The organism is Calidithermus chliarophilus DSM 9957, from assembly GCF_000430045.1.
GTDB lineage: Bacteria > Deinococcota > Deinococci > Deinococcales > Thermaceae > Calidithermus > Calidithermus chliarophilus.
Genome location: NZ_KE387027.1, coordinates 279,766 through 329,994, shown reverse-complemented (window position 1 = coordinate 329,994; position 50,229 = coordinate 279,766). Strand labels below are relative to the sequence as shown.

At 69.1% G+C, this 50,229-nt stretch carries 57 protein-coding genes and 1 other annotated feature (1 of these 58 only partly in view); of the genes, 25 read left to right on the top strand and 32 right to left on the bottom strand.

The features are described 5' to 3' along the window. Positions 1–213, top strand: a sequence feature (16S ribosomal RNA rRNA prediction is too short); it begins 419 nt to the left of the window's first position. 205 nt (positions 214–418) lie between these two features. Beyond that, a complete protein-coding gene (locus tag MEICH_RS0118665) occupies positions 419–934 on the top strand; it encodes an NUDIX hydrolase (protein WP_036219724.1) in 516 nt (171 codons plus the stop codon). A gap of 136 nt (positions 935–1,070) precedes the next feature. On the opposite strand, the gene MEICH_RS0118660 is transcribed toward MEICH_RS0118665, so the two are convergent. Next, positions 1,071–2,288: a nucleotidyl cyclase domain-containing protein gene (locus tag MEICH_RS0118660; RefSeq protein ID WP_027893843.1), complete on the bottom strand. Its 1,218-nt coding sequence runs from the start codon at positions 2,286–2,288 to the stop codon at positions 1,071–1,073. Between the two features lie 89 nt (positions 2,289–2,377). On the opposite strand from MEICH_RS0118660, the gene MEICH_RS26065 reads away from it, so the two are divergent. Continuing rightward, positions 2,378–2,611, top strand: a complete 234-nt coding sequence (locus MEICH_RS26065) for a hypothetical protein (RefSeq protein ID WP_036219722.1) — start codon at positions 2,378–2,380, stop codon at positions 2,609–2,611. Between the two features lie 5 nt (positions 2,612–2,616). Here the strand turns inward: MEICH_RS26065 and MEICH_RS0118650 are convergent, their stop codons facing one another. From MEICH_RS0118650 to MEICH_RS0118615, 8 genes are all read right to left on the bottom strand, one after another. Beyond that, positions 2,617–3,054 (bottom strand): hypothetical protein, encoded by a 438-nt coding sequence (locus MEICH_RS0118650; RefSeq protein WP_027893842.1) that lies wholly within the window; start codon positions 3,052–3,054, stop codon positions 2,617–2,619. Positions 3,055–3,108: 54 nt separating this feature from the next. Beyond that, on the bottom strand, positions 3,109–3,411 hold the full coding sequence (locus MEICH_RS0118645; protein ID WP_027893841.1) for a P-II family nitrogen regulator: 303 nt from the start codon (positions 3,409–3,411) through the stop codon (positions 3,109–3,111). A gap of 2 nt (positions 3,412–3,413) precedes the next feature. Then, positions 3,414–4,382: a sodium-dependent bicarbonate transport family permease gene (locus MEICH_RS0118640; protein ID WP_027893840.1), complete on the bottom strand. Its 969-nt coding sequence runs from the start codon at positions 4,380–4,382 to the stop codon at positions 3,414–3,416. Positions 4,383–4,388: 6 nt separating this feature from the next. Beyond that, positions 4,389–4,802: an acyl-CoA thioesterase gene (locus MEICH_RS0118635; protein WP_036219719.1), complete on the bottom strand. Its 414-nt coding sequence runs from the start codon at positions 4,800–4,802 to the stop codon at positions 4,389–4,391. 338 nt (positions 4,803–5,140) lie between these two features. Beyond that, positions 5,141–5,488 carry a 50S ribosomal protein L20 gene (gene rplT, locus MEICH_RS0118630; protein WP_018465508.1) on the bottom strand — a complete coding sequence of 116 codons (348 nt, stop codon included), beginning with the start codon at positions 5,486–5,488 and terminating at the stop codon, positions 5,141–5,143. Then, positions 5,488–5,688, bottom strand: coding sequence for a 50S ribosomal protein L35 (gene rpmI, locus MEICH_RS0118625; protein ID WP_027893838.1), 201 nt, complete (start codon positions 5,686–5,688; stop codon positions 5,488–5,490). The genes rplT and rpmI overlap by 1 nt, the downstream gene beginning before the upstream one ends. A gap of 199 nt (positions 5,689–5,887) precedes the next feature. Then, positions 5,888–6,442, bottom strand: a complete 555-nt coding sequence (gene infC / locus MEICH_RS26060) for a translation initiation factor IF-3 (RefSeq protein WP_084542423.1) — start codon at positions 6,440–6,442, stop codon at positions 5,888–5,890. Positions 6,443–6,778: 336 nt separating this feature from the next. After that, positions 6,779–8,488, bottom strand: a complete 1,710-nt coding sequence (locus tag MEICH_RS0118615) for a M14 family metallopeptidase (RefSeq protein WP_027893837.1) — start codon at positions 8,486–8,488, stop codon at positions 6,779–6,781. A 65-nt stretch (positions 8,489–8,553) separates the two neighbouring features. Here MEICH_RS0118615 and MEICH_RS0118610 point away from each other — a divergent pair, with 65 nt between their 5' ends. Continuing rightward, a complete protein-coding gene (locus tag MEICH_RS0118610; protein WP_027893836.1) occupies positions 8,554–9,321 on the top strand; it encodes an enoyl-CoA hydratase/isomerase family protein in 768 nt (255 codons plus the stop codon). Positions 9,322–9,496: 175 nt separating this feature from the next. On the opposite strand, the gene MEICH_RS0118605 is transcribed toward MEICH_RS0118610, so the two are convergent. Then, positions 9,497–10,405: an AEC family transporter gene (locus MEICH_RS0118605; RefSeq protein WP_027893835.1), complete on the bottom strand. Its 909-nt coding sequence runs from the start codon at positions 10,403–10,405 to the stop codon at positions 9,497–9,499. 33 nt (positions 10,406–10,438) lie between these two features. Continuing rightward, positions 10,439–11,125, bottom strand: a complete 687-nt coding sequence (locus tag MEICH_RS26055) for a hypothetical protein (RefSeq protein ID WP_036219715.1) — start codon at positions 11,123–11,125, stop codon at positions 10,439–10,441. Between the two features lie 125 nt (positions 11,126–11,250). Here MEICH_RS26055 and MEICH_RS0118595 point away from each other — a divergent pair, with 125 nt between their 5' ends. Beyond that, positions 11,251–12,786 carry a S10 family peptidase gene (locus tag MEICH_RS0118595; protein WP_027893834.1) on the top strand — a complete coding sequence of 512 codons (1,536 nt, stop codon included), beginning with the start codon at positions 11,251–11,253 and terminating at the stop codon, positions 12,784–12,786. On the opposite strand, the gene MEICH_RS26050 is transcribed toward MEICH_RS0118595, so the two are convergent. The 3 genes from MEICH_RS26050 to MEICH_RS0118575 all read right to left on the bottom strand — a co-directional run bounded on the left by MEICH_RS26050 (position 12,783) and on the right by MEICH_RS0118575 (position 14,966). Continuing rightward, the gene (locus tag MEICH_RS26050) at positions 12,783–13,073 is read right to left on the bottom strand and encodes a PIN domain-containing protein (protein ID WP_084542422.1); all 291 of its coding nucleotides are present in this window, start codon (positions 13,071–13,073) and stop codon (positions 12,783–12,785) included. The genes MEICH_RS0118595 and MEICH_RS26050 overlap by 4 nt on opposite strands. Before the next feature lie 225 nt (positions 13,074–13,298). After that, the gene (locus tag MEICH_RS26045) at positions 13,299–13,574 is read right to left on the bottom strand and encodes a type II toxin-antitoxin system Phd/YefM family antitoxin (protein WP_036219713.1); all 276 of its coding nucleotides are present in this window, start codon (positions 13,572–13,574) and stop codon (positions 13,299–13,301) included. A 21-nt stretch (positions 13,575–13,595) separates the two neighbouring features. Continuing rightward, positions 13,596–14,966: a flavin monoamine oxidase family protein gene (locus MEICH_RS0118575; protein ID WP_245587712.1), complete on the bottom strand. Its 1,371-nt coding sequence runs from the start codon at positions 14,964–14,966 to the stop codon at positions 13,596–13,598. A 60-nt stretch (positions 14,967–15,026) separates the two neighbouring features. On the opposite strand from MEICH_RS0118575, the gene MEICH_RS0118570 reads away from it, so the two are divergent. Both MEICH_RS0118570 and MEICH_RS26040 read left to right on the top strand, forming a co-directional pair. Then, the gene (locus MEICH_RS0118570) at positions 15,027–15,386 is read left to right on the top strand and encodes a VOC family protein (RefSeq protein ID WP_027893832.1); all 360 of its coding nucleotides are present in this window, start codon (positions 15,027–15,029) and stop codon (positions 15,384–15,386) included. A 179-nt stretch (positions 15,387–15,565) separates the two neighbouring features. Continuing rightward, positions 15,566–16,030, top strand: a complete 465-nt coding sequence (locus tag MEICH_RS26040) for a cupin domain-containing protein (RefSeq protein WP_051304348.1) — start codon at positions 15,566–15,568, stop codon at positions 16,028–16,030. A gap of 3 nt (positions 16,031–16,033) precedes the next feature. Here MEICH_RS26040 and MEICH_RS0118560 read toward each other — a convergent pair whose 3' ends face one another. Continuing rightward, positions 16,034–16,648, bottom strand: a complete 615-nt coding sequence (locus tag MEICH_RS0118560) for a histidine phosphatase family protein (RefSeq protein WP_036219711.1) — start codon at positions 16,646–16,648, stop codon at positions 16,034–16,036. A gap of 120 nt (positions 16,649–16,768) precedes the next feature. On the opposite strand from MEICH_RS0118560, the gene MEICH_RS0118555 reads away from it, so the two are divergent. The 5 genes from MEICH_RS0118555 to aat all read left to right on the top strand — a co-directional run bounded on the left by MEICH_RS0118555 (position 16,769) and on the right by aat (position 20,824). Beyond that, complete coding sequence (locus MEICH_RS0118555; RefSeq protein WP_036219709.1) at positions 16,769–18,124, top strand: NAD(P)/FAD-dependent oxidoreductase; 1,356 nt, start codon at positions 16,769–16,771, stop codon at positions 18,122–18,124. A gap of 24 nt (positions 18,125–18,148) precedes the next feature. Beyond that, positions 18,149–18,607, top strand: coding sequence for an SRPBCC family protein (locus MEICH_RS0118550; protein ID WP_027893829.1), 459 nt, complete (start codon positions 18,149–18,151; stop codon positions 18,605–18,607). Between the two features lie 25 nt (positions 18,608–18,632). After that, on the top strand, positions 18,633–19,133 hold the full coding sequence (locus tag MEICH_RS0118545; RefSeq protein ID WP_051304346.1) for a GNAT family N-acetyltransferase: 501 nt from the start codon (positions 18,633–18,635) through the stop codon (positions 19,131–19,133). A 93-nt stretch (positions 19,134–19,226) separates the two neighbouring features. Beyond that, complete coding sequence (locus tag MEICH_RS27410; RefSeq protein WP_027893827.1) at positions 19,227–20,105, top strand: serine hydrolase domain-containing protein; 879 nt, start codon at positions 19,227–19,229, stop codon at positions 20,103–20,105. Between the two features lie 152 nt (positions 20,106–20,257). Continuing rightward, positions 20,258–20,824 (top strand): leucyl/phenylalanyl-tRNA--protein transferase, encoded by a 567-nt coding sequence (gene aat, locus MEICH_RS0118535; RefSeq protein ID WP_245587711.1) that lies wholly within the window; start codon positions 20,258–20,260, stop codon positions 20,822–20,824. On the opposite strand, the gene pdxR is transcribed toward aat, so the two are convergent. Then, positions 20,821–22,281 (bottom strand): MocR-like pyridoxine biosynthesis transcription factor PdxR, encoded by a 1,461-nt coding sequence (gene pdxR, locus MEICH_RS0118530; RefSeq protein WP_027893825.1) that lies wholly within the window; start codon positions 22,279–22,281, stop codon positions 20,821–20,823. The genes aat and pdxR overlap by 4 nt on opposite strands. 82 nt (positions 22,282–22,363) lie before the next feature. Here pdxR and MEICH_RS26030 point away from each other — a divergent pair, with 82 nt between their 5' ends. Genes MEICH_RS26030 through MEICH_RS0118515 form a run of 3 tightly spaced genes read left to right on the top strand, consistent with a single transcriptional unit; the run spans position 22,364 to position 23,803 of the window. Next, positions 22,364–22,870 (top strand): hypothetical protein, encoded by a 507-nt coding sequence (locus tag MEICH_RS26030; protein ID WP_051304345.1) that lies wholly within the window; start codon positions 22,364–22,366, stop codon positions 22,868–22,870. Between the two features lie 5 nt (positions 22,871–22,875). Continuing rightward, positions 22,876–23,343 (top strand): hypothetical protein, encoded by a 468-nt coding sequence (locus MEICH_RS26025; protein ID WP_157202904.1) that lies wholly within the window; start codon positions 22,876–22,878, stop codon positions 23,341–23,343. A gap of 16 nt (positions 23,344–23,359) precedes the next feature. Next, positions 23,360–23,803, top strand: coding sequence for a QcrA and Rieske domain-containing protein (locus MEICH_RS0118515; RefSeq protein WP_027893824.1), 444 nt, complete (start codon positions 23,360–23,362; stop codon positions 23,801–23,803). A gap of 15 nt (positions 23,804–23,818) precedes the next feature. On the opposite strand, the gene MEICH_RS26020 is transcribed toward MEICH_RS0118515, so the two are convergent. From MEICH_RS26020 to MEICH_RS0118500, 4 genes are all read right to left on the bottom strand, one after another. Next, the gene (locus MEICH_RS26020; protein ID WP_051304344.1) at positions 23,819–24,040 is read right to left on the bottom strand and encodes a hypothetical protein; all 222 of its coding nucleotides are present in this window, start codon (positions 24,038–24,040) and stop codon (positions 23,819–23,821) included. Further along, positions 23,971–24,168 carry a hypothetical protein gene (locus tag MEICH_RS28940; RefSeq protein ID WP_157202903.1) on the bottom strand — a complete coding sequence of 66 codons (198 nt, stop codon included), beginning with the start codon at positions 24,166–24,168 and terminating at the stop codon, positions 23,971–23,973. The genes MEICH_RS26020 and MEICH_RS28940 overlap by 70 nt, the downstream gene beginning before the upstream one ends. Before the next feature lie 91 nt (positions 24,169–24,259). Continuing rightward, a complete protein-coding gene (locus tag MEICH_RS0118505) occupies positions 24,260–26,656 on the bottom strand; it encodes a hypothetical protein (RefSeq protein WP_084542421.1) in 2,397 nt (798 codons plus the stop codon). A 123-nt stretch (positions 26,657–26,779) separates the two neighbouring features. Next, positions 26,780–27,934: a M24 family metallopeptidase gene (locus tag MEICH_RS0118500; RefSeq protein WP_036219701.1), complete on the bottom strand. Its 1,155-nt coding sequence runs from the start codon at positions 27,932–27,934 to the stop codon at positions 26,780–26,782. Positions 27,935–28,051: 117 nt separating this feature from the next. Between MEICH_RS0118500 and MEICH_RS27405 the strand changes: the two genes are divergently transcribed. From MEICH_RS27405 to MEICH_RS0118490, 3 genes are all read left to right on the top strand, one after another. Then, a complete protein-coding gene (locus tag MEICH_RS27405; protein WP_027893821.1) occupies positions 28,052–28,783 on the top strand; it encodes a phytoene desaturase family protein in 732 nt (243 codons plus the stop codon). 12 nt (positions 28,784–28,795) lie between these two features. After that, on the top strand, positions 28,796–29,011 hold the full coding sequence (locus MEICH_RS28935) for a hypothetical protein (RefSeq protein WP_157202902.1): 216 nt from the start codon (positions 28,796–28,798) through the stop codon (positions 29,009–29,011). Positions 29,012–29,259: 248 nt separating this feature from the next. Continuing rightward, on the top strand, positions 29,260–29,988 hold the full coding sequence (locus MEICH_RS0118490) for a 2-phosphosulfolactate phosphatase (RefSeq protein WP_027893820.1): 729 nt from the start codon (positions 29,260–29,262) through the stop codon (positions 29,986–29,988). A 24-nt stretch (positions 29,989–30,012) separates the two neighbouring features. On the opposite strand, the gene MEICH_RS0118485 is transcribed toward MEICH_RS0118490, so the two are convergent. The 3 genes from MEICH_RS0118485 to rocF all read right to left on the bottom strand — a co-directional run bounded on the left by MEICH_RS0118485 (position 30,013) and on the right by rocF (position 33,528). Continuing rightward, positions 30,013–32,226, bottom strand: coding sequence for an AAA family ATPase (locus tag MEICH_RS0118485; protein WP_027893819.1), 2,214 nt, complete (start codon positions 32,224–32,226; stop codon positions 30,013–30,015). Positions 32,227–32,307: 81 nt separating this feature from the next. Continuing rightward, a complete protein-coding gene (clpS, locus tag MEICH_RS26010) occupies positions 32,308–32,607 on the bottom strand; it encodes an ATP-dependent Clp protease adapter ClpS (protein ID WP_036219700.1) in 300 nt (99 codons plus the stop codon). Positions 32,608–32,634: 27 nt separating this feature from the next. Beyond that, positions 32,635–33,528, bottom strand: coding sequence for an arginase (rocF, locus tag MEICH_RS0118475; RefSeq protein WP_027893818.1), 894 nt, complete (start codon positions 33,526–33,528; stop codon positions 32,635–32,637). Positions 33,529–33,670: 142 nt separating this feature from the next. Between rocF and MEICH_RS0118470 the strand changes: the two genes are divergently transcribed. From MEICH_RS0118470 to acpP, 7 genes are all read left to right on the top strand, one after another. After that, on the top strand, positions 33,671–34,231 hold the full coding sequence (locus MEICH_RS0118470) for a YceD family protein (RefSeq protein ID WP_027893817.1): 561 nt from the start codon (positions 33,671–33,673) through the stop codon (positions 34,229–34,231). Between the two features lie 230 nt (positions 34,232–34,461). Further along, a complete protein-coding gene (gene rpmF, locus MEICH_RS0118465) occupies positions 34,462–34,644 on the top strand; it encodes a 50S ribosomal protein L32 (RefSeq protein WP_027893816.1) in 183 nt (60 codons plus the stop codon). 414 nt (positions 34,645–35,058) lie between these two features. Then, positions 35,059–36,042, top strand: coding sequence for a beta-ketoacyl-ACP synthase III (locus tag MEICH_RS0118460; RefSeq protein WP_027893815.1), 984 nt, complete (start codon positions 35,059–35,061; stop codon positions 36,040–36,042). 97 nt (positions 36,043–36,139) lie between these two features. Continuing rightward, a complete protein-coding gene (gene fabD, locus MEICH_RS0118455; RefSeq protein WP_027893814.1) occupies positions 36,140–37,042 on the top strand; it encodes an ACP S-malonyltransferase in 903 nt (300 codons plus the stop codon). Positions 37,043–37,110: 68 nt separating this feature from the next. Next, positions 37,111–37,848, top strand: a complete 738-nt coding sequence (gene fabG / locus MEICH_RS0118450; protein ID WP_027893813.1) for a 3-oxoacyl-[acyl-carrier-protein] reductase — start codon at positions 37,111–37,113, stop codon at positions 37,846–37,848. Between the two features lie 2 nt (positions 37,849–37,850). Next, entirely contained in the window at positions 37,851–38,588 is a 738-nt protein-coding gene (locus tag MEICH_RS28930) for a GNAT family N-acetyltransferase (RefSeq protein ID WP_169730707.1), read from the top strand. A 41-nt stretch (positions 38,589–38,629) separates the two neighbouring features. Next, positions 38,630–38,860: an acyl carrier protein gene (gene acpP / locus MEICH_RS0118440; RefSeq protein WP_027893811.1), complete on the top strand. Its 231-nt coding sequence runs from the start codon at positions 38,630–38,632 to the stop codon at positions 38,858–38,860. Between the two features lie 56 nt (positions 38,861–38,916). Here the strand turns inward: acpP and MEICH_RS0118435 are convergent, their stop codons facing one another. From MEICH_RS0118435 to aroQ, 7 genes are all read right to left on the bottom strand, one after another. Next, positions 38,917–40,731, bottom strand: a complete 1,815-nt coding sequence (locus MEICH_RS0118435) for a pilus assembly PilX N-terminal domain-containing protein (protein WP_027893810.1) — start codon at positions 40,729–40,731, stop codon at positions 38,917–38,919. 15 nt (positions 40,732–40,746) lie between these two features. Continuing rightward, entirely contained in the window at positions 40,747–41,439 is a 693-nt protein-coding gene (locus MEICH_RS0118430; protein WP_027893809.1) for a PilW family protein, read from the bottom strand. A 6-nt stretch (positions 41,440–41,445) separates the two neighbouring features. Continuing rightward, positions 41,446–42,099, bottom strand: coding sequence for a type II secretion system protein (locus tag MEICH_RS26005; RefSeq protein ID WP_084542420.1), 654 nt, complete (start codon positions 42,097–42,099; stop codon positions 41,446–41,448). Beyond that, positions 42,096–42,572, bottom strand: a complete 477-nt coding sequence (locus MEICH_RS0118420) for a GspH/FimT family pseudopilin (RefSeq protein WP_036219697.1) — start codon at positions 42,570–42,572, stop codon at positions 42,096–42,098. Before MEICH_RS0118420 ends, MEICH_RS26005 begins: the two co-directional genes overlap by 4 nt. Before the next feature lie 322 nt (positions 42,573–42,894). Continuing rightward, on the bottom strand, positions 42,895–44,067 hold the full coding sequence (locus MEICH_RS0118415) for a DUF1501 domain-containing protein (protein WP_027893807.1): 1,173 nt from the start codon (positions 44,065–44,067) through the stop codon (positions 42,895–42,897). Between the two features lie 14 nt (positions 44,068–44,081). After that, positions 44,082–45,290: a DUF1800 domain-containing protein gene (locus MEICH_RS0118410; RefSeq protein WP_027893806.1), complete on the bottom strand. Its 1,209-nt coding sequence runs from the start codon at positions 45,288–45,290 to the stop codon at positions 44,082–44,084. Positions 45,291–45,342: 52 nt separating this feature from the next. Further along, entirely contained in the window at positions 45,343–45,777 is a 435-nt protein-coding gene (gene aroQ / locus MEICH_RS0118405; RefSeq protein ID WP_027893805.1) for a type II 3-dehydroquinate dehydratase, read from the bottom strand. A gap of 335 nt (positions 45,778–46,112) precedes the next feature. Between aroQ and MEICH_RS0118400 the strand changes: the two genes are divergently transcribed. Further along, positions 46,113–47,099 (top strand): LysM peptidoglycan-binding domain-containing M23 family metallopeptidase, encoded by a 987-nt coding sequence (locus MEICH_RS0118400; RefSeq protein WP_051304339.1) that lies wholly within the window; start codon positions 46,113–46,115, stop codon positions 47,097–47,099. Between the two features lie 263 nt (positions 47,100–47,362). On the opposite strand, the gene MEICH_RS0118395 is transcribed toward MEICH_RS0118400, so the two are convergent. Together MEICH_RS0118395 and MEICH_RS0118385 are read right to left on the bottom strand one after the other, a co-directional pair. After that, on the bottom strand, positions 47,363–48,040 hold the full coding sequence (locus MEICH_RS0118395) for a uracil-DNA glycosylase (protein ID WP_027893803.1): 678 nt from the start codon (positions 48,038–48,040) through the stop codon (positions 47,363–47,365). 374 nt (positions 48,041–48,414) lie between these two features. Next, on the bottom strand, positions 48,415–49,980 hold the full coding sequence (locus tag MEICH_RS0118385; protein ID WP_027893802.1) for an acyl-CoA carboxylase subunit beta: 1,566 nt from the start codon (positions 49,978–49,980) through the stop codon (positions 48,415–48,417). Between the last annotated feature and the right edge of the window lie 249 nt (positions 49,981–50,229).

Genomic DNA, 50,229 nt, shown 5'->3' with positions numbered 1-50,229 from the left:
CTCCATGAAGCCGGAATCGCTAGTAATCGCGGATCAGCCACGCCGCGGTGAATACGTTCCCGGGCCTTGTACACACCGCCCGTCAAGCCATGGAAGTGGGTTCTGCCTGAAGTCGCCGGTAGCCTTGGGCAGGCGCCGAGGGCCGGGCTCATGACTGGGGCTAAGTCGTAACAAGGTAGCTGTACCGGAAGGTGCGGCTGGATCACCTCCTTTCTAAGGAGTTTCTCGTCCTCGAAAGAGGAGCATCTCGAAACTCGAATCTCTGGCTGCTGACTCTCTCTTCTCAAAGTTTCGACCATGAAAGGACGCCTGAGGGCGTCCTTTTTTTACTGCCTCACTCCGTAAGCCTTAGTGTGTGGGGATATACACCCCAAGAACACCCTGCGGGGCTTACACTGGAGGGAAGAAGGTTTTGCCCATGCATTTCACCACTTCCTCGAGACGTCGCCGCAAAACCAAAAAGCCTTCCGCTCATCCGACCGTGAAACGGCGGGTAGTGTCGGCGGGGGGCGTGGTGTTGCGCTCCAACGAGGGCGCCCTCGAGGCCTTGCTGATCGCCATTAAGGAAGGGCGCATGTGGAGCCTGCCCAAGGGGCAGGTCGAGCAGGGCGAACGTTACCCCCAGACGGCGGTGCGCGAGGTGCGCGAGGAGACCGGCATCGAAGCGCGGGTCCTGGCCCCCCTGGGGAGCATTCGTTACCACTTCACCGTCAAGGACGACGCCACCCCGGTCACCGTGACCAAGGAGGTCCATCACTTCTTGATGAAGTACGTGTCCGGCCAACCCCGGCCGCAGAAAGAAGAGGTGGACGACGCGGCCTGGTTCCCGGTGTCCGAAGCCCTCACCCGCCTGTCCCACCAGAACGAGCGGGACGTCCTGCTCAAGGCTTTGGCCCGCTGGGAGATCGGGGCCAAGGTCTCCCCTGCTTCCTGAACTTTAGTCCGCCGAGTCCCGCCCGCGCTGGGCGGGACTCGGCTTTAAGTCGCGCCGCGGCGGGTTCGGTGCTGCCGGCCCCGAATGCGAGGGGGAAGCCCTCGAGGACCACTTGCTCATGAGCTCGGCCGCCCGCCTACTCGACCCGGGCCAGGTCGCCCTGACCGCTCTGGAGCGCCTTCACGGCAGCCTGCTCGGCCTGCTGCCAGAGCTCCTCGGGAGTGCTCGCCTGCTCGGGCAGGACCGCGACCCCCAGTGCCGGGAGCCTGCCCATGACGATTTGCAACCGCGCCACGATCCGCTCGGCGGCGCGGGCCGCCCCGCTCGGGGCACGCAGGGTCGAGAGGAGCAGCAGGAAGTCCTCGGGGCTGGCCTCGATGGCGGCGTCGGAGTAGCGCAGCGAGCGCTGCAGCACGTCGAGCACGCGGGCTCGTTGCACCTCGCTGAGGCCCGGGCTCTTGAACCAGACCAGCCCGACCCAGTGACCGTACCGGCGGGCCCGGGCCACGGCCTGCTCGAGGTAGCGCCGGAAGGCCTCCGGCGAGCTGGGCTGGTACCCCTGGGTCAGGGCCGCCGCCACGTGGGGCCGCAGGGCCTCGGCGAGTTGGAGGGCGATGAACTGGTCGAGCTCGCTCCAGGGCTGGCTCTCGCGCCGCTCGAGCCAGAGCACGGCGCTCACCTCGCGCTCGAGCCGGATGGGCACCTGCAGCAACGCGGAGAAGCACCAGGCCTCGCCGACGGCGCGCAACTCGGCCGCGCGGCCGTCGGCCTGGAGGTTGTGCAGCGGGAGCAACAGGGACTGCTCGAGGAGGTCGGGGTAGCCGCGCGGGCTCAGCACGCAGGGCTCGAGCAGCTTGGGCACCCGCACCGCCAGGGTGTAGCTGCTGGCCGCCGGGTCGTGCACCCACAGGCTCAGGCCCTGCAGGTCGAGCCGCTCGAAGGCAAGGGCCGCGAGATGGGCCAGGGCGGACGGGAGGCCCTCGGGCGGGCTATGCAGCAGTTCGACGAGCCGTTGCTGCCAGGGGTTGGCCTCCGGCCGCGGGGCCGGGTGCGTGGTCAGGCCGGGGACGCGGGCCAGGGTCTCCACCAACGCCCGTTTGCCGGCGTCCTTGAGGGTGAAGGTGCGCGAACCCACCTTCAGAAAAGGCGGCGACCAGTGTACGCCGTTGCCGCCCCAGCCGCGCCCGCTGGTGAGGTGCTGGATCAGCAGTTCGAACTCCGACAGCGGCAACACCACCCCGGCGAAGCCCCCCAGCCGGATGGCGATACGGCCCTCGTGCTCGCAGTACTCCACGATCAGGTTGCTGCCCTCGATGGAGATCGGGGCCAGGAGCTGCCAGTCCATCTCGTGCATCGGCTCTCATTGTGACCGAGGGCGCCGGGAAACCGAGCGGAATATGCACTTTATTTCAGAAAATTGCTCGGGCTGGCTATACTCGAGCCATGGTGCAACTGTTCGACGCCGCCAACGGGGCCAGCCTGGGGAGCATCAGCGAGGAGCAGCTTCGGTTCATGCTCGATCAGCTCGAGGAAGAAGCCGCCGACGACCAGGACTACTACATCAACCGCGCCACCCTCGACTACTTCGCCGAGCAGGGGGCCGACCCCACGCTGCTCGAGCTGCTGCGCAAAGCGCTGGGCGAGCGTGAGGAGATGGACTTGCGCTGGTCGCGCTAGCGCCCTCAGGTCTCGAAGGGGTCCTTAGCGCTGGCCTTCTCCTCGGGGATGAAGCCGCCGAAGGCGTAGACCTCTTCCCCGCCGTCGGTGAGGTGCAGCTCGGCCAGGCCCTGGCGCACCAGGGTTTTCATGACCTCTTTGGCCTGAGGGACGGGCATCTTGCAGTGCAGCACCACCTCGGCCAGGGTCAGCCGGCCCTGCATGCGCTGCGCGAGCTCGAGCACCCGCTGCTCGGGCAAAAGGGCAGCCGCCCCCGCAGGCCTGCTCACCGCGAGCCGGTAGCCCAGGTAGCCCACGACGGCGAAGAACACCGCCAGCCCGGCGACGACCCCCGGCTCCACGTCCTCCCCGGCCGAGCCGCCGAGCAGGTCACCGATGGCCGCCAACACGAAGAAGCCGCTGAACGCGACTATTAACCAGCCGACCAAAGCGAGGGGGCGCATCGCTCAGGATTATAGTGCGCCCGGCCCAAGCGGGAGGCTCAGATGCCCGCCGCTTCAGGCGTACTTCTCGCCCCGCACCACCTCGACGGTCTGGGTGAAGGCGATCACCGCGTAGCTGGGGAAGTAGACCTCGGCCAGGCGCTCGAGGATGCGCTCGGCCACCTGCGGGCTCGCCACCACCTCCAGCCGCACGTTGCCCCCTTCCCACTCGCTCGCGCGCACCCCCCGGCTGCCCTCGCCACGGGCCGGGCTCAGGGTGTACCCGCTGGCCCCCAGCTTCTTGACCTCGCGGACGAGCTTTTCCTCGAGAAAGGCCTCGGCGATGATGGTGACGAGTTTGAGCGGCACGGTCTGCATGGCTAGCCTCCGTGGAACAGGCGCGAGAGCGCGAAGTAGAGCGGGATGCCCAGGGTGAGGTTGAAGGGGAAGGTGATGCCCAGCGCGGCGGTGAGGTAATAGCTGGGGTTGGCCTGCGGCAGGGCGATGCGCACCGCCGCCGGGGCGGCGATGTAGGAGGCGCTGGCCGCCATGGTGCCCAGCACCGTGGCCCCGCCCAGCGACAGCCCGGCCCAACTGCCCAGCCAGACCCCCAAAGCCCCCTGCAACACCGGCATCAGCAGGCCGAAGGCCACTAAGAATCCCCCCGCCTTGCGCAGGTCGCGCAGCCGCTTGGCCGCCACCATCCCCATCTCGAGCAAGAACAGCACCAGCGCCCCCTTGAAGGGCTCGACGAAGAGCGGGGCCACCTGCTCGAGCCCCTGCTTGCCCGAGAAAAAGCCGATCACTAGCCCCCCCACCAGCAACAGGATGCTCTTGCCCGAGAAGACCTCGCGGATGGCCTCGCCCAGGGTCTCGGCCCCGCCCAGGCGTTGCCGGGCGATGAGCAGGGCGATGACGATGGCGGGGACCTCGAGGATCGCCACCAGGGTGGGCATGAAGCCCTCGTAGGGGATTCCCGCGGCCTGGAGGAAGGTGAGGGAGGCGATGAAGGTCACGGCGGAGACCGAGCCGTAGTGCGCGGCGATGGCCGCGGCGTCGGCCACGTCGAAGCGCCCCAGCCGCCGCAGGACGGCGTAGGCCAGAAGCGGGGTCACGACGCCCAGCCCCAGCGTCACCAGCGCCGGCTTCCAGAAGGCCGCCAGCGGGGTGATGGAGAGCTCGGCCCCGCCCTTGAGCCCGATCGCCAGCAGCAGGTAGATGGAGAGGGCGGTGTAGAGGGCCTCGGGGATCTTGAGGTCGCTGTGCACCAGCGTAGCCACGATGCCCAGCGCGAAGGCCAGCACCATCGGCGAGAGCAGGTTGAGTCGTACGAGTTCGAGGGTTTCCATAGGCGTTCAGAGCAAGCCGAAGGCCTCGAGCACCGCCTGCGGCACGTTCTTTGGCCGGCCACGTTCCGCGTCCAGCCACACCCAGTCGGTCTCGGCCTCCACCAGCAAGGCCTGGTCGCCCGCCCGGCGCACCTCGTTGTGGCGGGTGGCGCGGAAGCCGCTGAAGGCGGTAATGCGGGTGGAGACCTCGAGCTCCTCCGCCAGCAGCGCCGGGCGGTGGTAGGTGATGACGTGGCGGCGCACCACCGGGATCACTCCCAACCCCTTGAGCACCGCGAAGCCCATCCCCACCCGCTCGGCGTGGGCCTTGACCGCCTGTTCGATGTAGCGCAGGTAGACGGTGTTGTTGACGTGCTCGAGCTCGTCGATGTCCTCGGGGACGACCCGGATGCGCAGGGTGTGCCGGTCGCGGAAGTCCATGCCTGAGTTTATTGCTCCAGGTCCCGCGAACGGAGCGCCCCTCACCGGGCTCGAGCCGGGCAGGGACGCCGGGGACGGCGCCAGGGGCGGAACGGTTGAGCCCGAGACGGGGCGGAGGAGCCTGAGCGGCGCCCAGGCCCGTGATGTAGAAGTCGGGAAGGTCTCCGTCATCCGGAGCAGGCTAGGCGAAACCCGGCGGCGATAGGGTAGCTTGCGTTCCGGTCCCTTCCGGCTATACTGCCCTACAATCCGGGGCGCATCAGCTCGAGCAAGCGGCGATGCCGGAAAAAAGGATCAGGGGCGCAGCGTGCTGCGCCCCTGCGGTTTTCAGCCGGCGGTTAGGCTTTGGCCTTCTCGACGAGCGCGGCGAAGGCCTCGGGGTTGCGCACGGCGAGGTCGGCGAGGATCTTGCGGTCGAGTTCGATGCCGGCCTTCTTGAGGCCGCCCATGAACACCGAGTAGCTCAGGCCGTGCTGGCGGGCAGCGGCGTTGATACGCACGATCCACAGGCGGCGCATGTCGCCCTTGCGCTCGCGGCGGTCGTTGAAGGAGCGCATGGCGCCGCTGAACAGGGTCTCGCGGGCCTTGCGGACGCTCTTGGAGCGCAGGCCCCAGAAGCCCTTGGCCAGCTTGAGGATCTTCTTGTGCTTGCGGCGGCGTACGACACCGGTCTTGGCGCGCGGCATTAGCCCTCACCCCTCAGCAGTTCGATCATGCGGCGGGCATCGCCCTCGGCCATGGTGAAGCTGCGGCCCTTGCTGCGGATCGAGGAACCGGACTTGTGGTAGTTGAGGTGACGCTTGCCGGGCTTCTTGGCGATCACCTTGCCACCGGCCGTGACCTTGACACGGCCCTTGGCGCCCTTGTGGGTCTTCATCTTCGGCATCGTGATTCTCCTTGTCTTCCGGCGGAGTTCGCCGGGCCGCGTCGGCGGCTTTAGCGGCTGCCTCGAGCGCCCGCGAGGGGTCTTGATGGCTCGGCAGCCTTGCGAGTATAGCATCCGCAGGCCCCCTCAGCCAAGCCCTCGAGGCGTCGCGGCAGGACGAAACAGGCTGGGCGTCGGCCCAGCCTGGAGTTGCACGCGGTTAGTTGGACTGCGGAGCAGAGGCCTGCGCCTGGGGCTGCGCCGAAGGCTTGGAGCCCGGGGCCATGACCATGTTCATGTCGCGGCCCAGCATCTCGGGGCGCATCTCCACGAAGCCCAGACCCTCCATGTCCTTGGCAACGCGCTCGAGGAGCTTGTAGCCCAGCTCGGGGTGGGCCATCTCGCGCCCGCGGAACATGATGGTGATCTTGACCTTGTGGCCTTCCTCGAGGAAGCGCCGCACGTGCCCGACCTTCACGTTGTAATCGTGGGTGTCAATCTTGGGGCGCAGCTTGATGCTCTTGACCTCGGTGCGCTTGGCCTTCTTGCGGGCCTCCTTCTCGGCCTGCTGCTGCTCGTAGCGCCACTTGCCGTAGTCCAGGAGCCGGGCCACCGGCGGCACCGCCGTCGGCGAAACCAGCACCAGGTCGTACTCGCGCTCCTTGGCCATCTGCAAGGCCTCGCGGGTATCCACGATGCCCACCTGCGTACCGTTCTCGTCGATCAGGCGAACCTGCCGCACCCGAATCCGCTCGTTGATTGGAACGTCCCTTATACGTCACCTCCGGGCATACGCCTATGTTGCAGACTTGTACGCCCTGTCCTCGAGTCTACCACGCTCGGGAAGGGGGAGCGGGGGCGGGAGGTGGAATGCTGATGGCCGAACGCTGATAGCTGATAGCCGAACGCCAAACGCCGGGCGCGGGTCGTACGTCGTACGTCGTACGCAAAACGCAAAACGCAAGACGCCCTTTCCTTACCCCCCTTAGCAAGGGGGGCTGGGGGGATAAACCCTCCCCGCGGGCGGGGAGGGCTGGGGTGGGGCTTCTTTCCACCACGAGCCACGAGCCTTCTGCTGACGGCTGAACGCTGACGGCTTATCGCTTACCGCTCATTGCTCTTGCCCCGCCGCCAACCGGATCTCCTGCCGCACCGTACCTGCCCGCTGGGCGATGGCCTCGAGCGTGACCGTGCTGCCGCTGGGGGCTGCGACTACCCACTCGAGCTTCTTCTCCTGGTCGCCGAAGGGCAGGGCGCCGAAGAGTTCGATCTTGTTGGAGCGGCCCTCGAGGTGCCCGATCTCCTGCACCGCCTCGCCCGAGACCAGCCGCGCCCCCTCGCCCAGGTGAAGCTTGACGCGGATGGGCTCGACCGCCTTCTTCTCCAGGGCCTTGGCGCTGGTGTAGGTGGGCAGGAAGCCGGTGTTTTCCAGCACCGCGATCAGGCGCCAGACGCCCTCGCTCACCGGCTCGACCTTGGCGAGCTTGAGCTCGAGGCGGGGGTTCACCTCGGCGTGGAGCAGGGTGAAGAGGGTGTTCTTGTGGGCGATGTCGGGCAGGAACTTGGCCGGGGCGTTGCCCCAGAAGCGCTTGTAGTCCCAGCCCCCGATCTCGACGGGCCCGAGTTGGGGGTGCTCGAAGGGAGTCCAGGGTCTGAAGCCCTCGAGGCCGTGCTCGTCGTTGAACTGCAAGAGCTTGAGGTCGTCCTCCTCGGGGTGGGAGCGGAACCAGCCGATGAAGTCGCGCTTGAGGACTCCGTTGGGCTGCTTCTCCCCGATGCCCGCCAGGCTGATCACGTCCCACAGCTCGGTGGAGAAGCCGAAGATGCCTAAGTCCTCGTAGAGCCAGTCGAAGAAGCCGCCGCGCAGGGTGGTCTTGGGGTCGTAGCGGAAGCCGTGGAAGACCGAGGTGTGGGGGTAGCCGGTGAGCTCGGTGCCCTTGTCGCCCAGGCGCTTGAAGACGGTGAGGTCGTGGGTGGGCAGGGCGTCATCGGGCTTGCCGGAGTAGGGGCGCAGGATCACGCCGGAGTAGGTGTGATAGGCCTGCATCCCGTTGATGTTCTTGTGCCGGGCGAAGAATTGGGCCAGGGCGTGGGTCTCGGGCTCGGAGAGCGGGAAGGGCCCGGCGCCGCGCTGCTGGCTCTCGGGGCCCCAGTCGGCGGGGAAGCTGCGGTTGAGGTCGAGGCCGTGGCGGGGCGGGGCGGGTTTGACGGTGTAGCCGTCCCAGCCGCGGATCAGGCCCTCGGGGTAGAGGTGGTAGTAGGTGCCCCCCTCCTCCCCCACCTCGCGGGGGCGCATGAGGCGGGGGTCCTTGTCGGAGACCTTCCAGGCCCCCTTGGGGTCTTGAACGCGCATCTGGAGGATGCGCCCGTCGCCGTCCACGTCCTCGGGGTAGAGGCCTTCGCGCTCGTCCTCGAAGGGGTAGGGGCGCAGCGAGGAGCGCACCTGGTGGGGCGTGGTGAGGTACTGCTCGACGCCGTCGGGCGAGACGCGGGGGCAGACGTAGAAGGCCGAGCGCTCGAGCAGCCGGGTGACCTGGGGGTCGGAGCCGTAGCGGGTGGTGAGGTAGTGGATGGTGTACTGCGCGGTGGCCCCGCCGGTGACCTCGCCCGCGTGGATGTTGGCGTCGATCCAGTAGGCGGGCTTCTCGGGGTCGCCCCCGGTGGCGAAGTTGGTGAGGGTCATCACCCAGATGTCGCGGCCCTGGTAGCTCTTGCCGATGGACTCCAGCCGCGCCAGGTGGGGGTACTCGGCGGCCACGGCCTGCAAGTAGGCGGTGAGTTCGTCGTAGAGGTAAAAACGGGATAGGTCGAGTTCGGGCATGGCGGCTCCTTTTTCGCTGTCTCGGTCAGTATACGGGGCCTGCCCCCGCCCGATAGGATTGAGGCATGGTTACTAGCAGCGACCAGGGTTCCATCCGAGTTCTCACCCTCTCCGACCCCGAACGGCGCAACCCCCTCTCCCCCGCCATGGTTTCCGGCCTGCTCGAGGCGCTGGACCAGGCCGAGAAGGACGGCGGCGTGCGGGCCGTGGTGCTCACCGGCGCGGGGCAGGCCTTCAGTGCGGGGGCCGACCTCGAGTTCCTCAAGAACGTCACCCAGATGGGCGCCGAGGCCAACCTGGCCCACTCCCGCGAGCTGATGCGCCTCTTCCACCGCCTCTACACCTTCCCCAAGCCCACCGTGGCCGCCGTCAACGGCCCCGCCGTGGCCGGGGGCGCGGGGCTGGCGACCGCCTGCGACGTGGTGGTGATGAGCGAGGGGGCCCGCATCGGCTACACCGAGGTCAAGATCGGCTTCGTGGCCGCGCTGGTGGGCGTGATCCTCATCCGCTCGGTGGGCGAGAAGCACGCCCGCGAGCTGCTGCTCACCGGCAAGCTGGTCAGTGCGCAGGAGGCTTTCCGCATGGGGCTGGTCAACAAGCTGGTGCCTGCCGAGCAGGTGCTCGAGGAGGCTCTGGCCTTCGCCCGCGAGATCACCGCCAACGCCCCTGCCTCGGTCTCGCTGACCAAGGAACTGCTCAACGCCCTGCCGGGGATGGGCCTGGAGGACGGCCTGCGCCTGGCCTCCATCGCCAACGCCTGGGTGCGCGAGACTGGCGACCTGGCCGAGGGCATCGCGGCGTTCTTCGAGAAGCGGGCGCCGCGGTTCGGGTGAGGGTAGCGCCGATAGCCGAACGCCCAACGCCGATAGCCCATAGCCGATAGCTAAACGCCAAACGCAAAACGCAAGACGCCTTGTCACCCCCCTTAGCAAGGGGGGCTGGGGGGATAAACCCTCCCCTCCGGAGGGGAGGGTTGGGGAGGGGGGACCACAAGCCACACGCCACCCCCTACCCCAGCCACCAGTACAAAAGCGGCATGGTCGCGAAGGCCGCCACGGTCTGCACGGTGAGGATGGCGGCCATGAGCTTTTCGTCGCCGCCCATCTGGCGGGCGAGGACGAAGGAGGCGGAGGCGGTGGGGAGGGATTGGAAGAAGGTCACCGCCGCCAGCACGGGGGCGGGGACGCCCAGCAGCAGGCCGAGCCCGGCGCTGAGGGCGGGCAGGGCGCCGAACTTGAAGAGCATCGAGGCCAGGATGGGGCCGATCCCCTCGCGCAGGTGCTCGAAGCGGAGGGTGGCACCCACCGACATCAGGCCGCAGGCCAGCGAGGCCTGGCCCAGGGCCCTGAGGGTGGGCTCGAGGCTCCCCAGCCCCAGCCCGGTCAGGTTGAACAGAGCCCCCAGCACACAGGCCACGATCAGGGGGTTGGTCAGGACCGAGCGCAGCACCTCCCTCCAGCACAGCGCCTGGTGGGAGGCGAACACCGACAGCACCAGCACGCACAGCACGTTGACCAGCGGCACGGTGACGGCCACCAGGACGGCGGCCAGCGCCCCGCCGCCCGTGAACAGCACCGGCAGGGTGCCCAGCGCCACGTAGCTGTTGAAGCGGATGCCGCCCTGGAACACCGAGGTGAAGGCCTGGGGGGTGGCGGCCAGCCAGGGCCGCAGGAGCAGCATCAGCAGCGAGCAGCCCAGCAAGCCGCCCCACACCGACAGCACCAGCGGCCAGCCGGGCACCTCGGAGAGCCGGGCGGTGGCGAGGTTGATGAACAGCAGCGAGGGGAAGAGGATCCAGTAGTTGACGCGGTCGAGCTGGGGCCAGAAGCCCTCCGCCACGAAGTTGCGCCGGCGCAGCCCGAAGCCGAGCGCGATCAGCAGGGAGAGGGGGATGAGGGCGCTGGCGATGGCCTCCATGCGGCCCTCACCATACACCGCCCTCCCCGGGGCTCAGTGCGGCAGCCCCGTTTCGGAGGGGGCGACGCGCCCGGCCTCGAGCGCACCCGCCAACAGCTCCAGGAACTTCCAGCACACCAGGCTGATCGCCGCCATCTCGCCCCCGTCCTCGAGCAGCCCGAGCCAGAGGTTGAAGCGCCCCTCGACGAAATTCTCGTGCACGGCGTCCACCACGACCCCGAAGACGGGGAGCAGCAGCACCAGCGGCACGACCTGGCGGAACTGTGCCCGGGTTTCGGGCCCGGCCAGCCCGTAGGCCAGCGCCACCGCCCCGGCCAGCACCAGGCCGACGCCCAGCAGGACCAGCAATTCGGCGGCCTCGGCGGGCTCGAGGCCCCCCAGCGGCCCCAGCCCCGCCCGCTCGGCCACGACCGGGGCCAGGGCCTCGTGCAGGCCGTAGAAGTCGTCGAGCAGCAAGTAGGTGAACAGCAACGCCCACGCCAGGTAGGCCGGGGCGCGGCGCAGCCAGGCCAGGCCGAGGGCGGCCAGCACCACCCAGAACTCCTGGACGTAGCCGAACACCTCCGCATAGCCCCGGTCCGTGTCCAGCGCCATGCGCGGGTCGCTGAACAGCCCGGCCAGCGCCCAGCCGGGATGGCTCACCGCCACCGCGTGAGCGAGGTAGAGCGCGACCAGCAGCCCGTTGGTACTGCCCAAGAGCACGAACCACAGACTTTTCATAGGATCGCTAAGGCCACGGTAGCACTCATCCCTGGGAGACGGATTAATACGGCTTCAGCCGGGCGACCCCACCGCTACTCGAGCCCCCCCGTGTCGAGCGGAATTGAGGCTTGATAGATTGGGGCATGCCCGAGGAGACCAAGCCCGCCGACGCCAAGCCCGCGCCCCAGGACAACCTCGTCATCAGCCGCCACACCGTCCGCATCGGCGGGCAGGAGGTGAGCTACACCGTCACCTGCGGGACCATCGTGCTGAAGGAGGAGAGCGAGAAGGAGGGCTCGAGCGAGGGCGAGAAGCCCAAGGCCAGCGTGTTCTTCATCGCCTACACCCGCGACGACGTGCCCGACAGGAGCCGCCGCCCCATCACCTTCTCCTTCAACGGGGGGCCGGGCTCCTCCTCGGTGTGGCTGCATCTGGGCGTGCTGGGCCCCCGGCGGGTGCTGATGGACGACGCCGGCAACCCCACCCCGCCGCCCTACCGCCTCGTGGACAACGAACACTCGCTGCTCGACGTGAGCGACCTGGTGTTCATCGACCCGGTGGGCACCGGCTATAGCCGCATGGTGCCCGGCGAGAAGACCAAGGAGTACCACGGCTACAAGCGCGACGTCGAGAGCGTGGGCGAGTTCATCCGGCTCTACACCAGCCGCTACGGGCGCTGGACGAGCCCCAAGTTCCTCATCGGGGAGTCCTACGGCACCACCCGCGCCGCCGGGCTCAGCGGCCACCTGCAGGAGCGCCACGGCATGTACTTCAACGGGGTCATGCTCGTTAGCAGCATCCTCGACTTCGCCACCGCCCGCTTCGCCCCCGGCCACGACCTGCCCCACGTGCTCTTCCTGCCCACCTACGCCGCCACCGCGTGGTACCACAAGAAGCTGCCGCCCGACCTGCAGAAGAAGCCCTTGCGGGCCTTCCTCGACGAGGTGGAGGCCTTCGCCGGCGGCGAGTACCTGAGGGCGCTGTTCAAGGGCAGCGCCCTCCCCGAGGCCGAGCGCGAGGGGGTGCTCGAGAAGCTCTCGCGCTACACCGGGCTCTCGCGGGAGTACCTCGAGCAGACCAACCTGCGCGTCGGCATCTACCGCTTCTGCAAGGAGTTGCTGCGCCCCGAGCGCAAGACGGTAGGCCGCCTCGACTCCCGCTTCACCGGATACGACCGCGACGCGGCGGGCGAGAACAGCGAGTACGACCCCAGCTACGCCACCATCCAGGGCCCCTACACCGCCACCTTCAACCAGTACGTGCGCGAGGAACTGGGCTTCGAGAGCGACCTGCCCTACGAGGTGCTCACCGGGCTCTACCAGAACTGGAGCTACAAGGAGTACGAGAACCAGTACCTCAACGTGGCCGAGACCCTGCGCAAGGCCATGAACCTCAACCCCTACCTCAAGGTCTTCGTGGGCTCGGGCTACTACGACCTCGCCACCCCCTACTTCGCCACCGACTACACCTTCGCCCACCTGGGCTTAGAGCCCCACCTCCAGGCCAACCTCCAGACCCGCTACTACGAGGCCGGCCACATGATGTACGTGCACCGGCCGAGCCTGCAGCAGATGAAGCAGGACCTCGCGGCCTTCGTGGCGGGGGCCATGCCCGGCGCGACAACCTCGGGGCCTGGGGCCCGGGGCAAAGGCAAACCCCGGCCCAAAGCCAAGCCCTAAGTCCAGGGGTTGTGCAACCTGACGCCCGCGGCCTCGAAGCCGGCCACGTTGCGGGTGACGAGCACCAAACCGTGCGCCAGGGCGGTAGCGGCAATGAGCGAGTCTACGGCAGGCATGCGCTTGCCTGCGCGCTCGAGCCGCGCCATCAGCCTCGCCCAGTGGTCGATAACCTTGATGTCCACGTCGAAAAGCCGGTCGCCAAGGTCTCGCAGCACGGTCTGATCGAGCCATTCCGCGAGGGCTCGCTTGCGCCGGGACTCCTCGAGCCGCTCGACGCCCCGCCGCAGCTCCCGATGCTCAGGACGCTAGAGCGCTCTTCACGGGGTTTAGGCCATGCAGCCGTCTAAGGCTTGGGGTCAGGGTCGGGGCAGTTGCGTCCGGGATAGGACGCAACGCGAGTGAAGGGCGCGATTAGGTCAGCCAGGGGTCGGTTTCCAGCAGCCACTCCCGCACCCCCGGGTTGGGCTGCTTGGCGACGGTGTCGGAGAGAACGCAGGCGTCGAGGAGGTAGCTCATCCGCTCTGGCGCTCGCTGAAGTCGAGGGGCGGGCGGCCAAGGTCGTTCTTGTCGCGGGTCAGGTCGAGGTCAACGCCGACGAGCGGCGAGTCGTGAAACAGCTCATAGAGGTTGCGCGGCTTGGGGGCGATCTTGCGGTAGTCCTCCATCGAGAGGAGCACCGCCACCTCCTCCCCGTGCCGGGTGATGATCTGCGGGCCGTCCTCTAAGGCTTCGTTGACCACCTGGCTGAGCTTGTTCTTGGCTTCCTGCAATTGCCACGTCTTGGGCACGGCACCCCTCCAACCTGGCTATCAGAGCAGGTCCGCCAGGGCTCGAGCCGCCCGCTCCCCCTCGCGCACCGCCCCCTCCATGTAGCCGTTCCACACCGCCGCGGTCTCGGCGCCAGCCCAGTGGATGCGCCCGACGGGCTGGCGCAGGGCCTCGCCGTAGCCGGTCCAGACGCCGGGACCGAAGTGGGCGCCGTAGCAGCCCCTGGCCCAGGGCTCGTCCATCCAGTCTTTTTCCACGTACTGTTCGTACCGGGCAGCCTGGGGGCCGAAGTAGCGCACTAAGCAGGCGACGGCGGCGCGTTCGCGCTCGGCGGGGGTCAGCCGGTGCATGCGGCGCCCGTCCTCGCCCTCCATGAAGCCCAGCAGCACGCCCGGGGAGCCGGAGGGCGGGGAGTTGTCGAAGGTGACGCGCACGGGGCCTTCGTCGCTGAAGGCCTGGCCGGTGAGGCCCTCCCTGCGCCAGAAGGGCTCGGCGTAGACCACCATCAGCTTGATCACCGAGCCCATCGGGAGGCGCTGGGTGAGCTGGTCGCGCAGGCCGGGCAGCGGGGGGTCGTAGGCCAGGCGGCCGGCCAGGGCGGGGGGCAGGGTGACGATGCAGTAACGGGCCTGCACGCTCAGGCCCTCGGCTTCGACCCGCACCGAGCCCGGGTCCTGGGCGATCTTGTGGACGGGCCTCGAGCACAGCACCCGCCCGCCCAAACCCTCGGCCAGGCGCTGGGCGATGCGCTGGGTGCCGCCCACGACGCGCTCGGCCTGGGCGCCCCGGTCCACGCTGACGAGGTTTTCCAGGCCGCCGCCCGACTTGAGGTAGAAGAGAAAGTGCAGCAGCGACATCTGGTTGGGCTCCGCCGAGAACACCGCCTCGGTGACGAGCTCGAAGTAGCCCCGGCCGTGGCGGGTGCGGGTGTGGCGCCGCAGCCAGCTATAGAGGGTCTGGCTGTCGTACTCCAGCGCCCTGGGGTGCGTCCAGGGGGCCTCGAGGTCGAGCTCCTCGGCCATCGCCTTCAGGCGCCGCGAGGCCCGCAGGATGTCGAGCAGGGCCCACAGGGGGAACTTGGGGGCCGCGTCGCGGGCGGGGGCCATGCGGCTGAGGCGGCCCCCGAAGTGCACCACGTGCTCGCCCTGGTTGTAGGTGGGGAAGGTCTCCAGGCCCAGCTCGCGGCACAGCGCGTACATGCGCTCCTGGGTGGGGCCGATCCACTGCCCGCCGAGCTCGAGCGCCGTGCCGCCCGGCAGGGTGTGGTTCAGCACGCGCCCGCCCACCCGGCCCTGGGCCTCGAGCACCAGCACCGAACGCCCCGCCTGCGCCAGGGTCCGGGCCGCCACCAGCCCGGCCAGCCCCGCGCCTACGATCACCACGTCGCACTCCCGCACAGCATCTCGCTCCAAGGCGGTTCGCACCTCCAATCCAGGCTTGGCTTCAGAGTAGCCTAGCTTTAGGCTGGCCGCATGATCACCGGCCTGGATCACCTACAGCTTTCGATGCCCAGGGGCGAGGAGCCGAAAGCCCGGGCTTTCTACGGCGGTGTGTTGGGGCTCGAGGAGGTGCCCAAGCCCCCGGTCCTGGCGGCGCGGGGCGGGGTCTGGTTCGCCCTGCCCGACGGGCGCGGCCTGCACCTGGGGGTGGAAGAGGGCTTCAGCCCGGCGAAGAAGGCCCACCCCGCCTTCCGCGCCCACGGCCTGGAGGCCCTGGCGCGGCGCCTCGAGCAGGCCGGGCACCCGGTGACCTGGGACGACGCGATCCCCGAGGTGCGCCGCTTCTACGCCACCGACCCCTTCGGCAACCGGCTCGAGTTCCAGGAGGCCTGAGAGCGGTTCCCATGAATCCTCCGCACCGGGCCAGGAGACGGGGTAAGACACCCTCCGGTCCCGGAGGGTGTCTACAGGAGACGCGATGAGCACTTTTTGGCCTGGCGGGTGAGCAGGGGGGCGGGGCATCATGGCCGCAGTGCCCGCGAGGGCCGCGCGGCGAGAAGGCGAGCGACCCGATGACCCCCGAAACCCCTTCACCCCTCGAGCGCCGCTACTGGTGCGCGGGGCTCTACCTCCACTTCCTGGCCGAGGCCCCCGACACCGGCGGCGAATTCACGCTCGTCGAGGGGGTGGTGCGGCAGGGCACCGAGCCCCCGCCCCACACCCACACCTACGAGGACGAGGAGTTGCTGGTGCTGGAGGGGGAGCTCGAGGTCCGGTACGGCGATTGCCGCGAGCGCCTGGGGGCCGGGGAGCACTGCCTCATGCCCCGCCGGCAGGAGCACTACTTCCGCTGCCTCACCCCCGAGGTGCGGCTGCTGGTGAGGCTCTCGCCGGGCGGGCTCGAGCGGGGCTTCAAGGCCTTCGGCGTGGCGCTGAGCGAGTCGCTGCTGCCCCCGCCGCCCGAGCAAGTCCCCGGCTTCCCCGAGATCGCCCGCATCTTCGGCGAGCTCGGCGTCTACTTCTCCCCTCCCCGCTAGTCCTCAGCGGGCGGCGAGCCGGGCCCACCCCCCGGGCTCGAGGCGGGCCACCAGCTCGTAGCCCCCCTCCCCCAGCGGGCGGATCACGGCGGCCTCGCCCTGCTCGAGCTCGATGGCGCGGTCGGTGAGGTAGTTAAGCGGGCCCAGGTGGGCTACCAGCACGGTGTTGGTGCCGGGGGCAGGCGGGGTAGAGAGCAGCCGGCGGAACTCCGGTAGCTTGGCCTGCATCTCCCCTTCGGTGATGCCCACCCCCAGCAGCAGGTCGCTGCGGGTGGAACGGCCGAAGGCCAGTTCGGCGGTGTCGCGGCAGCGGCAGTAGGGGCTCGAGAGCACCGCCCCCACCGGGATGCCCAGCTCGCGGAAGGCCTGCCCGATGGCGAGGGACTGCTCGCGCCCCCGGGCGTTGAGGTTGCGCTGCAGGGAGCAGTCGAGGTAGTCGGCGGGGATGCGGTCCTTGTTGGCGAGTTCGGTAGCCCCCTGGCTCTGGTCGGTCTCGGCGTGGCGGAAGTAGATCACGTAGCCGCCCTCGCGCAGCTCACCCAGCAACTCCGGGCCCTGAAGGCTCTGACCCAGCACCACCAGGCCGAGCCATAGCAACAACAGCAGTCGGGGTGCCATGCTCCAGTGTCGGGGGGACCCCGCCGGGCGCGAATCCACCGAACGGGCGACTCGAGCCCTTTTTACGCCCTTTTCACGCCTCCCCTTGCACACTGCTCCCAGCAACACCAGGAGGAGCGTATGCACCAGGGAAAACGAGCCGTCGTGATCGGCGGGAGCATGGGCGGGCTGCTGGCGGCGCGGGCGCTGGCCGACCACTACGAAGAGGTGACGGTGCTCGAGCGCGACCACTTCCCCGCCGTGGGCGAGCACCGCAAGGGCGTGCCGCAGGGCCGCCACGCCCACGGGCTGCTGGCCCAGGGCCGCGCGGTGCTGGAGGAGTTCTTCCCCGGCCTCACCCGCGACCTGGTGGCGCAGGGGGCCAAGGAGGGCGACATCGTCGAGGGCGCGCGCTGGTACCAGAACGGCGGGTTCCACGCCCAGTTCCCCAGCGGGCTGATGGGCCTGCTGCTGAGCCGCCCCCTGCTGGAGGGCTACGTCCGCGGGCGGGTGCTGGCCCTGCCGGGCGTGCGGGCCCTGACCGGCGTGAGCGTGCGGGGCCTGCTGGGCGGGGGCGGGCACGTGACGGGGGTGCGGCTCGACGACGAGGGCCTCAGCGACCTCCGGGCCGATCTGGTGGTGGACGCCAGCGGGCGCGGCTCGCAGGCGCCGAAGTGGCTCGAGGCCCTGGGCTACGAGCGCCCGGCCGAGGAGTTGGTGCGGATCGACCTGGCCTACGCCACCCGCGTCTACCGCCGCCGCCCGCAGGACCTGGGGGGCAACGACGCCTTCGTCATCGGCTCCAACGCGCCCGAGGCGCGGGGCGGGGTGGTGCTGGGCATGGAGGGCGACCGCTGGGTGGTGACCCTGGCGGGTTTCCTGGGCGACCACCCGCCCACCGACGAGGCGGGCTTCCTCGAGTTCGCCCGCAGCCTCCCGGTGCCCGACGTCTACGAGCTGGTCAAGGACGCCGAGCCGCTCTCCGGGATCGTGCCCTACAAATTCCCCGGCAGCCAGCGCCGGCGCTACGAGCGGCTGGCGCGCTTCCCGGAGGGCTTTTTGGTCACGGGCGACGCCCTGTGCAGCTTCAACCCGGTCTTCGGCCAGGGCATGACGGTGGCCGCCGCCGAGGCCAAGGCGCTCGCGCGGTGCCTCGAGGCCGGGACCAAGAACCTGGCGCGGCGCTTCTTCCGCGAAGCCGCCGCCCTGGTGGACAGCCCCTGGAGCATCGCGGTGGGGGCCGACCTGCGCTACCCGCAGGTGCGGGGGCCGCGCGGCCCGGTGGTGAGCTTCGTCAACTGGTACGTCGCCCGGCTGCACGTCGCCGCCCGCCGCGACCGCGCGCTAGTGCTGGCCTTCCAGAAGGTCGCCAACCTGATGGCCCCGCCGCCCAGCCTGCTTGCCCCGAAGCTGGCCTTGCGGGTACTGTGGGGCAACCTCAAACCGCACGGCGCCGCGGCCCGGCCCCCCGGCCCCCGGCAGGCGCCCACGGCCTGAAGCCCCTCGAGCCCGGAGGCCACCATGCACAGCCTCGAAACCGCCTGGGTTTTCGAAAGCCCCCTCGAGCCCCTCTGGGACGCCCTGAACGAGGTGGGGCGGTGGGGGGGCTGGTGGCCCGGCCTCGAGCGCTGCGAGCGGCTGGAGGCGGGTGACCCCTGGGGCGTGGGGGCCCGCTTCGGCCAGGTCTGGCGGCTGGCGCCCTCCGAGGCGGTGGCGCTGGAGGTGCAGGTCAGCGAGGCGATCGCCCCGCACCTGCTCGAGCTGCACACCTCGCGCGGCTTCAGCCGCTGGACGCTGGCCGAGGAGGGCGGCCTCACCCTGGTCCACCACACCTGGGCCGCGGAGGGAGCGGCGGCCTGGGCCCCGCTGCTGCGCGCCGGGGCGGAGGGCCTGGCCCGGCACCTGGGGCTGTGCCTCAAGGAGCAGGGCAGTTGGCTGCGGCCGGTGGGCGAGGCCGGGGGGCTGCCCCCCTGGTACTGAACGGCCGGGGCGGTAGCATGGGCGGGTGGAGCTGGAAATCCGCCGTGCCACCCCTGAGCAGGCCGCCCTGGCCAGCGCCATCCTGACCGAAGCCGCCGCCTGGCTCATCGGGCGCGGCGAGAAGCTGTGGGAGCCGGAGTGGCTCACCCCCGAGAAGCTGCGCCCGGTGGCCGAGCGGGGGGAGCTGTACCTGGCCTGGCTCGAGGGCGAGCCGGTGGGCACCATCACCCTGCAGTGGGAGGACGAGCCCTTCTGGCCCGACGTGCCCGCGGGCGAGTCGGCCTTCTTCCACAAGCTGGCGGTGCGGCGCGGGGTGGCGGGGCGCGGGGTCTCGAGGGCGCTGGTGGGGTGGGCCCTCGAGCAGGCCCGGGCCGCGGGCAAGCGCTACCTGCGCATGGACTGCGCCGCCGAGCGCCCCAAGCTGCGGGCCTTCTACGAGTCGCTGGGCTTCGAGTACCACAGCGACTGGTGGCTGGGCAGCTTTCACGCCGCCCGGTACCAGCTCGAGCTGTCCGGCGGGCCATGACCGGGGCAGGGCGGCGACGGCCCCACCCCCGACAGACGCCTGTGAATCGTCGGACAGAGCGGTAACCCACTCCTGGCCTTCGCGGAGGTCGTTATGGAACAACCCTCCCCCCTCCGGAAACTCCTGGAGAAACGGCTCACCGAGACGAACACGAGCGCCTGCCTGGTCCTGCGGGGCGCGGAGGAATGGCTCGCCTACGGCCGGGTGGACGAGGCCATGCACCTGATGTCGGTGACCAAGTTCGTCGTCACCCTCGCGGCAGCCCGCGCGGTGGAGCTGGGGTTCCTGGGCTGGGACACCCCCGTCTGCCGCTTCTTCCCCGAGTGGCGGCAAGGGCGTAAGCAGGCCGTGACCGTTCGGCACCTGCTCGGCCACGTCTCGGGCTTGCAGAACGTGCCGGATGCCCGCCAGGAGATCTACCCCGCCCCCGACTTCGTAAAACTCGCGCTGGCCGCCGAGCTCGAGGCCGAGCCCGGTACGGTCTTCGCCTACAACAACAAGGCCATGAATCTGGTCCCGGCCCTGCTCGAGCGCGCTACGGGGCAACCTTTCGAGCACTACGTGCGCTGGGCCCTGCTGCTCGAGGAGGAGTTCCGGTGGGCGAAGGACGCCGCCGGCAACGCGCAGGGGATGGCGGGGCTCGAGCTTTCGGCGCGGGGCCTGGCGCGGCTGGGTTCCCGGATCGCCTCGGATCGTGCGGGAGGGTTGCTGTCGAAGGAAGCCCTGGACGAGCTGCTCGCCGTGCCCCCAGAACCCTACCGCGGTTACTCGCTGTGGCCGATCCGGGAGGGGGGGCAGGTCATCGGCTGGCAGGCCAACGGCTACCTCGGCCAATGGCTCGTGATATTCCCGCCCACAGAGCTCGTAGGCGTGCGCCTGGTCCGGGCCGACCACCACCGGAGCTCAGACGACGACTTCCCCGACTTCCTCCGGTTGATGCAGGACATTCACAAGGAGGTCTTTGCGGAGTGATTGTCCGGCGCAGGCGGGTGGAGCTGCCGTTCCACAGCCGGTTTTGGCGTTGGAAGAAGCGACAAAATACCAACAAGCCGCTAAAAGGGCCTGCTTCAGGCTCCCCACGTTGTTGACCCCCCGCACCAGAGGCTAAGGTAAGGCTCGTGGTCGTGGACTCGATCCTCCAACTCTACGCCCAGGGCTACTTCCTGATGGACAACGGCGACGGGCTGCAGTGGTACTCCTCCCGCCGCCACGCGCTGATCCCGCTGGACGAGCGTTTCCACGTGCCCCGCAGCCTGCGCCGCGCGCTCAACTCGGGGGCCTTCGAGGTGCGGATCAACCACGACTTCGCCGGGGTGGTCGAGGGCTGCGCTACGGCGCACCGGCGCGAGACCTGGATCTCCGACGAGTTGCGGCAGATCTACGCGGTGCTGCACCGGGCGGGCCACGCCCACAGCTTCGAGACCTGGCACGAGGGTCGGCTGGCCGGGGGCATCCTGGGCATCGCCATCGGCGGGGCCTTCATCGGGGAGAGCATGTTCTACCACGTCCCCGACGCCTCCAAGGTGGCGCTGGTGCGGCTGGTGGAGCATCTGCGGGGCCGGGGCTTCGCGCTCTTCGACGCCCAGGTGCAAAACCCGCACCTCGAGCGCTTCGGCGCCTACGAGGTCCCGGAGGGGGAGTACCGGCGGCTGTTGCGGCAGGCGGTGGGCCTGGAGCCGCGCTTTAACTAAAGCAGCTCCCGCAACACCTGGGCCAGCCGCAGCACCCCTTCGCGCAACTGGGCCTCGCCGGCCGCGGCGTAGCCCAGCAACAGGGCCTTGCGGCTCAGCGGGGCCAGCGCGAAGTCGGAGAGGGCCTCGAGGCTCACCCCCTCGGCCAGGGCGCGGCGGCGCGCCGTGCGGTCGTCGAGACCGGGGGGCAGCCAGCCCACCAGGTGCATCCCGCTCTCGCGGGGGACCAGCTCGAGCAGGCCCCGCAGGTGCTTTTCGGCGAGCTCGAGCAGGCATTCCTGCCGCCGGGCGTAGAGCTGGCGCATCCGGCGCAGGTGGCGAAAGAAATGCCCCTGGGTGATGAACTCGGCCAGGGCCATCTGCTCGAGCCGCGGCGCGTAGCCCACGCTCGAGACCAGCGCCGCGGCGAAGGCTTCGACCAGGTCGGGGGGGACCACCACATAGCCCAGCCGCAGCCCCGGCAGCATCACCTTGGAGAAGGTGCCCACGTAGATCACCCGCCCCTCGCGGTCCAGGCTCGCCAGCGAAGCCAAAGGCCGCCCGGCGTAGCGGAACTCGCTGTCGTAGTCGTCTTCCAGCACCCAGGCGTCGGCCTCGCTGGCCCAGCGCAGCAGCTCGAGGCGGCGGCCGAGGCTGAGGGTCATGCCCAGGGGGAACTGGTGCGAGGGGGTCACGTAGGCCAGCCGGGCCTGGGGGGCCAGCCTTCGCCCGGCCTGCACCGCCAGCCCTTCCCCGTCCACCGGGACCGGCACCATCTCCACCTCCGCCCCCGCGAAGGCCCGGTGCGCCCCGACGTAGCCCGGCTCCTCGACCCAGGCCTGCTGGCCCACGTCCAGCAGCACCCGCGCGGCCAGGGTCAGGGCGTGCTGCGACCCCGCCGTGACCACGACCTGTTCGGCAGAGCAGCGCAGGCCCCGGCCCGTCGCCAGGTATTCGGCGATGGCCTCGCGCAAGGGGCCGTAGCCCAGGGGCGAAAAAGGCCCGGCGTGGTCGAGGCGGCGGGCCTGGCGGGCCAGCAGGCGGGCCCACAGCTCCCGCGGGAAGTCCTCGAGGCTGGGCTGCCCCACCGCGAAGGCCCGCAGCGGGGGCCTCCCCTGCTGCGCCAGCCGATCGGCGCGGCCCAGCAGCTCCAGGCCCCGGCGCGAGGGGGAGCGCGGGGTACGGGAGGCCGGGCGGGGTGCTTCCTCGGGCGCGGGCAGGCAGGCCACGCAGGTCGCGGCCCGGGGGAAACTTTGGATGTAGCCCTCAGCCTCGAGCTGTTCGAAGGCCGCGAGCACCGTGTTGCGGGAGAGCCGGTGCTCGGCGGCGAGCACCCGGGTCGAGGGCAGCGGGGTCCCCGGGGGGAGTTGCCCGTCCAGGATGGCCTGCTTCAGGGCGCCGTAGAGCTGGCGGTACAGGGGCTCGGCTCCGGCGGGCTCGAGCGCCAGGGACAGGGGGAGCCGGCTGCGCTGGGGCATGACTGGTACCCCAACTCTAACAAAAACTGGCCCTTGTGTACCCACCAGTTCATCGCCTAGCCTGAACCCTGGAGGCACGCCAATGAAACGCATCTGGCTCAGTCTGGGGTTGGCGGTCGTGGGCTTGTCGCTGGTGGCTCAGGGGCAGCCGCCCGCGGGCTGCAAAACCCCCGAACACCGGCAGTTCGACTTCTGGATCGGGGAGTGGGACGTTTTCAGCCCCGGCGGCGCCAGGATCGGGAGCAGCACCGTCGAGGGCATCTTGGACGGCTGCGCGCTCGTGGAGAACTGGCAGGCCGCCGGTGGGGGCGGCGGGAAGAGCTTCAACGCCTACGTCGTACCCCTGAAGAAGTGGCACCAGTTCTGGGTAGCGAGCAACGGGGGCACCCTGGAGATGTACGGCACCTTCCAGAACGGCAAGATGGTGCTGGAGACCCCTTCCGCCGAGGGCGCGCCCCTGATCATCCGCTACACCTGGAACGTGGTAGACGGCGACAAGGACCGGGTGCGGCAATTCTCCGAGCAGTCCCGCGACGGCGGCAAGACCTGGAGCCCCGGCTTCGACGGGCTGTACGTGCGCAGGAAGTGAGCGCCGTGGCCGAAGCCCCGCCGTGCAGCACCCCCGAGCACCGCCAGTTCGACTTCTGGGTGGGCGAATGGGAGGTTTACGACTACTCGAGCGGGCAAAAAGGCCGCCGCGTGGGCCACAACCGCATCGTCAAGATCATGAAGGACTGCGCGCTACAGGAGAACTGGGAGAGTGTCCAGGGCAACCGGGGCACCAGCTACAACGCCTACTTCGCCCCCGAAGGGAAGTGGCACCAGACCTGGGTGGACGAAAACGGCACCGTGCTGCTGCTGTCGGGCGAGTTCAGGGACGGCGAGATGGTGCTCTCTGGCAGCCGCCCCGGAAGCCAGCCCGGTGTGAGGATGCTCGACCGCATCACCTGGAGCCTGCTGGACGGCGACAAGGACCAGGTGCGCCAGCTATGGGAGGTCTCCCGCGACGGCGGCCAGACCTGGGAAGTGGTCTTCGACGGCCTCTACGAACGCGCGGGTTGAGGCAGAAAGGCAACCCATGAACCGAAGGAAAGCCCTCCGACACCTGGCCACCGCCGCCCTCGCCACGCCCCTGGCCCGCGCCCAAGCCGCCCCGCCGCGCCCCTACCGCGTCGTGGAGGTGGCGAAGCTCGAGGCCGAGTGGTCCTTCTTCCAGTTCCCCTTCGACGGCCGCCACGCCCTGCTGCTGCGGGTGCCCAGGCCGCCGGAGGGCGACACCCGCTCGTTGGCGGTCGAGGCCCAGGGCGCGACGGTCTACCTGGTGGCCTACCACCTGATCTGCACCCACCTGGGCTGCACCCCGTCCACCCCCAACGCCGAGCGCCAGTTGGTGTGCCCCTGCCACGGCTCGCGTTTCCATGCCCTCGACGGGCGCGCCGCCGACGGGCGGCCCAACCCGCCCCTGCGGGCCATCGCGCTCGAGGTGCGCGACGGGGTGGTGTTCGCGACCGGGTACCGCTGACCCAGGACGGCGCGCTTACCGCCCGGGCTTCAAGCGCTGGACGTGCTCGAGGATGGCCCGGGCGGATTGCTCGGGCCGCAGGTGGGTCACGTCGAGGGTGAGGGTGTTGGGGTGGCGGGGTCGGTAGACCTGGAGGCGGGCGTGGGTGCGGCGGGCCTCCTCCGGGCTCAGCGACTTCGCGCGCTCGCGCCGCTCGGGGTGGGCGATGCGGCGGGCCAGATCCTCGGCCTCGCACAACAGCCGCAGAGGATGTAGGGGTTGTCCACGATGCGGGCACCCGTGAGGCGGTGCAGCTCCTTCGCCACGGTGTACTTGCCCACCCCGGCGAAGCCCAGCAGGCAGGTCAGGGTGTCCTCGAGGGTCATCCCCGGAGTGTGTACCGGGCGACCCTGGCGCGGCCCAAAGACCCGGCCTCCCCTTGGGGAGGCCGGACCTGGAGGGAGGCTTGGCGAAGGGTCAGGGGAAGCTGATGAGGCACTGGTCGGCCCCGCCGGGCACGGCGGCCTCGGGCGTGGCGGCGTCGATGGAGAGCAGGAAGTTGGCGAGGTCCTGGATCTGCCCGGCGCTAGGGGTGAAGACCGCGTTGCCCGCGCGCAGGTGCACGCTCCACTTGGGGTCGGTGAAGAGCTCGGCGAGGGTCTTGGCCTGGCCGTGGTGCAGGTAGGGGGCTCCCAGGGCGAGGCCGTAGAGCGAGGGGATGTTGTAGCCGGCGAACTCGCCCTGGGCGCGGTCGGTGGGGGGGTTGCCCGCTTTTTTCTCGAGCGCGTCCGTCTCGGCGGCGTTGCCCGGGACCCCGAAGCTGCCCACGTTGCGCAGCACGCACGACACCTGGGCCGGGGCGACGAAGCCGCCGCCCGCCTTGGGCTCCTGCTCGATCTGCTTGGTGTGGGGGCTGCCGGGGGCGCTGAAGGGGGTGTTGGCGAGGTTGGCGTTGTTGGTGCTCGAGGGGGTGTAGAACAGCCGCGACAGCGTCCAGCCGGGACCGCCGTGGCAGGAGGCGCAGCTGCCCTGGCCGGTCTGCTCGAACAGGGCGCGGCCCCGCGCCACCGAGCCGGCGTCGAGGAACTGCTTGCCCTTGGGCGGGCGGATGGTCTTGACGAACTCCTCGATGTCGTCCCAGTCCTTGCCACCGGTGAGCTGCACCGTGCACAGCGCCGCGCCCAGCGCGTCCTGGATCTCGCGCACCGGGATGCCGAGCTGGACCTTGATACCGTTCTTGTCGGTGGCGTCGGCGGGGTTGAGGCTGGCCTGCTTCTCGCCGCCCTGGTCCTCGGGGGCGAAGTTGCCGCAGTTGTCGGTGGTGATGGCCCCCTTGCCGCCCGAGACCCCGCGGGTGTTGCGCTCGAAGTCGTGGAGTTCGTCGAAGATGCCCGTCCAGTTGAGGATACGCTGTTTCTGCGGCCCGGGCCCGTGGCTGAAGGTGCCGCTCATGTCGGTGCTCTGGCGCGGCCCGGCGGCGAAGCGCCAGGTGACGTTGTCGGAGAGGCCGTCGCTGTGGCAGGAGCCGCAGCTCGACCAGGCCTCGTTGGCCCAGCGGGCCCGGCCCGTGAAGAAGAAGCGGCGGCCCTTGTTGACCTGGGCCTCGAGGCCCGCCGGCGCGGCCCCCGTGGCGATCTTCTTGCTGGGGGTCTGGCTGTCGAGCGCGACGACGGTGGCGGTGCGGCTCACCCAGCAGTTGACGTAGGCCTTGGTGGTCTGGGAGGTGTCGTGGGGCGTGACCATGCCGATGGGCGCCTGGCAGCCGGTGTTGTTGGCGTTGGCGAGCAGGTCGAGCTGCTTGACGGTGGGGGTGCCCAGGCTCACGGTGGTGTCGCTGGTGAGCACCGCGCGCTGCACCGCGTCGGCGCCGCGGGCCACGAGGTAGAGGATGTCGCTGCCCACCAGCGCCACGTCCACCAGGTCGGCCATGAAGAGGCGGGGGGCGCTCACCTGCTGCTTGATGGCCGCCGCCAGGCTGATGCTGCCGAGCTTGTTGCCGCCGAGGTCGCCCACCAGCACCAGCGGGAAGACGTTGCCGTTGAAGACCGGGGCCCCGTCGGGCGAGGCGCCGATGGCGGTGGCGAAGAACTTGTTGCCCGCGACGGCCACCGAGTAGAGCTGGTTGGGCGAGGTGGTCTGGGCCGGGAAACCCGCGTCGCCGGTGGCGGTGGGCTCGAAGAGCACGGTGGCTACTTCGGAGAGGTCGCCCAGCTTGAGGACGCGCACCGCGCCGGTGCGGCTGGTGTCGCTGGCCTCGGGGCCGGGGCCGGGCCGCCCGTAGAACTCGGTGACCACCACCTTCTCGTCGGCGTCGCTCTGGTCGCCGTTGTTGGAGACGGCGAGGCCGCGCGGGTTGGGGACGGCTTTGGAGGCGACGACGCTGAGGGTCTTGGTGTCGACGAGCGCCACCCGGCCCTCGGCCCACTCGGCCACCACCAGCCGGTCGCCGCGCGGGGAGAGGGCGAGGCCCACCGGCTCCGACCCCACCGCCACCGAGCCGCTGACGGCGGGGCTCGAGCCGTCGATCCCCACCACCCGCACCACCCGCGCCTCGGCCTTGAGCGCCACGTAGGCCACCTTGTCGTCCGGGGCGATCACCACGGCGCTGGGCTCGTCCCCCACCGGCACCTCCGCGACCTCGGCGTCGCTGGCGGTGTCGATGACGGAGAGCGAGTCGTTCTCGGGGTTGACCACCAGCACCCGCTTGTCGTCGCCGGTGATGGCGATGGTGCCCGCCTTGGAGGGCCGCTTGAGGACGGGGACGTTGGCGGGCGGCGGCTTCTCCTGCGACGGGCAGCCCGCCAGCAGCGAGGCCAGAAGCAGCAGCCCCGCACCTGCCAGGGGCCGCCCCCGTTGAACCATGGGAATTCTCATGCGCGTGTGCTCCTTTCCCTGATGGACCCGAATGCCCGAAGGACGTGTTGCTCCTCTGAGGCCTCGAGGTTAGGGAAAGGCTGGTAACGCCGCGGTAACGAGGAGGCCGAGCCGCTCGCCCGGCTACCCCAGCACGTAGAGCTGTTCCTGCCGTCGGGAGAGCCACTCGGCACCGTGGGCCCGCACCACCACGTCCTCCTCGAGCCCCACGTAGCCCACGCCCTCCAGCATCACGCCGAGCTCGAGGGTGTAGACCTCCCCCTCTTGCACCATGCCCTCGGGGGTCTGGCCGTAGCGCGGCCAGCGCGGACCCAGCAGGGTGCCCCCGTCGTGGGTGGCGCGGCCCAGGCTGTGCCCGGTGGCGTACTTGTACTCGGGGTAGCCGGCCGCGGTCACGACCCGGCGGGCCGCCGCGTCCACCTCGTAGCCCTTCACCCCGGGCCGCAGGGCCTCCCCTGCCGCGTCCATGGCCGCCCGCACCGTGCGGAAGGCGGCCTCGAGCTCCCCCGGCACGCCCCGGCCCGGCTCGGGCCAGTAGTACACCCGCTGGAGGTCGGAGCAGTAGCCCTCCAGCCTCACCCCGTAGTCGGTGTGGATCAGCATTCCCGGCTCCAGCACCGCCCCGGTGGCCCCGGCGTGGCTGGGCATGCGGGCGAAGCTCACGTTGGGGCAGCCCTTCCAGCCCCACGCGGGCCCCAGGCCCTCCGCCCGCAGCTTGCGGTGCAGGTGCTCGGCGGCCTGCGCCTCCGACCAGCCGGGACGGATGACCCGGGAAAGCTCGTGCAAGTGTTCTTCGGCGCGGTCCACGGCGGCCTTGATGCGCCGCTGCTCGGCCGGGGTCTTGACCGAGCGCAGCCGCCCGAGAAAGCCCGCCGCCGACTCGAAGGCGAGGTCGGGCAGCACGGAGCGCAGCTCGAGGTACATCCCATAGCTCAGCCCGTCCAGCAGGGGGTTGTCGCTGGCGTAGTTCAGGAAGACGTGGCGAGGCCCCAGCGCCCGCACCTCCTGCAGCAGCAGCCCCGCGTAGTCCTCGTCGTAGGGCAGCACCCGCCATGTGGGCTCGAGGCCCGGCGCGTCGAAGCGCCCCACGATGGCCGTGGCGGCGTCGCGGGTCACCAGGAAGAAGGCGTCCCAGGTGAGGTCGGCCCCGCTGACGAGCGCCAGCCCCGGCTCGGGGCGCTCGAGGGTCTCGCGCGCCGCGATCAGCCAGAGGTCGCCGGGCCCCAGTAAGGCCTGCGCCTGGGCCAGTTTCTCCGCGTAAAGCTGGGCTTCGGACATGACCCTCACTCTACACGGCGGCTTGCCGAAGGGGCCGCAGGCCCGCGCGTTACCCTGGCGTTACCAGGGGCCGCCTACCTTCGAGTCGGCCAGTTCAGACCGGCACAGGAGGTAGGCATGGGAAAGCACGCCGTGGTCATCGGGGCGAGCATGGGTGGGCTGCTCGCGGCCCGGGCACTGGCCGACCATTACGAACGGGTCACCGTGCTCGAGCGCGACACCTTCCCGGCAATGGGCGAGCACCGCAAGGGCGTTCCCCAGGGCCGCCACGCCCACAGCCTGCTCTCCATCGGACGGGAGGTGCTCGAGGAGCTGTTCCCCGGCTTCAGCCAGGAGGTGGTGGCCCAGGGCGGGGTGAAGTCGCTCTACGCCAGCCGACCGCTGCTCGAGGGCCATGTGCGCCAGCGGGTGCTGGCCCTGCCCAACCTGCGGGCCATCGAGCGCTGCGACGTGCTGGGCCTGACCACCGACGGACAGAAGGAGCGCGTCACCGGCGTGCGGCTGGCCCAGCGCGAGAGCGGTGTGGAACAACTGCTGGGGGCCGAGCTGGTGGTGGACGCCAGCGCCCTCATAGACTCCCCCTGGAGCATCGTGGTGGGCCGCGACCTGCGCCTGAAGGAGGTGGAGGGAAAGCGCAGTGCCACGAGCCACTTCGTCAACTGGTACCTGGGCAAACTGCCCAGGGCCGCCCGGCACGACCCCGCCGTGGCGATGGCCTTCGGCAAGGTCGTCAACTTCCGTGACCGCCCCAAGAGCCTGTTGCACCCCAGGGTGTTGTGGCGGGTGCTCCGGGGCAACCTGTTCCCACCCAGAGCGGCTGCCGCCGAACCCAGGCTGCAAAAAGCCTGAGAGGAGGGCATCATGACCGGCAAGATTGGAACTTCCAGCATTTCCCGAGACATTCGGGTGTGCTACGGCCCGCGCTGCGCCCCCAGAAGCTGGAGGGTCGGGCGCGAGGCGGAGGGCCTGTGGCTGCTGCAGGAGTCCGAAGGAAGCACGGTCTACACGCTGGCGGGCTCGAGCCCCGTCTGCCCGCGCTGCGGGGGTGAACTCTATCCTCTCGAGCCGGAGGGATAGCTCGAGGCCCGTTCCCGGTACGATGTTCACCGGGTAATACCAGATTCGGTTAGTTCGTCACCGTTCGGTGACGAACTAACCCGACCGAAGTTATCCGCGTGGCGGAGGGCGGTGCCGCCCCTCGGGAGGGATACGCTTGCTTCGCCGGCCGTCAGGGAGGGGTGTGCTCTGGAATCCGAAAAGATGGCCTCCGGGGGTCTTTGGATCGGGTGATCATCTTTTTGAATCCGGTATAAGGGGCCCGGGGCATGACCTACGACCAGTCCGAGTTCGAGGTGCGCTGTGAGTGGGGCGAACAGGGGGTCGCGCAACTGGCCCCCCTCAGCGACGTAGTGGTCATCGTGGACGTGCTGTCCTTCTCGACCTGCGTGGACATCGCCACTGGCCGCGGCGCGGTGGTGTTCCCCTACCCCTGGAAGGATGCCTCCGCCGCCGGCTTCGCCGCGTCCGTGGGGGCCGTCGTGGCCGAGGCCCGTAGTGGGGGCCGTGGCTACTCGCTCTCACCGCGGTCGCTGCTGGAGATCCCCCCTACCACCCGCCTCGTCCTGCCCTCCCCCAACGGCGCGACCCTCACCCTGGGCACGGGCGCAGTCCCCACCCTGGCCGGGTGCCTCCGCAACGCCCGGGCGGTGGCCGACGCGGCCCGGCGCTACGGGCGTCGCATCGCCGTCATCCCCGCGGGCGAGCGCTGGCAGGACCGGAGCCTGCGGCCCGCGCTCGAGGACTGGCTGGGCGCGGGGGCCATCATCCGCCACCTGGAGGGCCACCGCTCCCCGGAAGCCCAGGCCGCCGCTGCCGCCTTCGAAGCTTTGCAGGGCGACCTGGCGGAGCGGTTGCGCTCGTGCAGCTCGGGCAAGGAGTTGCTCGAGCGTGGGTTCGAGGAAGACGTGGCGCTGGCCTCGGCCCTCGACGTCAGCGAGTGTGTCCCGGTGTTCCGGGACGGGGCCTACGTGCGCGGGGGCGACCGCCTCGAGTAGGGTCGCCCTCGGAAAGCGCTCCGGTCAGGGGGAAAGCTCGAGCTCCTCGTCCTTCACCCCAATCCTCAGGTTCCCGCCGTTCTTGAGTGGTCCGAACAGGAGCAGGTCGGCCAGGGGCTTCTTGATGCGCTCCTGGATCAGGCGGGCCAGCGGGCGGGCGCCCATCGCGGGGTCGTAGCCCTTCTCGGCGAGCCACTGCCGGGCCTCGGGGGTGACGCTCACGCTCACTTTGCGCTCCCTGAGCTGGGCCTCGAGCGCCTTCAGGTTCTTGTCCACGATCTGGCCCATGACCTCCGGGCTCAGCGGGGCGAAGTGCACCACGGCGTCGAGGCGGTTGCGGAACTCGGGGGTGAACAGCCGCCTTATGGCCTCGTCGGCGGCCTCGGCCTTGGACTCGCGGAAAAAGCCGATGCGGGTCTCGCTGGCCTCGGCGGCCCCGGCGTTGGTGGTCATGATGAGCACGGCGCTGCGGAAGTCCACGGTCTTGCCGTTGTGGTCGGTGAGCTTGCCGTAGTCCATCACCTGCAAGAGGATGGCGAAGAGGTCGGGGTGGGCCTTCTCGATCTCGTCCAGCAGCAGCACGCAGTGGGGGTTTTGCAGCACCGCGTCGGTGAGCAGGCCGCCCTGCTCGAAGCCCACGTAGCCGGGCGGGGCGCCGATGAGCCTCGAGACGGTGTGCTTCTCCATGTACTCCGACATGTCGAAGCGGATCAGCGGCACGCCGAGCTTGGCGGCGAGCTGGCGGGAGAGCTCGGTCTTGCCCACGCCGGTCGGCCCGGCGAAGAGGTAGGCCCCGATGGGCTTCTGCGGGTCGCGCAGGCCAGCGCGGGCCATCTTGATGGCGCTGGCGACCTCCTTCACGGCCTGGGCCTGGCCGTAGATCTCGGCGGAGAGCTCGGCCTCGAGGCTCTGCAGCACCATCTGGTCGTCGCGCGAGACCGACTTGGGGGGGATGCGGGCGATGCGGGCCACGGTGGCCTCCACCTCGGCCACCCCGATGCGGTTCTTGCGCTTGCCGGCGGGCTTGAGCGCCTCGCCGGCCCCGGCCTCGTCGAGCACGTCGAGGGCGCTGTCGGGCAGGCGGCGGTCGCCTAAGTGGCGCGCGGCGAGTTCGACGGCGCGCTCGAGGGCCTGGCGGGTGTAGCTGAGCTTGTGGTGGGCCTCGAGCTTGGGCTTGAGCCCCTCGAGGATCTGCACCGCCTCCTCGTGGGTGGGCTCGAGCACGTCGATCTTCTGGAAGCGCCGGGCGATGGCGCGGTCCTTCTCGAAGGACTTGTACTCGGCGAAGGTGGTGGCCCCGATGCACTTGAGCTTGCCGGTGAGGGCGGGCTTGAGCAGGTTGGAGGCGTCCACGGTGGAGCCGGTGGTCGAGCCGGCCCCCACGATCATGTGGATCTCGTCGATGAAGAGGATGGCCCTGGGGCGGGCCAGGAGCGCCCTGACCACCGCCTTGAGCCGCTCCTCGAAGTCGCCGCGGTAGCGGGTCCCGGCCAGCAGGGCCCCCAGGTCGAGGGCGAAGATCTCGGCCTCGGCCAGGCCCTCGGGCACGCTGCCGTCCACGATGCGCTGGGCCAGGCCCTCCACCAGCGCGGTCTTGCCCACGCCGGGGTCGCCCACCAGGATGGGGTTGTTCTTCTGGCGGCGCGAGAGCACGGTGAGGATGCGCTCGAGCTCGGCCCTGCGCCCCACCAGGGGGTCGAGCTCCCCGGCGCGGGCGCGGGCGGTGAGGTCGGTGCAGTAGGCCTCGAGGGGGTCGCCCGCCACGCCGCCCTCTTCGCCCTCGGGGAAGGGGCCCTCCTCGGGCTCGGGCTGGGCGCCGCTGGGCGAGACCTCGCGCGAGATGGCGGTGGTGAGCTTATAGCGCGAGAGGCCCAGGTCCTCGAGGATGCCGTAGACCCGCGACTGGCGCTCGTCCATCATGCTCACGAGCACGTTGGCCCCGTTGGCCTGGTCGCGCCCGGCCGAGCGCATCTGGGCCACCGCCCGGTGCAGCACCCGCTGGAAGGCGGTGGTGGGGACGGGCTGAATGTTGGGCAGGTTCTCCATCTCGGCTAGGGCCGTCTCGAGCTGCCCCCGCAGGGCGGCGAGGTCCACCTCGCAGCGCAGCAGCACGCGCTTGGCGTCGGCGTCGTCGAGGAGGGCGAGGAGGAGGTGCTCGAGCCCCGCGTACTCGTGCCCCCGGTCGAAGGCGCACTCGAGGGCCCGCTCGATGGATTTTTGCAGTTCAGGTGTGACCATAGCGACGGAGCCAGCCGTGGCTTCCAGGCTACAGGATGTCAGCCCTGCCCCCGGCTGCCTAGGTACAGGTTCACCTTTCCCCTACTCCGGTTCCATGATGCATTGCAGGGGATGGCCTTCCTCGGCGGCCGCCTCCAGCACCTGGTTCACCTTGGTCTCCGCGATCTCGAAGGGGTAGACCCCGCACACCCCCACGCCCTGCTGGTGCACCGCCAGCATGATGCGGGTGGCCTCGAGCTCGCTCTTGCGAAAAAAACGCATCAGCACGTCTACCACGAAGTCCATGGGGGTGTAGTCGTCGTTGAGCAGCAGCACCTTGTACTGCTCGGGGGTACGGGTGCGGGTGTGGGTTTTGGTCTTGGTGTCGCCCGTGGTGCTCACAAGCTCGAGTGTATCAAGGAGGGCTGCTCAGTAAATCTTCTTCCCCAGCAGGCTGCTGGCGAGCTCGACCATGATGCGGGCGGTGCGGTTGGCGATGTCGAGGATGGGGTTGACCTCCACGAGGTCGAGGCTGGTCACGAGGCCGGTGTCGGAGAGGAGCTCCATCAGCAGGTGGGCCTCGCGGTAGGTGAGGCCGCCGGGCACCGGGGTGCCCACGCCGGGGGCGATCTCGGGGTCGAGCACGTCGGCGTCGAGGGAGACGTGGACGCGCTCGAAGCCGCGGAACTTCTCGGCCACGGCCCGGGCGATGGCCGGGACGCGCAGGGTGTCCACCTCCTTCATGGTGTAGACCGTCACGCCGCGCTCGCGCAGCAGGCGTACCTCGCCGGGGTCGAGGCTGCGGATGCCGATGAGCACCACGTCCTCCGGGCGCACCTTGGCCCCCTCCCAGCCCAGGTTGACCAGGCGGGGGTCGCCCAGCCCGCACAGGTGGGCCAGCGGCATCCCGTGGATGTTGCCGCTGGGGGAGGTCTCGGGGGTGTTGAAGTCGGCGTGGGCGTCCACCCAGATCACCCCGACGCGCCGCCCGCGGCTCGCTGCCGTCACTGAGGCCATGGCCACCGAGTGGTCGCCCCCGAGCAGGACGGGGAAAGCGTCCTCGGGCATGGCCGCGAAGCCCCGGATGGCGTCCTCGCAGGCCCGGCGGATGGGCTCGAGGTAGCTCAGGCCGCCGCTCTCGCGCTCGTGACGCAGGCTCTCGGCGATGGGAATGTCCACGTCACCGAAGTCCTGCACCTCGTGGCCCAACTCTTCTAAAACCGCTTGCAGACGGGCGTAGCGGATGGCGCTGGGGCCCATGTCCACCCCGCGCCTCCCCTGCCCTAAGTCCATCGGCATCCCGAGTACGCCTATGCGTTTCATGCCTCCATGCTATAGGCCAAAAACGCCGTTTGTATCTTGATTCATGCGTTATGCATAACGCTTTGCATAAGCGCCTCGAGGCCGCCGGATCGTCACCTTTTTCACCTTGACCCCGCCCCCGGCCGGTGCTAGGGTGGTTTGAATGGACTACGGTGAAATTCAGAGCATCAACCTGGCCCGCCTGCTGCGCGAGGGCGGCACCGCCGAGGCGAAGGGCGAGATCAGCGGCCAGATCGAACTGGGCAACGACACCATCCCCCTGCAGGACAAGGCGCTGTGGCAGGTGAGCGTGACCTCGGTGGGCGACGACGAGCTGTGGCTGTCGGGCGAGATCGCCGGCAACGCCATGATGGAGTGCCGCCGCTGCCTCGACCCCACCCCCACCCCCGTGCGCGCCCACTTCCAGCACATGCTGCGCTACCAGCCGGGCCTCGAGCACCTCGAGGCCGTCGAGGAGGACGACGAGGAGATCTTCCTCTTCGGCAAGCCCGACCTCGAGCTCGCCCCCTTCCTCTCGGAGGCCTTCGCCCTCGAGCTGCCCTACACCACCCTCTGCCGGGAAGACTGCCCGGGCTTGTGCGAGTTCTGCGGGGCCAACCTCAAGCGTGCCCCCCAGGACTGCTGCCCCCAGCGCAGCCAGCAGGGCAAGGAGGGCAAGCTGGCCGAGCAGCTCAAGAAGCTCGACCTCGAGGGGATCGAGTAGGAAACGTCGATAGCCGATAGCCGATGGCCGATAGCTAGAGGCCTGGTGGGGAAAGGCTTTTGACCGCGGGCTCCTGAGGCCAGGAACCCCTATTGGCCTGACGTCGGGCAACCGGAAAACGGCTGCCCGTCTCCTGCATTCGCCCGAAGTTGACCAAATCGCTTTTGCACAGTAGACTCGAGAGCGGTTTGTTTGGAGACCCCCGTCTCCCTAGCTGAAAGAGGTTCGCAATGGCGAAGCACCCTGTACCCAAGAAGAAGACTTCCAAGGCCCGGCGCGATGCCCGCCGCAGCCACTTTGCCCTCAAGGCCCCCACCCTGGGCGAATGCCCCGAGTGCAAGACCCTCATCCCCCCGCACACCGTCTGCACCAACTGCGGATACTACGCCGGGCGGAAGGTGCTGGAAGTCTGAGGCAGCGCTGCCTATGAGCCCCCTCCCGTTGCGGAGGGGGTTGTCGTTTTGGGTGGCTGATGGTCGATAGCTGATAGCCCATAGCCGATAGCTGAACGCCGGACGCGCGTCTTACGTCCTACGTCGTACGCCAAACGCCAAACGTAAGACGCCAAACGCCTTTTCTTCACCCCCCTTAACAAGGGGGGCTGGGGGGGATACCCCTGCCCGTGGGCGGGGAGGGCTTCCTTTCACCACAAGCCACAGGCCACGAGCTACGAGCTATTAGCCTCCCGCTGACGGCTGAAAGCTGACGGCCACCGCCCGCGCGTTTTCATTGAACGCGGTTCACGACCGCACGGTGCCTCGAGCGGTAAACTTACGGGGTATGGCTGCACATCGCATGACGCAACCGGCCCGGCGCGGAGGAGTGGCGTGAGCGTCGGGATTTTGGCCTTGGGGACCTATGCGCCCCCGAAGGTGATGACCAACCACGACTTCGAGAAGTTCCTCGACACCTCCGACGAGTGGATCACCAGCCGCACCGGCATCAAGGAGCGGCGCATCGCCGATGAGCACGAGTTCACCTCCGACCTGGCGATCCGGGCGGTGGAGAACCTCGTCGCGCGCTACGGGGAGGGGGCGCTCGAGGGCGTGGACCTGGTGATCGTGGCGACCAATACCCCGGACGCGCTCTTCCCGGCCACGGCGGCTTTGGTGCAGGACCACTTCAAGCTCAACGCCGGGGCCTACGACCTGCTGGCGGGCTGCCCCGGGTGGGGCTATGCGCTGGCCCAGGCCTACGGGATGGTCCACAGCGGGGTCTGCAAGAAGGTGCTGGCCATCGGGGCGGAGGCCCTGACCAAGATCATCAACTGGCAGGACCGCTCCACGGCCGTGCTCTTCGGCGACGGGGCGGGGGCCGCGGTGATCGGGCAGGTGCCCGAGGGCTACGGCTTCAAGTCCTTCGTGCTCGGCGCCGACGGCTCGGGCGCGAAGGAGCTGGCGCTGGGCTGCCTCAACCCCCGGCTGCCCGGCGACCTGCCCATGCCCAAGACGGTCTACATGAACGGGCGCGAGGTCTTCAAGTTCGCGGTGCGGGTGATGAACGAGGCCTCGCTCGAGGCCATCCAGAAAGCAGGCCTCACCCCCGAGGAGATCAAGTTCTTCGTCCCCCACCAGGCCAACGCCCGCATCATCGAGTCGGCGCGGGAGCGGCTGGGCCTGCCGGTGGAGCAGGTGTGGGTGAACGTGGACCGCTACGGCAACACCTCCACCGCCTCCATGCCCATCGCGCTGCAGGAAGCCCTGGACGCCGGGCAGATCCACGACGGCGACCACATCCTCTTCGTCACCTTCGGCGCGGGGCTCACCTGGGCCGCCAGCGTGATGACCTGGTGGCAGCCGGATCGGGGCTAGAAGCCATACGCTGGAAATGAGCCATCGTTGATCGGATCGCGTCGGGCCGCTCACCGGGCGGTTGACGGACGCGATCCGCCATACACCGGAGGTACCGATGATCGCAGCGCTATTCCCCGGGCAAGGATCACAGGAAATCGGGATGGGCAAGGCCCTCTACGAGGGCTCCGAAGCCGCACGTGAAGCGCTGGAGAGGGCCGAGGCCACGCTGCCGGGCCTTCTGAAGCTGATGTGGGAAGGCCCCGAGGACGAGCTCAGGCTCACCGCCAACCAGCAGCCGGCCCTGCTGGCGGTGGGCTACGCGGCCTTCCAGGCCTACCTCGAGGCCGGCGGGGCTCCCCCCAGCTTCGCCGCCGGGCACTCCCTGGGCGAGTGGACCGCGCACGTCGCGGCGGGCACGCTGTCGCTCGAGGACGGCCTGCGCCTGGTGCGCAAGCGCGGGGAGTACATGCAAGAGGCCGTCCCGGTGGGCAAAGGGGCCATGGCCGCGGTGCTCAAGATGCCCGCCCAGACCATCCAGGAGCTCACCGCAGGCATCGAGGGCGTGGAGATCGCCAACTACAACTCCCCCGAGCAGACCGTGATCTCCGGCACCGCCGAGGGCGTGGCCCAGGCCTCCGAGCGCCTCAAGGAGCACCGGGCGCGGGTGGTCCCCCTGCCGGTCTCGGCCCCCTTCCACTCCTCGCTCATGCGCCCCGCCCGCGACCGCCTGCACCACGACCTTTTCCAGGTCGAACTGCGCGAGCCGCGCTTCCCGGTCTTCTCCAACGTGCTGGCCCAGCCCGAACACCGCCCAGGCATGATCCGGGAGCTGCTCCTCGAGCAGATCACCCACTCGGTGCGCTGGGTCGAGATCCTGCAGCACCTCAAGGCCCAAGGGGCCACGCGCTTCCTCGAGTTCGGCTCGGGCAGGGTGCTCACCGGCCTGGTGGGGCGCACGCTCGAGGGCGTCGAGGCTAAGAGCCTGACCACCCCCCAGGAGATCGCCGAGAGCGTGTAGCCCATGGCAAGAGGCCACCGGATTGTGGGCTATAAGCTATCGGCTATCGGCTATTTGCAGGAGGTTTCATGCGTAAAGCACTCGTAACCGGTTCATCCCGCGGCATCGGCAAGGCCATCGCGCTGGAGCTGGCCTCCAGAGGCTATTCCCTCGCCATCCACTACGCCTCCAGCCGCGAGGCCGCCGAGGCCGTGGCCGCCGAAGCCCGCGAGAAGGGCGCGCCCCAGGCCGTGGTCCTGGGGGCCGACCTCAGCAGCCCGCAGGCCGCCGCCCAGCTCGTCAGCGAGGCCAACGCCGCCTTGGGCGGGCTGGAAGTCCTGGTCAACAACGCCGGGATCACCCGCGACACCCTGCTCATCCGCATGAAGGACGAGGACTGGGACGCGGTGATCCAGACCAACCTCTCGGCCATCTTCCACGCCACGCGCGAAGCGGTGAAGATCATGATGCGGGCGAAGTGGGGCCGCATCGTCAACATCAGCAGCGTGGTGGGCATCCTGGGCAACCCGGGGCAGGCCAACTACGTCGCGGCCAAGGCCGGGCTGATCGGCTTCACCAAGTCCGTGGCCAAGGAGTACGCCACCCGCGGCATCACCGTCAACGCCGTCGCGCCGGGCTTCATCGAGTCGGACATGACCGCCAAGCTGCCCGAGAGCGTGGTGGCCGAGTACCTCAAGCAGATCCCCGCAGGCCGCCTGGGCAAGCCGGAGGAGGTGGCCAAGGCGGTGGCCTTCCTGGTCTCCGACGACGCGGCCTACGTCAACGGCCAGACCCTCTGCGTCGACGGCGGGATGACCCCGCACTGAGCGTGCTCTCCTACCGGGTGCGCCGGGCCTACGCGCGGGCCTACGAAGACCCCATCCGCTTCAAGGCCGGGGACCCGCTCACCCTGCTGCGCTGGGACGACGAGTACCCCGGCTGGGTGTGGTGCCGCCACCCCTCGGGCCTCGAGGGCTGGGTCCACGAGCAGTTCCTGGTGGTGGACGGCACGACGGGGCTGGCGGTGCGGGCGTACAGCGCCCTCGAGCTCAGCGTGCGGGAGGGCAAGGTGGTCGAGGGCGTCGAGGAGGTGGGGGGCTGGATCTGGTGCGTCAACGCCCACGGCGAGGCCGGGTGGGTCCCGGCAGATCACCTCGAGGCCGCCCAGTCCCCCAGCATCACCTACCGGGTGAGCCCGGCAGTGAGCGACGAAGCCCTCAACGAGCTGTTTGAGGCCGCCTGGGAGGCCCACCAGCCCAGGGACTTCGGCCCCGTGCTCAGCCGCAGCCTGGCCTACGTCTGTGCCTACCACGGCGAGCGGCTGGTGGGCTTCGTGAACCTGGCCTGGGACGGGGGCCTCCACGGCTTCGTCCTCGACGCCACCGTCCACCCCGACTACCGGCGGCGGGGCATCGGCAAGGCCCTGCTGGACATCGCCGCCATCACCGCGCAGCAGCAGGGCCTCGAGTGGCTGCACGCCGACTTCGAGCCGCGCCACGAGTCGTTCTACCGTCGCTGTGGCTTCACCCCGACCCCAGCGGGTTTGCGCAGGCTCAAGCGGCCTTGAAGGGCCCGTGTGGTAGAATCCCCCTTCGGAGGGTTTGAACCATGGATATCCTCGAGTCCGTCAAAGAAGTCATCGTCGACAAACTCGGCGTGGAAGCCGAAAAAATCACCCCCGAGGCCCGCTTCATCGAAGACCTGGGCGCCGACAGCCTCGACACCGTCGAACTCATCATGGGCCTGGAGGACAAGTTCGGGCTCGTGATCTCCGACGAGGAGGCCGAGAAGATCCGCACCGTTCAGGACGCGATCAGCTTCATCCAGAGCAAGCAGTAGGGCTCGAGCACAATCCCCCCACCCGCGCGGGTGGGGGGCTGCGCTTCGGGCACCTCCTACCGGCGCTCGTAGGAGAGCACCTGGAAGACAGGCTTGCGGGCGGCCTCGGGCTGCTGCATGATCAAGGGCTTGTTGCGGCCGGTGTTGACGTAGATGACCTCCGAGCCCTGGCCGGCGTTGCAGCCGCCGTAGTCGGCCACGTTGCCGTTGGTCCCGGCGTCGGTGGTGCAGAAGTAGTTGGAGACCACCGAGCCGAAGAGCTTGCGCTTCTCGCCGGTGTAGAAGGTCTGGCCCGCGTAGATGGGCGCCATGATGTTCTGCCCCTGCTGGAACACGCTGGCCTCGGCCACCAGGCCCAGCACGTGGTGGGGGAAGAGGCCCCGGGTGGTGTCGGGGAGGAAGTTGCCCTCGATGCGGATGTTGCCGCCTTCGGTGTCGGAGGGGTCCAGCTTGGTCAGGACCAGCGAGGCGTTGGGCACGGTGTCGCTGCCGGTGCCGACGTGGGTCCGGGCCACGTACTGCACCTCGGTGAAGACCCGCAGGTCCCAGCCTTCCAGGTGCACCGTGCCGTAGACCTCGAGCTTCGGCTTGGCGCCGGTGGCGTCGAAGAGGAAGCCGCCTTTCTGCCCGTTGGCGTTGGTGTAGGTGCAGTCCACCTTGTTCAGGGTGGTGACGTTTCTACCCCCCTTGTTCTTGGTGTCGCCCACGCCCAGGGGGATGTCCTGGTTCTTCAGGGCGTCGACGCAGCTTTGGGGGAGCGTCACGCCGCTCGGCCCGATCAACTGCGGCCCCGAAGCGGTGTACCTCAGGTGCAACCCCTTGCCCGAGGTCTCGGCCTGGGCGTTGATGCACTGCCGCCACGACCGGGTGGGGTTGTTCGGGTCACAGCCGGCGTTGGGGGCGTTGAGCGTGGGGAACTTGGGCGGGTCGGTGAGGATGTCGAAGGCGGAGGGGCCGTCCTCGGTGCAGAGGTACTTCTGGCTCGCGGGGCAGCCGGTGGAGGAGTTGGGGGTGCCGATGATGTCCTGGGGTCCCCGGCCCACGTAGACGCCCTTGAGCTTGTTGGTCGGCATGCCCACCTGCGAGCTGCCGCTGATGTCCACCTTCCCGTACTGCACGCGCAGGCTCGCGCAGAGGTCGTCCACCTTCTCGTTGGCGTCGTCCATCGCGTCGCGGACCACCTGGTCGTACTCGCCGGTGCGGACGTTGTAGTCGTTGAGCATCTGGAAGTTGCCGTTGGAGATGATCACCGGCGTCTCGGGGTTGGTCCCCACCACGTAGATGCCCCCGCGGATGGAGGTGTTGCCGTTCATGAACTTGTTGGACTGCCCCTGCCCGGCGAAGATGGCGTTGGAGAGGAAGCCGGTGTTGGTCAGGCGCACGGTCATGCGCATGGTGGACGTCGCGCCGCCGGAGGTGCCGCGGGACTCGAGGGTGAAGATCTGGGCGTTGCCGGGGTCGCGGACGAGGGTGATGGTGTAGCTGCCGATGGTCCGGCCGTTGGCGTCCTTGACGACCTCGGGGCTGAGGGTGATGCGGTTGTTGGTGAAGGGGGTGGGCACGCCGTCGCGGTCGAGGTCGAGCCCCGCGCCCAGCGCGTTGAAACAGGCCGTCGAGCCGGTGGTGCCGCTCGAGCCGGTAGGGTCTTCCGCCATGGTCAGCTTGTTCTCGACCCAGCGGTAGTTCTGGAAGAGGGCGGCCTTGTATTTCTGAATCCCCGCCTGGGCCACGTAGTTGGCCTGGGTGGAGGTGATGTCGTTGCGGGTGACGAACTGCTCGATCTGGGTGGTGAAGAAGGTGCCGAACGCCAGCACCCCCACCACGACCATGACCGCTAGCGTCGCAACCAGGGCAATCCCTTGACGTCTCATGGCTTCTCCTTCGGCTTATTGGTTCTTGAAGTTGGGCAACAGGACCTCTTGCTCCATGGCGTAGCAGACGAAGCCGCTGGGGCAGGTGACCTCACCCGTCAGGGTCCTGTAGGTGCTGGACGAGGTGCTGGGGTAAGGGGCGTCCGAGCGCCCCACCACGGACACCCGCGCCGAGCGCGGATAGGCATATTTGGGGTCGCAGTTGGTGGTGTCGGGGTAATTGTTCAGCTTGTTGCCGTTGCTGCAGACGTACTGGACGTCCACGGCGAGGATGTTGCTCGCGAGCTCGACGGGCGTGGGCAGGGGGGAACCGCAGGTGGTTTCCACGCGCTGAAGGGTGCTCCCGGAAAAGGTGTAGCTCACCCGGCGGCAGGCCTCGCTGGCCGTGCGCAGCGAGGTGACGTAGGAGAGGTCGAGGGAGTCCTTGACGTCGGACGAGCTCCCGCTCAGGCACCCGGTCCCCGGGCACGACAGCAGGTTGCTGGTAGCGCCGTTGCCGCTGACGTACTGGCTGGCCCCGGCGAGCTGCAGGTCCTGAGTGATGAGCTGCATGATCGTGCGCACCTTGTCCTGCACCTCGCTCTTGGCCTGTGCCTGGCGGGTGAGCTCGTTCTGGCGCACGAGGTATTGGGACACCACGCCCATCACGACGCCGAGGATGGCCATCGCGACCAGCATTTCGATGAGGGTAAACGCGTGCCTGCGCATGAGGTCCTACCTCCCTCCCCCGGTGCCCGCCACCGGGTCGTAAGGGGCGGGGCAGGGCGTGGGCGCCGACTTCGAGGGGGAGGGGTAAACGTCGTAGCAGCTCACCCGGTTCCCCACCGTCACCGTCATGCCCTTCTCGTGCCGGGCCGTCACCACGACGTCGAGGATCCCCTCGCCCAGGACTCCGGTGTCGCCCGTGACGCGCCACTCGGTCACGATGGGCCCGTCGGTCTGGCTGCCCGAGCAGTCCACGGTTCGCAGCTTCCCGCTGGTCGTGTACGGGCGGACCGTAGACGGGAGGGAGCTCACCACGCTCGGGCAGCTCCAGTAGTAGTCGGTGAACCAGAAGCTCTGCCAGACCCCGGTCTTCTCGAAGATCAGCACGTCGGGGTTCTTGGCGTCGACGTAGTTGTCGTTGGTGATCTGGTCGGTGGTGCCCGCGGGCGTGGCCTTGGTGTCGTCGATCTGTACCGCCAGCACCTCGGCCATCTTCTGCTCGAGCACCCGGTTGGCCGCTGCCTTGACGTCGCTCGCCAAGCGCGCGTTCTGGCTGGCCCGCAAATTGCTGACCTGGGTCATCAGCAAAGCCCCGAAGGCCACGCCGATGATCGCCAGCGCGATCATCAGCTCGATAACCGTCACGCCACTGCGCTTTCTCATTGGACCCTCGCCCTCCCCTGAGCATTGACGATCACGGTCTTGGAATAGCTGTTCCCGAGGTCGGTGAACACCACGTTCCCTCCTCCTTGGTTCTGCGGGATGCCCCTCGAGTCGAACACGATCCCTGTCAGGGTCGTGCCCGTGCCCAGGGTGACCCGGGCCAGCTCGCCCTGGCCCAGCGTCACCTGCTGGACCACCCGGTCGGTGCCCGAGGTGAAGAGCCCGTTGCCATCGGTGTCCACCCAGACCGTATAGGATTTCTGCGAGGTATTGACGCTCAATCCGGCGTAGGTGTTGGACTTGATGGCCTCGAGCCGCGCCCGGGTCACGTTGGCCGACAGCCCTCGAGCCGCCTGGTTCACTGCCGTCCGGTCGGGGCGCAGCACCAGCGTAGCCATCGCCAGCAAGATCCCCAGGACGCCTACGATGATCAGCGCCTCGATAAGGGTGAAGCCATGGTGAGACTTACTCATCTCACCTACGACCCTACACCACTTCCCGCACGGAAGCATAGGCAAATGTGTCTGGCCGTGAAATTATCGTCAAGGACGACATTAATAGCCAAAAATTGGCGGGTTTTCGGGGGAAAAGATGGCGTTTCGCCGTAACATTAAGCTAACGTTTTACCTGGAAATAATCCATCGCCGTGAGGCAACCTCTTACAAATCCGCTATTTATGCGGCTAAAGCGCGGTAAATTTTGCATGAGAGCATGTAATAGAATGCTCGGTTGCGCCGTAAAGACCGACACCCCCTGTTGGGGGTGTCATAAGTCTACCGCTAGAGTTAAGCGGGGTCAGAACAAGGGCAACGGCTTGAAGTCCCCCATCAACACGGTGCGGGCGTCGGCCTGAATCCAGCTCAGGGCCGAGGCGTAGACGTTGCGGAAGTCGGTGCGGTACTTGAGGTCGCCGTCGTCGAGGTCCTCGAGGTCGGGCTCGCCGCCGTAGAGGCCGCCCTTGACCCCGCCACCCAGCACCAGCATCAGCCCGCCCTTGCCGTGGTCCGTGCCGAAGGAGGCGTTCTCCTCCACCCGGCGGCCGAACTCGCTGAAGACCATCACCAGCACGTCCTTGTCGCGGCCGATGGCCCGCATGTCCTGCCGGAAGGCGGCCAGGGTTTGGGCTAAGTAGCCCAGCAGCTCGGCCTGCCGGGGCGGCTGCCCCGCGTGGGTGTCCCAGCCGCCCAGGGTGGTGTAGTAGACCGACGAGCCCAGCCCGCCCGCGATCATGCGGGCCACGTCGGCCATGCTCTTGCCGAAGCTGTTGTCGGGGTACTGCACCTTGTTCTTCACCTCGCGCAGCTTCCCGATCTTGTCGAGCGCCCCGCGCAGGCTCAGCATGGCCCGGCGCACCTCCTCGACGGTGCCGCTGCGGGCCTGCTTGAGCTCGCGGTCGAACTCCTCCTCGTAGGCCTTGGGCAGCCGGATGCTGAAGGTCTCGATGCTCGAGATGGCCGGAGCCGTGCGCTTATCGCCCTGCAACGCCTGGGGCGAGGCCCCGCCCAGGAAGGTGTCGCAGAAGGGGTCGTCCTGCAGGTCGCCCCAGCGGCCCAGCCAGCCGTGCTCCTCCTTGCGGGTGGGGTCGGCGGTGTGCCAGATGGAGGTGGCGATGAAGTGGCTGCGGTTGGGGTTGGGGTAGCCCACCTGCGGCAGCAGGGCGAGCTCGCCGCCGTCCCACAGGCTCATCAGCGGGCGCAGTTGGGGGTGCAGGCCCAGCCGCTCGCCGCGCGCCCCAAGGTCGAGCACCTCCTCGCGCTTGACGGCGATGTTGGGCCGCTTGCGGTAGTAGAGCTCGTTGCGGTAGGGCACCAGGGTGTTGAGCTGGTCGTTGCCGCCGAAGAGGTTGACCACCACCAGGATCTTGTCCTTCGACTGGGCCGCCAGGGCGCTGCGCGAGAGCAGGGAGGGGGCCCCCTGCCCCAGCGCCAGCGTCAGCAGCGATTTCTTGATGAAGTCACGTCGGTCCATGCGCGTCCTCCGCTCTAGAGCAACTGGGCCTCGGGCTTGACCAGCGAGAGCGGCCCGCTGGCGCCGTCCATGAAGACCTCGAGGTCGATGCCCTTCTCCTTGCCGGCCAGCGCCCCGATCAGGTTGAGCCGGGCCAGGAAGGGCGACTCGGCCAGCCAGCTCATGCCCCCGTCCCAGCCCTTGACGTTGGGCGGGTCGAAGGGGACTTGGCCCATGGCGGCGAAGGTGGTGAGGGTGCGGCCCATGGCCTTCTCGTCGTTCTTGCCCAAAACGGGGTCGGTCTGGCGGGCGGCGTAGAGCAGGCCCACCACGTACTCGACGGGGCTCTTGACGATGGCGTTGCGGTGCTGCGGGGCGTAGAACTCCTCGCGGGTGAAGAGCCAGCGCAGCAGCCCGCGGGCCCCGCCGTCGCGGAAGACCTTGGCCCCCTCCTCCACCAGCGCCTGCGGGGGCTCGGGGGTGAGGTAGAAGGCCAGCAGCTTGCGCCCCACGAAGCGGTAGGTCTCGGGGTGGGCGATGAGGACGTCCAGCACCTCGTCGCCGCTCTGGACCGTGCGGCCCATGAAGGTCTTGGGGCCGGGGTCGTGCCACTGCGCGCGGAAGACGAACTCGTAGGGCACGCTGGCGGGCGCCTCGCGGGGCCGCTGGTTGCCCTTCAGCCGCACGGTCCAGCCGGTGAAGGCCCGGGCGGCCTCCTGGATGTCCTGCTCGCTGTAGTGCCCGGGGCCGGTGGTGTAGAGCTCCATCAGCTCGCGGGCCCAGTTCTCGTTGGGGTGCTCCTTGCGGCTTTCGGCGTTGTTGAGGTAGAGCAGCATCACCGGGTCTTTGGCGACGGCCCGGAGCAACTGGCCGTAGGGGCCGTACCCCAGCGCGCGGAAGGTGCCGAGCTGGTTGTAGAAGTCGATGCCCTGCGCCGCCCGGGTCTCGCGGTACTCGGAGGTGAGGTGACCCTGCCAGAACAGCGCCAGCCGCTCGGCGGCCGGGGTGGGGGTGGTGAGCCAGTGCGAGAGCCACAGCCGGGTGATCTCCTGGAGCTGCGGCCCGCGCTCGCTGCGGGTGAAGGCGGTGGTGTAGGCCGGGGCCGGCGCCGGGTCGCGCAGCAGCGAGTCCACGGCGGCCTCGAGCCCCATCTCCACCAGCTTCTGCGCCTCCTCCTTGCGCCCCCGGGCCGCAGCCCGGCGCAGCAGGTGCGCCGCCTCGCGATAACCGAATCGAACAGGCATACTTCCCCTCCTCGTCTGTCAACGAGGCTAAGGCCGGTGCCTGAAACGAGGCTTAAGGCTCGAGGGCGTCCGCCAGGTAGGCCAGGGCCATCTTGTAGGAAAGCGCCCCGAAGCCGCTCACCAGCCCCTTGGCCGCGCTGGCCGTGACCGAGTGGCGGCGGTACTCCTCGCGGGCGTGGATGTTGGAGAGGTGCACCTCCACCACCGGCAGGCTCTGGGCGCGGATGGCGTCGAGCACGGCGATGGAGTAGTGGGTGAGCGCCCCCGGGTTGAGCACGATGGCCTCGTAGCCCTCGCCCTGGGCCTGCTGGATCCACTCGATGATCTGCCCCTCGAAGTTCGACTGGCGGCACACCACCTCCAGCCCCAGCTCAGCCCCCCAGCTCTGGCACAGCTCCTCGAGCTCCTCCAGCGTCATGCGCCCGTACACCTCGGGCTCGCGGGTGCCCAGCATGTTGAGGTTCGGCCCGTTCAACACCAGGATCATAAGGATCTCCCCTTTGGCCCCAATCTAACGGGCGGGAAGGGCGGGGTGCCAGGGGTGGGGTCGGTGGTCGGGAGCCGGACGCGGGGCGCGGGGCGTACGGCGTACGCAATACGCCGAACGTCGAACGCCGAACGCAAAACGCGAGACGCCCTTTGTTGACCCCCCTTAGCAAGGGGGGCTGGGGGGATAAACCCTCCCCGCGCGCGGGGAGGAACGGGGTGGGGTAAACCACGAACTACACGCCACGAGCCTTTCGCTGACGGCTGATAGCTGACCGCTTAAAACTCATCCCTTACCGCTAGTAGCCGGCATGCGATTTCGATAGCATGGACCCGATGAAGCGCTCCTGGATGGCTCTCACACTCGCGCTCGGGCTGGTTCTGGCCCAGAGCACCTATACCGTGCAGCCTGGCGACACGCTGTACTCCATCGCCAAGCGCTTCGGCACCACCGTGGAGGCCTTGCAGGTGCTCAACGGGCTCGAGGACCCGACCAAGATCGTGGTGGGGCAGGTGCTCAAGGTCGAGGGGCAGCCCCCGGCCCCTGCGGTCCAGCGGCTCAGCGCGCCCTTCGGGACGCTCGAGCTGCCCCGCGAGGTCAGCCAGGGCCAGACCTTCCGGCTGCGGGTGCGAAGCGGAGCGGGGGTGACGGTGCGCTTCCTCAACCAGCGCTACGCGGTGCGGGGCGAGAGCTTGCTGATCGCCGTCCCGCGGCTCCACCCGGAGGGCACCTACACCATCGCCTTCGACGCGGCGGGCTCGAGCTACTCGGCCCGGCTGCCGGTGCGCGCGGTGGAGAAGGGCCGCCAGGCCCTCACCCTCTCCCCCGACACCGCCGCGCTGCTGCAGCCCGACAAGATCGCCGCCGAGCTCGCCCGCCTGACCGACCTGTGCAAGAGCGGCCCGGCCGAACAGCTCTGGCAGAGCACCTGGAAAAAACCCGTCGACTCCAACCGCATCACCACCATCTTCGGCATCCGCCGCAGCTACAACGGCGGCCCCTACCGCAGCTACCACGAGGGGCTCGACTACGGCGCCCCCACCGGCACCCCCGTCTTCGCCCCGGCCCCCGGCGTGGTGGCCCTGGCCGAAGCCCTGTTCGTGCGCGGCAACGCCGTCGTGCTCCAGCACGGGCTGGGCGTGTGCAGCGGCTACTGGCACCTCTCGAGGATCGCCGTCAAGCCCGGGCAACGGGTCGAGGCCGGCGACCTCATCGGCTACGTGGGCTCGACCGGGCTCTCCACCGGCCCCCACCTGCACTTCGAGGTGCGAGTCCATGGGGTTCCCACCGACCCTGCGGCGTGGCTGGTGCGGGCGCCGTGATGGGGTGATAGCTTGTAGCCGAACGCCGATAGCCGATAGCCGATAGCCGATAGCTGATAGCTAAACGCCGGGTGCGGGTCGTACGTCGTACGCCAAACGCCAAACGCAAGACGCCAAACGCAAGACGCGGGGCGCCTTGTCACCCCCCTTAGCAAGGGGGGCTGGGGGGGGATACCCCCTCCCCGCCAGCGGGGAGGGACGGGGTGGGGTGAACCACGAGTCACAAGCCTCCTGCTGACGGCTGATAGCTGACCGCTGACGGCTCATCCCTTCTTGCCGCTGAGCCCGGCCAGTGCCTTGGCGCGCTCGAGCACCGCGTCGAACATGGGTGCGGTGAGCTTGCCGGTGTTGGTGTTCTGGCGCGAGACGTGGTAGCTGCTGAGGAGTACTCGGCCGCCGAGGTCGTGCTCGCTGCCGTGGGCGAAGGGGTAGGCGGCCTTGCGCAGGCCGTGGTAGGCCAGCAGCGCGTCGTGGGCGATCTTGCCGAGGGCGAGGTAGACCCGCACTTGCGGGAGGAGGGGGAGCTCGAGGTCGGTCCAGCTCGAGCAGTTGCGGCTCTCCTCGGGGAGGGGCTTGTTGTCGGGCGGGGCGCAGCGCACCGAGGCGGTGATGTAGACGCCGTGCAGTTCGAGGCCGTCCCCCCGGTGGCGGGAGAGGGGCTGGTTGGCGAGGCCGGCCCGGTAGAGCGCGGGGTAGAGGAAGTCGCCCGAGGCGTCGCCGGTGAAGGGCCGCCCGGTGCGGTTCGAGCCGTGCGCTCCGGGAGCTAGTCCGAAAACGAGCAGGCGGGCCTGCGGGTCCCCGAACCCCGGCACCGGCCGCGCCCAGTACTCCCACTCGCGATAGGCCGCACGCTTCTCCCGCCCTACCCGTTCGCGCCATTCCACCAGGCGCGGGCAGCGGCGGCACGTGATCAGTTCATCGTGCAAGCGGTCCAGGCTCATGCCTTCCCAGCCTGCGACCAAGTCGGTTTTTAGGCAAGCCTCAGCCCATCGAGGCAATGAATACGCTCGCGACGATGAAGGCGGTTCCCAAACCCAGGGTCAGTCGGCGTCCCACAACGATCCAGCGGTTGTCGCTCCAGGTCTCCATCGCTTACCTCTGGGCCATAGCATGTTTACAGGGCTTGAGGCCAATCAGAGCCGTAGCTGAGGCCCCGCTGAGTTAAGGGAGCCTAGTGCCCCTGCTCATGAGGAAAACCGGGGGTCATCCGGCGGAAAGGTGACCCTCGAGCTGGCTGGAGCAACGATTTTGTAGGCCCAGAATTCCCTCCCGCAGCGTTCTCCGGGATGGGCTGGGGCGCGGACGAGGAGAACCCTCAGAGCGGGATGTTCCCGTGCTTCTTGTAGGGCCGCTCCTCCTGCTTGGTGGCGAGCATCTCGAGGTGCAGCGCCAGCAGGCGGCGGGTGTCGGCGGGGTTGATCACGTCGTCGATGTAGCCGCGGCCGGCGGCGACGTAGGGGTTGTCGAAGGCCTTCTTGTACTCCGCGATCTTGGCGGCGCGGGTGGCGGCGGGGTCGGAGGAGGACTGGATCTGCTTGCGGTAGATGATGTTGGCCGCGCCCTCGGCGCCCATCACGGCGACCGCGCCGGTGGGCCAGGCCAGCACCACGTCGGCGCCCATGTCCTTGGAGTTCATCGCCAGGTAGGCCCCGCCGTAGGACTTGCGGGTGATGAGCGTAATCTTGGGGACCGTGGCCTCGGCGTAGGCGTAGAGCATCTTGGCGCCGTGGCGGATGATGCCCTGGTGCTCCTGGCCCACGCCCGGCAGGAAGCCGGTGACGTCGACGAGGGTGAGGATGGGCACGTTGAAGCAGTCGCAGGTGCGGATGAAACGGGCGGCCTTGTCGGAGGCGTTGATGTCGAGGGCGCCGGCCATGAAGCGCGGGTTGTTGGCGACGATGCCCACGCTCTGCCCGCCCAGCCGCCCGAAGCCGGTGATCATGTTCTTGGCGTAGGCGGGCTGGATCTCGAGGAATTCCCCGTTGTCGAGCAGGGTCTTGATGACCTCGTGCATGTTGTAGGGCTTCTTGGGGTCGGGGTTGACGAGCTCGAGCAGCTCCGGCGTCTGCCGCTCGACGGGGTCGCCGTTGGGCACCACGGGGGGCCGCTCCTTGGCGTTTTGGGGCAGGTAGGAGAGCAGTTGCTTGATGAGGTCGAGCACGCCCTCGTCGCCCTCGGCCTCGAGGTGGGCCACGCCGCTTTTGGCGGTGTGGATCTCGGAGCCGCCGAGCTGCTCGAAGGTGACCTCCTCGCGGGTCACGCTCTTGATCACCTCGGGCCCGGTGATGAACATGTAGCTCGTGCCCTTGCCCATGAGGATGAAGTCGGTCATGGCCGGGCTGTAGACCGCCCCGCCCGCGCAGGGCCCTAAGATGGCCGAGATCTGCGGCACCACCCCGGAGTAGACGGCGTTGCGGTAGAACACCTCCCCGTAGCCCGACAGCGAGTCCACGCCCTCCTGGATGCGGGCCCCGGCCGAGTCGTTGAGGCCGATGATGGGAGCGCCCACCTTCGCCGCCATGTCCATGGCGCGGGCGATCTTCTGCCCGTGGGTCTTGCCCAGCGAGCCGCCCAGCACGGTGAAGTCCTGGCTGAAGACAAAGACGGTGCGGCCGCCCACCTTGCCGTAGCCGGTGATCACGCCGTCGGCGGGGGCGTCGATGCCCTGCATGAGGGGGGTCTCGAGGTGCTCGGCGAAGGGCATGAGCTCGACGAAGCTCCCCTCGTCGAGTAGGTAGTCGATGCGTTCCCGGGCGGTCATCTTGCCGCCCTCGTGCTGCTTCTTGATGCGTTCGGGGCCGCCGCCCAGCTCCACCGCCTTGCGGCGCTCTTCCATCTCGGCCAGGAGTTCCTCCATCAGAGCTTTGGTGGTGTCAGCCATAGTGAGGGCATCATACCCAAAGCCGCCTCGGCGCTTTGTCCCCGCCCGGATGCAACCGGGACGCTTTTGGTGTTCAATGGGTCCGATGCCCCGCAAGCCCGCGCCCCGCCCCGCCCGCAGAGCCACCCGGGCCCGCCCCTCCGGCCGCACCGGCTGGCTGGTCTTCCTGGTGGCGGCCCTGGGCGGGCTGATCGCCTACTTCAACCTGAGCGCCCCGCCCGCCCCGCCGGCCCACAGCCCCGCACCCCT

What these genes read in the sequence shown, in the direction of transcription:
- MEICH_RS0118665 (WP_036219724.1), top strand. Translation starts at nt 419, where the DNA reads ATGCATTTCACCACTTCCTCGAGACGTCGCCGCAAAACCAAAAAGCCT.
- MEICH_RS0118660 (WP_027893843.1), bottom strand. Translation starts at nt 2,288, where the DNA reads ATGCACGAGATGGACTGGCAGCTCCTGGCCCCGATCTCCATCGAGGGC.
- MEICH_RS26065 (WP_036219722.1), top strand. Translation starts at nt 2,378, where the DNA reads ATGGTGCAACTGTTCGACGCCGCCAACGGGGCCAGCCTGGGGAGCATC.
- MEICH_RS0118650 (WP_027893842.1), bottom strand. Translation starts at nt 3,054, where the DNA reads ATGCGCCCCCTCGCTTTGGTCGGCTGGTTAATAGTCGCGTTCAGCGGC.
- MEICH_RS0118645 (WP_027893841.1), bottom strand. Translation starts at nt 3,411, where the DNA reads ATGCAGACCGTGCCGCTCAAACTCGTCACCATCATCGCCGAGGCCTTT.
- MEICH_RS0118640 (WP_027893840.1), bottom strand. Translation starts at nt 4,382, where the DNA reads ATGGAAACCCTCGAACTCGTACGACTCAACCTGCTCTCGCCGATGGTG.
- MEICH_RS0118635 (WP_036219719.1), bottom strand. Translation starts at nt 4,802, where the DNA reads ATGGACTTCCGCGACCGGCACACCCTGCGCATCCGGGTCGTCCCCGAG.
- rplT (WP_018465508.1), bottom strand. Translation starts at nt 5,488, where the DNA reads ATGCCGCGCGCCAAGACCGGTGTCGTACGCCGCCGCAAGCACAAGAAG.
- rpmI (WP_027893838.1), bottom strand. Translation starts at nt 5,688, where the DNA reads ATGCCGAAGATGAAGACCCACAAGGGCGCCAAGGGCCGTGTCAAGGTC.
- MEICH_RS0118615 (WP_027893837.1), bottom strand. Translation starts at nt 8,488, where the DNA reads ATGCCCGAACTCGACCTATCCCGTTTTTACCTCTACGACGAACTCACC.
- MEICH_RS0118610 (WP_027893836.1), top strand. Translation starts at nt 8,554, where the DNA reads ATGGTTACTAGCAGCGACCAGGGTTCCATCCGAGTTCTCACCCTCTCC.
- MEICH_RS0118605 (WP_027893835.1), bottom strand. Translation starts at nt 10,405, where the DNA reads ATGGAGGCCATCGCCAGCGCCCTCATCCCCCTCTCCCTGCTGATCGCG.
- MEICH_RS26055 (WP_036219715.1), bottom strand. Translation starts at nt 11,125, where the DNA reads ATGAAAAGTCTGTGGTTCGTGCTCTTGGGCAGTACCAACGGGCTGCTG.
- MEICH_RS0118595 (WP_027893834.1), top strand. Translation starts at nt 11,251, where the DNA reads ATGCCCGAGGAGACCAAGCCCGCCGACGCCAAGCCCGCGCCCCAGGAC.
- MEICH_RS0118570 (WP_027893832.1), top strand. Translation starts at nt 15,027, where the DNA reads ATGATCACCGGCCTGGATCACCTACAGCTTTCGATGCCCAGGGGCGAG.
- MEICH_RS26040 (WP_051304348.1), top strand. Translation starts at nt 15,566, where the DNA reads ATGACCCCCGAAACCCCTTCACCCCTCGAGCGCCGCTACTGGTGCGCG.
- MEICH_RS0118560 (WP_036219711.1), bottom strand. Translation starts at nt 16,648, where the DNA reads ATGGCACCCCGACTGCTGTTGTTGCTATGGCTCGGCCTGGTGGTGCTG.
- MEICH_RS0118555 (WP_036219709.1), top strand. Translation starts at nt 16,769, where the DNA reads ATGCACCAGGGAAAACGAGCCGTCGTGATCGGCGGGAGCATGGGCGGG.
- MEICH_RS0118550 (WP_027893829.1), top strand. Translation starts at nt 18,149, where the DNA reads ATGCACAGCCTCGAAACCGCCTGGGTTTTCGAAAGCCCCCTCGAGCCC.
- MEICH_RS27410 (WP_027893827.1), top strand. Translation starts at nt 19,227, where the DNA reads ATGGAACAACCCTCCCCCCTCCGGAAACTCCTGGAGAAACGGCTCACC.
- pdxR (WP_027893825.1), bottom strand. Translation starts at nt 22,281, where the DNA reads ATGCCCCAGCGCAGCCGGCTCCCCCTGTCCCTGGCGCTCGAGCCCGCC.
- MEICH_RS26030 (WP_051304345.1), top strand. Translation starts at nt 22,364, where the DNA reads ATGAAACGCATCTGGCTCAGTCTGGGGTTGGCGGTCGTGGGCTTGTCG.
- MEICH_RS0118515 (WP_027893824.1), top strand. Translation starts at nt 23,360, where the DNA reads ATGAACCGAAGGAAAGCCCTCCGACACCTGGCCACCGCCGCCCTCGCC.
- MEICH_RS28940 (WP_157202903.1), bottom strand. Translation starts at nt 24,168, where the DNA reads ATGACCCTCGAGGACACCCTGACCTGCCTGCTGGGCTTCGCCGGGGTG.
- MEICH_RS0118505 (WP_084542421.1), bottom strand. Translation starts at nt 26,656, where the DNA reads ATGAGAATTCCCATGGTTCAACGGGGGCGGCCCCTGGCAGGTGCGGGG.
- MEICH_RS0118500 (WP_036219701.1), bottom strand. Translation starts at nt 27,934, where the DNA reads ATGTCCGAAGCCCAGCTTTACGCGGAGAAACTGGCCCAGGCGCAGGCC.
- MEICH_RS27405 (WP_027893821.1), top strand. Translation starts at nt 28,052, where the DNA reads ATGGGAAAGCACGCCGTGGTCATCGGGGCGAGCATGGGTGGGCTGCTC.
- MEICH_RS28935 (WP_157202902.1), top strand. Translation starts at nt 28,796, where the DNA reads ATGACCGGCAAGATTGGAACTTCCAGCATTTCCCGAGACATTCGGGTG.
- MEICH_RS0118490 (WP_027893820.1), top strand. Translation starts at nt 29,260, where the DNA reads ATGACCTACGACCAGTCCGAGTTCGAGGTGCGCTGTGAGTGGGGCGAA.
- MEICH_RS0118485 (WP_027893819.1), bottom strand. Translation starts at nt 32,226, where the DNA reads ATGGTCACACCTGAACTGCAAAAATCCATCGAGCGGGCCCTCGAGTGC.
- rocF (WP_027893818.1), bottom strand. Translation starts at nt 33,528, where the DNA reads ATGAAACGCATAGGCGTACTCGGGATGCCGATGGACTTAGGGCAGGGG.
- MEICH_RS0118470 (WP_027893817.1), top strand. Translation starts at nt 33,671, where the DNA reads ATGGACTACGGTGAAATTCAGAGCATCAACCTGGCCCGCCTGCTGCGC.
- rpmF (WP_027893816.1), top strand. Translation starts at nt 34,462, where the DNA reads ATGGCGAAGCACCCTGTACCCAAGAAGAAGACTTCCAAGGCCCGGCGC.
- fabD (WP_027893814.1), top strand. Translation starts at nt 36,140, where the DNA reads ATGATCGCAGCGCTATTCCCCGGGCAAGGATCACAGGAAATCGGGATG.
- fabG (WP_027893813.1), top strand. Translation starts at nt 37,111, where the DNA reads ATGCGTAAAGCACTCGTAACCGGTTCATCCCGCGGCATCGGCAAGGCC.
- acpP (WP_027893811.1), top strand. Translation starts at nt 38,630, where the DNA reads ATGGATATCCTCGAGTCCGTCAAAGAAGTCATCGTCGACAAACTCGGC.
- MEICH_RS0118435 (WP_027893810.1), bottom strand. Translation starts at nt 40,731, where the DNA reads ATGAGACGTCAAGGGATTGCCCTGGTTGCGACGCTAGCGGTCATGGTC.
- MEICH_RS0118430 (WP_027893809.1), bottom strand. Translation starts at nt 41,439, where the DNA reads ATGCGCAGGCACGCGTTTACCCTCATCGAAATGCTGGTCGCGATGGCC.
- MEICH_RS26005 (WP_084542420.1), bottom strand. Translation starts at nt 42,099, where the DNA reads ATGAGAAAGCGCAGTGGCGTGACGGTTATCGAGCTGATGATCGCGCTG.
- MEICH_RS0118420 (WP_036219697.1), bottom strand. Translation starts at nt 42,572, where the DNA reads ATGAGTAAGTCTCACCATGGCTTCACCCTTATCGAGGCGCTGATCATC.
- MEICH_RS0118415 (WP_027893807.1), bottom strand. Translation starts at nt 44,067, where the DNA reads ATGGACCGACGTGACTTCATCAAGAAATCGCTGCTGACGCTGGCGCTG.
- MEICH_RS0118410 (WP_027893806.1), bottom strand. Translation starts at nt 45,290, where the DNA reads ATGCCTGTTCGATTCGGTTATCGCGAGGCGGCGCACCTGCTGCGCCGG.
- aroQ (WP_027893805.1), bottom strand. Translation starts at nt 45,777, where the DNA reads ATGATCCTGGTGTTGAACGGGCCGAACCTCAACATGCTGGGCACCCGC.
- MEICH_RS0118400 (WP_051304339.1), top strand. Translation starts at nt 46,113, where the DNA reads ATGAAGCGCTCCTGGATGGCTCTCACACTCGCGCTCGGGCTGGTTCTG.
- MEICH_RS0118395 (WP_027893803.1), bottom strand. Translation starts at nt 48,040, where the DNA reads ATGAGCCTGGACCGCTTGCACGATGAACTGATCACGTGCCGCCGCTGC.
- MEICH_RS0118385 (WP_027893802.1), bottom strand. Translation starts at nt 49,980, where the DNA reads ATGGCTGACACCACCAAAGCTCTGATGGAGGAACTCCTGGCCGAGATG.